This window comes from Rhodocyclus purpureus (assembly GCF_016653115.1).
In the GTDB taxonomy this organism is placed as follows: Bacteria; Pseudomonadota; Gammaproteobacteria; order Burkholderiales; family Rhodocyclaceae; genus Rhodocyclus; species Rhodocyclus purpureus.
Genome location: NZ_NHRX01000054.1, coordinates 1 through 51,644 on the forward strand (window position 1 = coordinate 1; position 51,644 = coordinate 51,644).

The 51,644-nt window shown below is 67.2% G+C and carries 47 protein-coding genes and 2 riboswitches; of the genes, 10 read left to right on the top strand and 37 right to left on the bottom strand.

Going from position 1 to position 51,644, the window contains the following annotated elements; genetic code table 11:
* Nucleotides 1-127 precede the first annotated feature (127 nt).
* The 14 genes from pnp to CCR84_RS10675 form a co-directional block, all read right to left on the bottom strand.
* A complete protein-coding gene (pnp, locus tag CCR84_RS10610) occupies nucleotides 128-2,239 on the bottom strand; it encodes a polyribonucleotide nucleotidyltransferase (protein ID WP_201212051.1) in 2,112 nt (703 codons plus the stop codon).
* Between the two features lie 164 nt (nucleotides 2,240-2,403).
* Nucleotides 2,404-2,673 (bottom strand): 30S ribosomal protein S15, encoded by a 270-nt coding sequence (rpsO, locus tag CCR84_RS10615; protein ID WP_201212053.1) that lies wholly within the window; start codon nucleotides 2,671-2,673, stop codon nucleotides 2,404-2,406.
* Nucleotides 2,674-2,798: 125 nt separating this feature from the next.
* Complete coding sequence (gene truB, locus CCR84_RS10620; protein WP_201212055.1) at nucleotides 2,799-3,719, bottom strand: tRNA pseudouridine(55) synthase TruB; 921 nt, start codon at nucleotides 3,717-3,719, stop codon at nucleotides 2,799-2,801.
* The gene (rbfA, locus tag CCR84_RS10625; RefSeq protein WP_201212057.1) at nucleotides 3,716-4,102 is read right to left on the bottom strand and encodes a 30S ribosome-binding factor RbfA; all 387 of its coding nucleotides are present in this window, start codon (nucleotides 4,100-4,102) and stop codon (nucleotides 3,716-3,718) included. The genes truB and rbfA overlap by 4 nt, the downstream gene beginning before the upstream one ends.
* Nucleotides 4,103-7,108 carry a translation initiation factor IF-2 gene (gene infB, locus CCR84_RS10630; protein ID WP_201212059.1) on the bottom strand — a complete coding sequence of 1,002 codons (3,006 nt, stop codon included), beginning with the start codon at nucleotides 7,106-7,108 and terminating at the stop codon, nucleotides 4,103-4,105.
* Between the two features lie 19 nt (nucleotides 7,109-7,127).
* Nucleotides 7,128-8,600 (bottom strand): transcription termination factor NusA, encoded by a 1,473-nt coding sequence (nusA, locus tag CCR84_RS10635; protein WP_201212061.1) that lies wholly within the window; start codon nucleotides 8,598-8,600, stop codon nucleotides 7,128-7,130.
* Between the two features lie 44 nt (nucleotides 8,601-8,644).
* Nucleotides 8,645-9,085 carry a ribosome maturation factor RimP gene (gene rimP / locus CCR84_RS10640; protein WP_201212146.1) on the bottom strand — a complete coding sequence of 147 codons (441 nt, stop codon included), beginning with the start codon at nucleotides 9,083-9,085 and terminating at the stop codon, nucleotides 8,645-8,647.
* 230 nt (nucleotides 9,086-9,315) lie between these two features.
* On the bottom strand, nucleotides 9,316-10,425 hold the full coding sequence (gene rluB, locus CCR84_RS10645; protein ID WP_201212063.1) for a 23S rRNA pseudouridine(2605) synthase RluB: 1,110 nt from the start codon (nucleotides 10,423-10,425) through the stop codon (nucleotides 9,316-9,318).
* Nucleotides 10,415-10,999, bottom strand: a complete 585-nt coding sequence (gene scpB, locus CCR84_RS10650; RefSeq protein WP_201212065.1) for an SMC-Scp complex subunit ScpB — start codon at nucleotides 10,997-10,999, stop codon at nucleotides 10,415-10,417. Before scpB ends, rluB begins: the two co-directional genes overlap by 11 nt.
* A complete protein-coding gene (locus CCR84_RS10655; protein WP_242508670.1) occupies nucleotides 10,980-11,885 on the bottom strand; it encodes a segregation and condensation protein A in 906 nt (301 codons plus the stop codon). The genes scpB and CCR84_RS10655 overlap by 20 nt, the downstream gene beginning before the upstream one ends.
* 24 nt (nucleotides 11,886-11,909) lie before the next feature.
* A complete protein-coding gene (locus CCR84_RS10660) occupies nucleotides 11,910-13,112 on the bottom strand; it encodes a tryptophan--tRNA ligase (RefSeq protein WP_201212067.1) in 1,203 nt (400 codons plus the stop codon).
* Nucleotides 13,113-13,115: 3 nt separating this feature from the next.
* Nucleotides 13,116-13,778 carry a site-2 protease family protein gene (locus CCR84_RS10665; protein ID WP_201212069.1) on the bottom strand — a complete coding sequence of 221 codons (663 nt, stop codon included), beginning with the start codon at nucleotides 13,776-13,778 and terminating at the stop codon, nucleotides 13,116-13,118.
* Between the two features lie 14 nt (nucleotides 13,779-13,792).
* Complete coding sequence (locus CCR84_RS10670; RefSeq protein WP_201212071.1) at nucleotides 13,793-14,419, bottom strand: L-threonylcarbamoyladenylate synthase; 627 nt, start codon at nucleotides 14,417-14,419, stop codon at nucleotides 13,793-13,795.
* A 9-nt stretch (nucleotides 14,420-14,428) separates the two neighbouring features.
* Nucleotides 14,429-15,271, bottom strand: coding sequence for a 3',5'-nucleoside bisphosphate phosphatase (locus CCR84_RS10675; protein WP_201212073.1), 843 nt, complete (start codon nucleotides 15,269-15,271; stop codon nucleotides 14,429-14,431).
* Between the two features lie 134 nt (nucleotides 15,272-15,405).
* A riboswitch (glycine riboswitch) is annotated at nucleotides 15,406-15,492 on the top strand.
* A gap of 3 nt (nucleotides 15,493-15,495) precedes the next feature.
* Nucleotides 15,496-15,590: riboswitch (glycine riboswitch) on the top strand.
* Between the two features lie 83 nt (nucleotides 15,591-15,673).
* On the opposite strand from CCR84_RS10675, the gene gcvT reads away from it, so the two are divergent.
* The 5 genes from gcvT to CCR84_RS10700 all read left to right on the top strand — a co-directional run bounded on the left by gcvT (nucleotide 15,674) and on the right by CCR84_RS10700 (nucleotide 23,034).
* On the top strand, nucleotides 15,674-16,750 hold the full coding sequence (gene gcvT, locus CCR84_RS10680) for a glycine cleavage system aminomethyltransferase GcvT (protein WP_201212075.1): 1,077 nt from the start codon (nucleotides 15,674-15,676) through the stop codon (nucleotides 16,748-16,750).
* A 142-nt stretch (nucleotides 16,751-16,892) separates the two neighbouring features.
* Complete coding sequence (gene gcvH, locus CCR84_RS10685; protein ID WP_201212077.1) at nucleotides 16,893-17,279, top strand: glycine cleavage system protein GcvH; 387 nt, start codon at nucleotides 16,893-16,895, stop codon at nucleotides 17,277-17,279.
* 155 nt (nucleotides 17,280-17,434) lie between these two features.
* The gene (gcvP, locus tag CCR84_RS10690; protein ID WP_201212079.1) at nucleotides 17,435-20,308 is read left to right on the top strand and encodes an aminomethyl-transferring glycine dehydrogenase; all 2,874 of its coding nucleotides are present in this window, start codon (nucleotides 17,435-17,437) and stop codon (nucleotides 20,306-20,308) included.
* 116 nt (nucleotides 20,309-20,424) lie between these two features.
* The gene (locus tag CCR84_RS10695) at nucleotides 20,425-22,413 is read left to right on the top strand and encodes a sensor domain-containing diguanylate cyclase (protein WP_201212086.1); all 1,989 of its coding nucleotides are present in this window, start codon (nucleotides 20,425-20,427) and stop codon (nucleotides 22,411-22,413) included.
* Between the two features lie 123 nt (nucleotides 22,414-22,536).
* Nucleotides 22,537-23,034 (top strand): glutathione peroxidase, encoded by a 498-nt coding sequence (locus CCR84_RS10700; RefSeq protein ID WP_420825393.1) that lies wholly within the window; start codon nucleotides 22,537-22,539, stop codon nucleotides 23,032-23,034.
* A gap of 54 nt (nucleotides 23,035-23,088) precedes the next feature.
* Here CCR84_RS10700 and CCR84_RS10705 read toward each other — a convergent pair whose 3' ends face one another.
* The 6 genes from CCR84_RS10705 to CCR84_RS10730 are packed head-to-tail and all read right to left on the bottom strand — an operon-like array spanning nucleotide 23,089 to nucleotide 27,171.
* Nucleotides 23,089-23,865: an energy-coupling factor ABC transporter ATP-binding protein gene (locus tag CCR84_RS10705; protein WP_201212090.1), complete on the bottom strand. Its 777-nt coding sequence runs from the start codon at nucleotides 23,863-23,865 to the stop codon at nucleotides 23,089-23,091.
* A complete protein-coding gene (locus CCR84_RS10710) occupies nucleotides 23,858-24,421 on the bottom strand; it encodes a hypothetical protein (RefSeq protein ID WP_201212092.1) in 564 nt (187 codons plus the stop codon). Before CCR84_RS10710 ends, CCR84_RS10705 begins: the two co-directional genes overlap by 8 nt.
* Nucleotides 24,406-25,050 carry an energy-coupling factor ABC transporter permease gene (locus CCR84_RS10715; RefSeq protein ID WP_201212094.1) on the bottom strand — a complete coding sequence of 215 codons (645 nt, stop codon included), beginning with the start codon at nucleotides 25,048-25,050 and terminating at the stop codon, nucleotides 24,406-24,408. Before CCR84_RS10715 ends, CCR84_RS10710 begins: the two co-directional genes overlap by 16 nt.
* Nucleotides 25,051-25,058: 8 nt before the next feature.
* A complete protein-coding gene (locus CCR84_RS10720) occupies nucleotides 25,059-26,033 on the bottom strand; it encodes a transporter family protein (protein WP_201212096.1) in 975 nt (324 codons plus the stop codon).
* Nucleotides 26,030-26,482 (bottom strand): hypothetical protein, encoded by a 453-nt coding sequence (locus tag CCR84_RS10725; protein WP_201212098.1) that lies wholly within the window; start codon nucleotides 26,480-26,482, stop codon nucleotides 26,030-26,032. Before CCR84_RS10725 ends, CCR84_RS10720 begins: the two co-directional genes overlap by 4 nt.
* Nucleotides 26,479-27,171 (bottom strand): DUF4198 domain-containing protein, encoded by a 693-nt coding sequence (locus CCR84_RS10730; protein ID WP_201212100.1) that lies wholly within the window; start codon nucleotides 27,169-27,171, stop codon nucleotides 26,479-26,481. Before CCR84_RS10730 ends, CCR84_RS10725 begins: the two co-directional genes overlap by 4 nt.
* Before the next feature lie 187 nt (nucleotides 27,172-27,358).
* On the opposite strand from CCR84_RS10730, the gene CCR84_RS10735 reads away from it, so the two are divergent.
* Nucleotides 27,359-29,089, top strand: coding sequence for a GGDEF domain-containing protein (locus CCR84_RS10735; RefSeq protein WP_201212102.1), 1,731 nt, complete (start codon nucleotides 27,359-27,361; stop codon nucleotides 29,087-29,089).
* Between the two features lie 85 nt (nucleotides 29,090-29,174).
* Nucleotides 29,175-30,752, top strand: coding sequence for an L-aspartate oxidase (gene nadB / locus CCR84_RS10740; protein WP_201212104.1), 1,578 nt, complete (start codon nucleotides 29,175-29,177; stop codon nucleotides 30,750-30,752).
* On the opposite strand, the gene CCR84_RS10745 is transcribed toward nadB, so the two are convergent.
* The 9 genes from CCR84_RS10745 to CCR84_RS10785 all read right to left on the bottom strand — a co-directional run bounded on the left by CCR84_RS10745 (nucleotide 30,730) and on the right by CCR84_RS10785 (nucleotide 37,560).
* Nucleotides 30,730-31,251, bottom strand: coding sequence for a protein YgfX (locus CCR84_RS10745; protein WP_338052598.1), 522 nt, complete (start codon nucleotides 31,249-31,251; stop codon nucleotides 30,730-30,732). The two genes, nadB and CCR84_RS10745, sit on opposite strands and share 23 nt — an antisense overlap.
* A gap of 53 nt (nucleotides 31,252-31,304) precedes the next feature.
* On the bottom strand, nucleotides 31,305-32,543 hold the full coding sequence (gene fabF / locus CCR84_RS10750; RefSeq protein WP_201212108.1) for a beta-ketoacyl-ACP synthase II: 1,239 nt from the start codon (nucleotides 32,541-32,543) through the stop codon (nucleotides 31,305-31,307).
* Nucleotides 32,544-32,709: 166 nt separating this feature from the next.
* The gene (acpP, locus tag CCR84_RS10755) at nucleotides 32,710-32,946 is read right to left on the bottom strand and encodes an acyl carrier protein (protein ID WP_201212110.1); all 237 of its coding nucleotides are present in this window, start codon (nucleotides 32,944-32,946) and stop codon (nucleotides 32,710-32,712) included.
* Between the two features lie 98 nt (nucleotides 32,947-33,044).
* Entirely contained in the window at nucleotides 33,045-33,785 is a 741-nt protein-coding gene (fabG, locus tag CCR84_RS10760) for a 3-oxoacyl-ACP reductase FabG (RefSeq protein ID WP_201212113.1), read from the bottom strand.
* A gap of 3 nt (nucleotides 33,786-33,788) precedes the next feature.
* Nucleotides 33,789-34,739, bottom strand: a complete 951-nt coding sequence (gene fabD / locus CCR84_RS10765; RefSeq protein WP_201212115.1) for an ACP S-malonyltransferase — start codon at nucleotides 34,737-34,739, stop codon at nucleotides 33,789-33,791.
* A gap of 71 nt (nucleotides 34,740-34,810) precedes the next feature.
* Nucleotides 34,811-35,773, bottom strand: a complete 963-nt coding sequence (locus CCR84_RS10770; protein WP_207186274.1) for a beta-ketoacyl-ACP synthase III — start codon at nucleotides 35,771-35,773, stop codon at nucleotides 34,811-34,813.
* Complete coding sequence (plsX, locus tag CCR84_RS10775) at nucleotides 35,770-36,783, bottom strand: phosphate acyltransferase PlsX (protein WP_201212119.1); 1,014 nt, start codon at nucleotides 36,781-36,783, stop codon at nucleotides 35,770-35,772. Before plsX ends, CCR84_RS10770 begins: the two co-directional genes overlap by 4 nt.
* A gap of 69 nt (nucleotides 36,784-36,852) precedes the next feature.
* Nucleotides 36,853-37,032 (bottom strand): 50S ribosomal protein L32, encoded by a 180-nt coding sequence (gene rpmF / locus CCR84_RS10780; RefSeq protein ID WP_201212121.1) that lies wholly within the window; start codon nucleotides 37,030-37,032, stop codon nucleotides 36,853-36,855.
* A gap of 21 nt (nucleotides 37,033-37,053) precedes the next feature.
* Complete coding sequence (locus CCR84_RS10785) at nucleotides 37,054-37,560, bottom strand: YceD family protein (RefSeq protein ID WP_201212123.1); 507 nt, start codon at nucleotides 37,558-37,560, stop codon at nucleotides 37,054-37,056.
* A gap of 140 nt (nucleotides 37,561-37,700) precedes the next feature.
* Between CCR84_RS10785 and CCR84_RS10790 the strand changes: the two genes are divergently transcribed.
* Together CCR84_RS10790 and CCR84_RS10795 are read left to right on the top strand one after the other, a co-directional pair.
* A complete protein-coding gene (locus CCR84_RS10790) occupies nucleotides 37,701-38,279 on the top strand; it encodes a Maf family protein (RefSeq protein WP_201212124.1) in 579 nt (192 codons plus the stop codon).
* Nucleotides 38,269-39,003, top strand: coding sequence for an SAM-dependent methyltransferase (locus CCR84_RS10795; RefSeq protein WP_201212126.1), 735 nt, complete (start codon nucleotides 38,269-38,271; stop codon nucleotides 39,001-39,003). Before CCR84_RS10790 ends, CCR84_RS10795 begins: the two co-directional genes overlap by 11 nt.
* Before the next feature lie 475 nt (nucleotides 39,004-39,478).
* Here CCR84_RS10795 and CCR84_RS10800 read toward each other — a convergent pair whose 3' ends face one another.
* From CCR84_RS10800 to CCR84_RS10810, 3 genes are all read right to left on the bottom strand, one after another.
* Nucleotides 39,479-40,429 carry a S49 family peptidase gene (locus CCR84_RS10800; RefSeq protein WP_201212128.1) on the bottom strand — a complete coding sequence of 317 codons (951 nt, stop codon included), beginning with the start codon at nucleotides 40,427-40,429 and terminating at the stop codon, nucleotides 39,479-39,481.
* Between the two features lie 182 nt (nucleotides 40,430-40,611).
* Nucleotides 40,612-41,268 carry an HAD-IA family hydrolase gene (locus CCR84_RS10805; RefSeq protein ID WP_201212130.1) on the bottom strand — a complete coding sequence of 219 codons (657 nt, stop codon included), beginning with the start codon at nucleotides 41,266-41,268 and terminating at the stop codon, nucleotides 40,612-40,614.
* On the bottom strand, nucleotides 41,252-42,250 hold the full coding sequence (locus tag CCR84_RS10810; RefSeq protein ID WP_201212132.1) for an RluA family pseudouridine synthase: 999 nt from the start codon (nucleotides 42,248-42,250) through the stop codon (nucleotides 41,252-41,254). Before CCR84_RS10810 ends, CCR84_RS10805 begins: the two co-directional genes overlap by 17 nt.
* Before the next feature lie 400 nt (nucleotides 42,251-42,650).
* Between CCR84_RS10810 and CCR84_RS10815 the strand changes: the two genes are divergently transcribed.
* Complete coding sequence (locus CCR84_RS10815; protein WP_201212134.1) at nucleotides 42,651-45,650, top strand: Rne/Rng family ribonuclease; 3,000 nt, start codon at nucleotides 42,651-42,653, stop codon at nucleotides 45,648-45,650.
* A 237-nt stretch (nucleotides 45,651-45,887) separates the two neighbouring features.
* Here CCR84_RS10815 and CCR84_RS10820 read toward each other — a convergent pair whose 3' ends face one another.
* The 5 genes from CCR84_RS10820 to CCR84_RS10840 form a co-directional block, all read right to left on the bottom strand.
* The gene (locus CCR84_RS10820) at nucleotides 45,888-46,442 is read right to left on the bottom strand and encodes a low molecular weight protein-tyrosine-phosphatase (RefSeq protein ID WP_201212136.1); all 555 of its coding nucleotides are present in this window, start codon (nucleotides 46,440-46,442) and stop codon (nucleotides 45,888-45,890) included.
* A gap of 151 nt (nucleotides 46,443-46,593) precedes the next feature.
* Nucleotides 46,594-47,139: a DNA-deoxyinosine glycosylase gene (locus CCR84_RS10825; protein WP_201212139.1), complete on the bottom strand. Its 546-nt coding sequence runs from the start codon at nucleotides 47,137-47,139 to the stop codon at nucleotides 46,594-46,596.
* Between the two features lie 8 nt (nucleotides 47,140-47,147).
* On the bottom strand, nucleotides 47,148-49,073 hold the full coding sequence (gene htpG, locus CCR84_RS10830; protein ID WP_201212141.1) for a molecular chaperone HtpG: 1,926 nt from the start codon (nucleotides 49,071-49,073) through the stop codon (nucleotides 47,148-47,150).
* 327 nt (nucleotides 49,074-49,400) lie between these two features.
* Nucleotides 49,401-50,288 carry a fused MFS/spermidine synthase gene (locus CCR84_RS10835; RefSeq protein WP_201212142.1) on the bottom strand — a complete coding sequence of 296 codons (888 nt, stop codon included), beginning with the start codon at nucleotides 50,286-50,288 and terminating at the stop codon, nucleotides 49,401-49,403.
* Between the two features lie 242 nt (nucleotides 50,289-50,530).
* Entirely contained in the window at nucleotides 50,531-51,460 is a 930-nt protein-coding gene (locus tag CCR84_RS10840) for a DMT family transporter (RefSeq protein WP_201212144.1), read from the bottom strand.
* Between the last annotated feature and the right edge of the window lie 184 nt (nucleotides 51,461-51,644).

Consider the following 51,644-nt stretch of genomic DNA (forward strand, 5'->3'; position numbering starts at 1 on the left):
TCGCCTCGCTTAAAATATTATGTCACTACAAAACGATTTCGGCGACCACCCCTAGCAACCATGCGGGTTTGCGGGGTGTCACCCCCCGAAAATCGGCAAAATCGGGGGGATAGCTGTTAAACCCGGGTTAAGCCTTCGCTGCTGCGGCAGCTTCCTCGGCAGCCAGCGCCTTCATCGACAGACGCACACGGCCCTTCTCATCGGCTTCTAGGACCTTGACGCGAACCTTCTGGCCTTCCTTCAGGTAGTCGGAAACCTGGTTCACTCGCTCGTTGGCGATCTGGGAGATGTGCAGCAGACCGTCGCGGCCCGGCAGGATGCTGACGATGGCGCCGAAGTCGAGCAGCTTCAAGACGGTGCCCTCGTAGGCCTTGCCCACTTCGACGTCGGCGGTGATCGCCTCGATGCGCTTCTTCGCCGCATCGGCGGCTTCACCGCTGACCGAAGCGATGGTGATGGTGCCGTCGTCCTGGATGTCGATCGTCGTCCCGGTTTCCTCGGTGATCGCACGGATCACCGCACCGCCCTTGCCGATCACGTCGCGGATCTTCTCGGGGTTGATCTTCATCGTGTACAGGCGCGGTGCGTAGGTCGACACTTCCTCGCGGTGGCCGGACATCGATTCCTGCATCTTGCCGAGGATGTGCAGACGCGCGTCCTTGGCCTGCGCCAGCGCGACCTGCATGATCTCCTTGGTGATGCCCTGGATCTTGATGTCCATCTGCAGCGCGGTGACGCCAGCGTCGGTACCGGCGACCTTGAAGTCCATGTCGCCCAGGTGATCCTCGTCACCGAGGATGTCGGTCAGCACGGCGAAGCGGTTGCCTTCCTTGATCAGGCCCATGGCGATGCCGGCGACGTGCGCCTTCAGCGGAACGCCCGCGTCCATCAGCGCCAGCGAACCGCCGCAGACCGACGCCATCGAGCTCGAGCCGTTCGATTCGGTGATCTCGGAGACGACGCGCATCGTGTACGAGAAGTCCTCGGCCTTCGGCAGCACGGCGACCAGCGCGCGCTTGGCCAGGCGACCATGACCGATCTCGCGACGCTTCGGCGAACCGACGCGACCGCACTCGCCGGTGGCGTAGGGAGGCATGTTGTAGTGCAGCATGAAGCGTTCGCGGTACTCGCCGGCGAGCGCGTCGATGATCTGCTCGTCGCGACCGGTGCCGAGCGTGGCGACGACCAGCGCCTGCGTCTCGCCGCGTGTGAACAGCGCCGAGCCGTGCGCACGCGGCAGCACGCCGGAGCGGATCGCGATCGGGCGGACGGTGCGCGTGTCGCGGCCGTCGATGCGCGGCTCGCCGGAGAGGATGCGGCCACGGACGATCTTCGCCTCGAGCTCGAAGAACAGGTTCTTCACCGTGTTCGCGTCGGGCGCATCGTCACCGGCGGTCAGGACCTCGACCGCGTAGGCGGCGATTTCCTTGACGCGCTGGCTGCGCGTCTGCTTGCTGGTGATGTTGTAGGCTTCCTGCAGTTCGGCGTCGCACAGCTCGTGCAGACGCGCGATCAGCGCTTCGTTGCGCGCCGGCGGGGCCCAGTCCCATTCCGGCTTGCCGGCTTCCTCGACGAGGTCGTTGATCGCGTCGATCGCGGCCTGCATCTGCGTGTGACCGAAGACGACGGCGCCGAGCATCGTTTCCTCGGACAGTTCCTTGGCTTCCGATTCGACCATCAGCACGGCCGACGCGGTACCGGCGACGACGAGGTCGAGCGCGCTGTTCTTCAGCTGCGAGAGGGTCGGGTTGAGTACGTACTGGCCGTCGATGTAGCCGACGCGCGCGGCACCGATCGGGCCGTTGAACGGGATACCCGAGATCGCCAGCGCGGCGGAAGCGCCGATCAGCGCCGGGATGTCCGGGTCGATTTCGGGGTTCAGCGACATCACCGTCGCGACCACCTGGACTTCGTTGTAGAAGCCGTCCGGGAAGAGCGGACGCAGCGGACGGTCGATCAGGCGCGAGGTCAGCGTTTCCTTCTCCGAAGGACGGCCTTCGCGCTTGAAGAAGCCACCGGGGATCTTGCCGGCAGCGTAGGTCTTTTCGACGTAATCGACGGTCAGCGGGAAGAAGTCCTGACCCGGCTTGGCTTGACGGGCGCCGACGACGGTGACCAGCACCACCGTGTCTTCGACCGACACCATGACGGCCCCACCGGCCTGGCGGGAGATTTCACCGGTTTCGAGCGTGACCTGATGGGCACCGTAGGTGAAGGTTTTCTTGGCGACGTTAAACATTGTTTCCTCTCTCAATAATTTGGCGCGCGCGCACCCACGACACCGGTACGCTTATCGACGAACGAGCCAATAACAAAAACGACGACAGCGGCTCAGCCCGGAAGGCTGGCCGCTGTCGTCGATGCGATGCATCTGCAATCGCGACCGCAAAGCGGAAGGCTATCTTACTTGCGCAGGCCCAGACGCTCGATCAGCGTGCGGTAAGCTTGCGCGTCGGTGCTCTTCAGGTAGTCGAGCAGCTTGCGACGACGGCTCACCATGCGCAGCAGACCGCGGCGCGAGTGGTGATCCTTGACGTGTTCCTTGAAGTGACCGGTCAGGTCATTGATGCGGGCGGTGAGCAGTGCCACCTGGACTTCGGGGGAACCCGTGTCACCGGCAGCACGCTGGAAATCGGCTACGATTTGCGCTCTTTGCGCGACGTTGATCGCCATTGTTCAAACTCTCTTTCGTGAAAAGACGCAGCCCCGGTTTGATAGAGCCCGCGCCGGATGGATAAATTGATGAGCTCGCTTGGCGAAGCGAGCTAGCGATTATAGCGCAAACAGGCCGATATTTCTCATGTCGTTCCCGCCATCAGTCGCTTCGGCTGGACGATACCGTCGGGCTGGCCCACGCCTAGCCCGAGCAGGCGGCCGTCGGCATAGACGCGACAGCGGCCCGGCTGCGCGGCGGCACGCACCGCGCCGCCCTGCACGAAGCGGGCGGCCGCAGCAGCGGACAGTTCGAGCGCCGGCAGCGACTGCAGCAGCGCGTCGGGCGGCGCCAGACGCGCGAGCCGGGCGGCGTCCTCGAGCGCACCGAGCTCTGCGAGCGTCGTCGCCGCGGCGACGGCAAGTCCGGCGATTTCGGTGCGGCGCAGCGCGGTCAGGTGCGCTCCGCAGCCGAGCGCCTCGCCGATGTCCTCGGCGAGCGTGCGGATGTAGGTGCCCTTGCTCACCTTCGCGCGCAAGCGGCACGAAGGATGCCCGCCGGCGAGGTCCACGGCAAGCAGCTCGAGTTCGTGGATCACCACGGCGCGCGGCGCGCGTTCGACCTCGATGCCCTGGCGGGCGAGTTCGTAGAGCGGACGCCCGTCGCGCTTCAAGGCCGAATACATCGGCGGCACCTGGGTGATCGGACCGCGGAAACAGGCGAGCACGTGCTCGAGATCGTCGGCGGCAAAGGTGACCGACCGCTCCTCGATCACCTGCCCTTCGGCGTCACCAGTATCGGTGCGCTGGCCGAAGCGCAGTTCGGCCTCGTAGGTCTTGTCGGCGTCGAAGAGGTCGGCAGAAAATTTGGTCGCTTCGCCGAAGCAGAGCGGCAGGAGGCCGGTGGCGAGCGGGTCGAGCGTTCCCGTATGCCCGGCCTTGGCCGCCTGAAACAGGCGCCGCGCCGCCTGCAGCGCGGCGTTCGACGTCATTCCGGCAGGCTTGTCGAGCAGCAGGACGCCGTCGACCCGACGCCAGCGCCGCCTGGCGGCTGCTTCTCCGCTCAAGATGCGTCGTCGGCAGGCGTCTGATCGGAGATCGCGACCGCCTCCTGGATCAGCTTCGAGAGGTCGGCGCCGCGTTCGAGCGAACGATCATGGACGAAGTGCAGCTGCGGCGTCGTATGCACGCGCACGCGCCGGAACAGCTCGCGGCGCAGGAAACCCGCCGCCGTATCCAGACCCTTCTGCACCGCCGGCTGGTGTTCGCCATCGGCAAGCGTGCTGTAAAAGACCTTGGCGTGGGCATAGTCCGGCGTCAGCTCGACGCCGGTGATGCTGACCATGCCGACACGCGGGTCCTTCACTTCGCTGCGGATCAGCTCCGCAACTTCACGCCGGATCTGCTCGGCAACCCGGTCCTTGCGGGAAAAACTCTTGTTGGCCGTCACTTAGAGGGTCCGCGCAATTTCCTGGATTTCATACACTTCGAGCTGGTCGCCTTCCTTGATGTCGTTGTTGTTCTTCAGCTGCAGACCGCACTCGTAGTTGGACTTGACTTCCTTGACGTCGTCCTTGAAGCGCTTGAGCGATTCGAGTTCGCCGTCCCACTGCACGACATGGTTGCGCAGCAGGCGGACGCGCGAGTTGCGCTTGATCATGCCGTCGAGCACGTAGCAGCCGGCGATCGTGCCGACGCGCGAGATAACGAACACCTGACGCACCTCGACCAGACCGATGACGGCCTCGCGCTTCTCCGGTGCCAGCATGCCCGACAGTGCCGCCTTCACCTCATCGACCGCATCGTAGATGATGTTGTAGTAGCGGATATCGACGCCGAAGCTCTCGGCGGTCTTGCGCGCACCCGAGTCGGCACGCGTGTTGAAGCCGATGATGACCGCCTTCGAGGCCTGCGCCAGGTTGACATCGGACTCGCTGATCGCGCCGACGCCGGCGTGGATGATGTTGACGCGGACTTCGTCGGTGGACAGCTTCTGCAGCGACTGCACCAAGGCTTCCTGCGAGCCCTGGACGTCGGCCTTGACGATCAGCGCCAGCGACTTCACCTCGCCCTCGCCCATCTGCTCGAACATCGTCTCCAGCTTGGCAGCCTGCTGGCGCGCCAGCTTCACGTCGCGGAACTTGCCCTGACGGAACAGCGCGATTTCGCGCGCCTTGCGCTCGTCGCCGAGCACCAGCGCTTCTTCGCCCGCCCCCGGGACGTCCGAGAGGCCGAGGATCTCGACCGGGATCGACGGACCCGCCTGCTTGATCGACTTGCCGGTCTCGTCGAGCATCGCGCGGATGCGGCCGAAGACCTGACCGGCGAGCAGCACGTCGCCCTGGCGCAGCGTGCCCGACTGGACCAGCATCGTCGCCACCGGGCCGCGCCCCTTGTCGAGCCGCGCTTCGATGATCAGACCCTTGGCCGGTGCTTCGACCGGCGCCTTCAGTTCGAGGATTTCCGCCTGCAGCAGCAGGTTCTCGAGCAGTTCGTCGATACCGGCACCGGTCTTCGCGGAGACGCCGATGAACGGTGAATCGCCACCGTATTCCTCGGGAACGACCTGCTCGGCGACCAGTTCCTGCTTGACGCGATCGGGGTTGGCATCCGGCTTGTCGATCTTGGTGATGGCGACGACGATCGGGACGCCGGCCGCCTTCGCGTGGTGGATGGCCTCGCGCGTCTGCGGCATCACGCCGTCGTCGGCGGCGACCACCAGGATGACGATGTCGGTGGCCTTGGCACCGCGCGCACGCATCGCCGTGAACGCCTCGTGACCCGGGGTGTCGAGGAAGGTGACCATGCCGCGCTCGGTACGCACGTGGTAGGCACCGATGTGCTGGGTGATGCCCCCCGCTTCGCCGCTGGCGACGCGGGTACGGCGGATGTAGTCTAGCAGCGAGGTCTTGCCGTGGTCGACGTGACCCATGACCGTGACCACCGGCGCGCGCGCTTCGTGCGCAACGTCGGCTGCCGTCTCGCCGGCCTCGCCGAGGAAGGCATCGGGATCGTCGAGCTTGGCGGCGAAGGCCTTGTGCCCCATCTCCTCGACGAGGATCATCGCCGTTTCCTGATCGAGGACCTGGTTGATGGTCACCATCGAGCCCATCTTCATCAGCGCCTTGATCAGTTCGGTCGCCTTAACCGACATCTTGTGCGCCAGATCGGCGACCGAGATCGTCTCGGGGACATGCACTTCGCGCACGACTGGTTCGGTCGGCGCCTGGAAGGTCGAGGTCTCTTCCTCGCCGCGTCCGCCGCGCTTGCCGTGACGGGCCGCGTCACGCCAGCCGGTACCCCCGGTGGCGCCACGCGTCTTCAGGCCGCCACGCTTGCCGGCACCTTCGCCCTTCCAGCCGCCACCCTTCTTGTCGGCGGCAGCGCCCTTCTTCTCACCCTCGCCGGCGCGTGCCGGACGAGCCGCCGGCTTCTCCTCGGCGGGACGCTCGGTCGCGGTCTTGGTGGCGACCTGCTTGGCCGCCTCGGCCGCCTTGGCGGCGACCGCCTTCTCCTCGGCATCGCGCTTCAGGCGCGCGAGCTCGGCAGCGCGTGCCTGCTTTTCCTGGAACTCGCGTTCCTGGCGCGCACGCAGTTCGGCACTGCGCCGTTCTTCCTCGGCGCGCAGGCGCTGCTGCTCCTCGCCGATGATCTGTGCGCGCGAGACGACGGTGCGCACGACGCGCGTGACGGGGGCAGCGCCCGGCGCGGCGCCGGGGGCGGCCGGCCGTTCGCCGGGACGTCCTTGCCCGGGGCGAGCCTGACCGGCGGGACCACGGGCACCCTGGGGTCCGGACCGCGACGGCTGCTGGCGCGGCGCAGCCGGCCGGCCGGCGCCCTGGGGCGCGGGTCGGCCTGCGGCAGGAGCAGAAGGGGTTGCCGGGGCAGCCGCAGCAGCCGGGCTGACCGGTGGCTCGACGACGGGAGCCGGCGCAGCAACCGGAGCGGGCGCCGGGGCTTCCGCCACGGGTGCGACCGGCTCCTGCGCCACCGGGATCTCGGGAACGACGGGGGCCGGAGCTGCAACTTCGGGCACCGGCGTCGGCACCACCGCAGCCTCAGCAGCAGGCTGCGGCAGCTCAGGCGCAGGCGCCACCGGGACCGCCTCGGCGGCCGTGGGCACGGCAGTCTCCTGCGCTTCAACCGTTGCACCGGGCAGATCGCGCTTGACGAGCACGCGCTTCTTGCGCACCTCGACCTGAACCGTGCGCGCCTTGCCGCTGGCATCCTGCGCGCGGATCTCGGAAGTCTCCTTGCGCGTCAGCGTGATCTTCGTCTTGGCCTGCGCTTCGCCGTGCGAGCGACGCAGGTACTCCAGCAGACGATTCTTGTCCAGCTCGGAAAGCACGTCTTCCGGCTTGGCCTTGACGACACCGGCGCGGCGTAACTGTTCGAGAAGCGAGCCGGCAGGCATCTTCAGGTCGTCGGCAAATTGGGCAACGGTTGATTGCGCCATCTCAGTTCCTCTTCTTCCCTTATTCGAACCAATGCGCACGCGCGGCAGTGATCACCTGCTTGGCACGATCTGCATCGATTTCCGCGAGTTCGATCAACTCATCGACCGCCAGGTCGGCGAGGTCGTCGCGGTTTTTCACTCCGGCGGCAGCGAGCTTCGCTGCCAGCGCTTTGTCCATGCCATCGAGGGACAGCAGGTCGTCGGCAACCTCCTCGAGTTTTTCCTCGGTGGCGATCGCCTCGGTGAGCAGCACGTTGCGCGCACGTTCGCGCAGTTCCTGCACGACCTTTTCGTCGAAAGCCTCGATCTCGAGCATCTCCGACAGCGGCACGTAGGCGACTTCCTCGAGCGTCGAGAACCCTTCCTCGATCAGGATGTTGGCGACATCCTCATCGACATCGAGCTTCTCCATGAAGAGGACGCGCGTGGCAGCAGTCTCGGCTTCGGCGCGCGTCTTCGACTCTTCCTCGGTCATCAGGTTGATCGTCCAGCCGGTCAGCTCGGAAGCGAGACGGACGTTCTGACCGCCGCGACCGATCGCGATGGCGAGGTTGTCGTCATCGACGACGACGTCCATGCTGTGCTTTTCCTCGTCGACCACGATCGAGCTCACTTCGGCCGGCGCCAGCGCACCGATCACCGACTGCGCCGGATCGGGCGACCAGAGGATGATGTCGACGCGCTCGCCGGCGAGTTCGTTGGTCACCGCGGTGACGCGGCTGCCACGCATGCCGACACAGGTGCCGATCGGATCGATGCGCGGGTCGTTGGACTTGACCGAAATCTTGGCGCGAACACCGGGGTCGCGGGCCGCCGCCTTGATTTCGAGCAGGCCATCGTCAACTTCCGGCACTTCGAGTTCGAAGAGCTTGATGATGAATTCGGGCGCCGTGCGCGACAGGATCAGTTGCGGGCCGCGCGGCGTGCGGTCGATGCGCAGCAGGTAGGCCTTGACGCGGTCGCCGACGCGCAGATTCTCGCGCGGGATCATCTGGTCGCGCGGCAGCAGGGCTTCCATCTTGCCGGCCTCGATGATCGCCGAACCGCGCTCCATGCGCTTGATCGTCCCGGTGACGAGGAACTCCTTGCGCGCCAGGAAATCGGCGAGGATCTGCTCGCGCTCGGCATCGCGGATCTTCTGCAGGATCACCTGCTTGGCCGCCTGCGCGCCGATGCGACCGAAGTCGATCGGTTCGAGCGCCTGCTCGAGGTAGTCACCGGGCTCGACCTCGCCATCCTGCTCGCGAGCTTCGGACAGCGGCACCTGCAGCGCCTCGTTCTCGAACTCCTCGTCGGCCACCACCAGCCAGCGCCGGAAGCTGTCGAAGTCGCCGGTATCGCGATCGATGGCAACGCGCACGTCGGCCTCGTCGTGGATACGCTTCTTCGTCGCCGACGCGAGCGCGAGCTCGAGCGCACCGAAGACGATATCGCGGGTGACGTTCTTTTCTCTGGCCAGCGCATCCACCAGCAGCAAAATTTCGCGGCTCATTGTCCTAATTTCTCCTCGTCCTGCCTGCTCGTCGAATCCATGCGCTAATCGAACTTCGGCACCAGCCGAGCCTTATCGACGTTATCCAGATCGATCTCGGTTTCCACGGCGTCGACCTGCAGGCGTATTTTGCCGTCCTGCAGACCGAGCAGGACGCCATTGAAATTGCGCCGACCGGCCACCGGCAGCCGCAGCCGCAGGGTCACTTCGGAGCCGGCGAAGCGTTCGAAATCTGCCTGACGCTTGAGCAGACGATCGAGGCCGGGCGAAGACACCTCCAGACGGTCATAGTCGATGTTCTCGACCATCAGCACGCGCGAAAGCTGGTTGCTGACCAGCGCGCAATCCTCGACGTCAACGCCACCCGGCTTGTCCTGCTTGTCGATGAACAGGCGCAACACGCGCGCGCGCGGGCTCTGCTCCAGATCGACCAGTTCGAAACCGAGGCCGACGACCGTCTTTTCTATGAGTTCGTGCAAATCCATCGCCACAAATAAAAAATGGGCGAAACGCCCATCCCCAAAAAAACTGCTCCTGACAGAAGCGTCAGCGGAAGATTCGCGATTATAGCGGCAAATCAAGGCGGCGTAAATCGCGGCAGCGGGCGAGCGCCCGCCTGCCGTCCCGCGGCGCGCACCGGCCTTGCCCGGCAATGCAGCCGGGGAAGCAGCCGGGAAAGCGCGGACGGGCCGAGGCCCGCCCCATGCACACGCGCTCAGCGTTGCGGCATCCGGCGCTTCTGGCGATCCGCGGCCATCTCGCCGAGATCGAAATCGACGAGGAGCTTCTGCACCTCGGCGGGATCGAGTTCGCGCACCTGGCCACGACGCAGCCCCGGCGGCAGCGGGAACGGGCCGTAGCGGACGCGCATGAGGCGGCTGACGACGACGCCGACGCTCTCGAACATGCGGCGCACCTCGCGATTGCGCCCCTCGAACAGCGAGACGCGATACCAGTGGTTGGCGCCCTGCCCGCCCGCATCCTCGAACGAGGCGAACTGCGCCGGCCCGTCCTCGAGCTCGACGCCTTCGAGCAGGCGCTTCTTGGCTTCGTCGGAGATTTCGCCGAGGACGCGCACCGCGTACTCGCGCACAAGGTTGTAGCGCGGGTGCATCAGGCGGTTCGCGAGTTCGCCCGAGGTCGTGAACAGCAGGAGACCGCTGGTGTTGAAGTCGAGCCGGCCGACCGCGACCCAGCGTCCGCCGCTCATGCGCGGCAGCGCGTTGAAGACGCTCGGGCGGCGATCGGGGTCGTCGCGCGAGACGATCTCGCCTTCGGGCTTGTGATAGAGGATCACGCGCGGCAGCCGGTTGGAGAACTTGAGCTGCACCAGGCGACCGTTCACCTTGACGCGCTCGCCGGGACTGACCAACTGCCCGATTTCGGCGGTCTTGCCGTTCACGCTGACGCGGCCTTCGCCGATCAACACTTCCATCTCGCGCCGCGAGCCGATCCCGCTCTGCGCGAGGAGCTTGTGCAGACGCTCGGGCTTGCCGGGTGCTTCCTGATGCCTGCCGCGCTTCGAAGGATCGTGCCGCGGCAGCGGCGCGCGCCTGGGCGCCGGCACTTCGCTGGCAGCAAAATCGTCGCCGAGGAGCGGCTCGTCACGCCCGGGATCATGGGCCGGACGCTGCTCGCGCACCTTCGGCCCCGCCCTGCCGGCGCCGCGTGCGGACGACGCGGCCTTGGCCGGCGGGGAACGCCGGGCGGGCTCACCCGGAAAGCGTTCGTCGGCGGCACGGCGCTCGCCGCGTCTTGGCGGATTTGACTGGGGTGCGGAGGCAGGCCGCGGCTTGCGCGGAGGTTTGGCGGAATCAGCGGACATCGGGTTCTTCCAGTGCGGAGGTGATCTGTTCAAGGGGCGGCAACTCGGAGAGGCTGCGCAGGCCGAGGTCGTCGAGGAACTTGCGGGTGGTGGCGAGCAGCGCCGGCCGCCCGGGCGTATCGCGGTGACCGACGACGTCGACCCAGCCCCGCTCCTCGAGCGAGCGTATCACCTGCGTGGCGACGGTGACACCGCGGATTTCCTCGATGTCGCCACGTGTCACCGGTTGCCGGTAGGCGATGATGGCCAGCGTCTCGAGCACGGCGCGCGAATATTTCGGCGGTTTCTCGGGGTTGAGACGCTCGAGATAGGGCAGGTACTCGGCGCGCGTGCGGAAACGCCAGCCGCTGGCCAGCGGCAGCAACTCGACCGGCCGCCCGGCTGCGGCGTAGTCCTGGCGCAGCTCGTCGAGCAGCACACGCAGCAGATCGCTGCCGATCGCATCGTCGAACAGCTTTCTCAGCTCGGCGATCGGCAGCGGCGCCGACGCCGACAGCAGCGCGGCTTCGAGGATCCGCTTCGTCTCGTCGAGCGGCGGCAGCCCGCTGCCCGGATCAGGAACTTGCCCGGCCATCGGCCAACCTCACGTAGATCGGTGCGAAAGTCTCGGCCTGCGTCAGTTCGAGCAGCTGCTCGCGCGCGAGTTCGAGCATCGCCAGGAAATGCACGACCAGGATGCGCGGACCGAGATCGGGATCGAAGAGCTCGAGGAAGGCGACGAAGCCGCCCGACTCCTGCAGACGGCGCAGGATCAGCGCCATGTGCTCGCGCACCGAGAGCTCCTCGCGCTGCACGCGATGGTGCCGCGACAGCCGCGCCTGGCGCAACAGCCCGACCCAGGCCGCGCGCAGGTCGTCCGGATTGACCGTCGGCAGGCGCTTCTCGATGGTCCGGTCGACCAGGGTTTCGACCCAGAGGAAATCGCGCTCGGCCTGCGGCAGCGCGTTGATCTCCCAGGCGGCGAGCTTCATCTGCTCGTATTCGATCAGCCGGCGCACCAGTTCGGCGCGCGGATCCTCGACGTCCTCCTCGCTCGCCGCCGGCGGACGCGGCAGCAGCATGCGCGACTTGATCTCGATCAGCATCGCCGCCATCACCAGGTAGTCGGCGGCGAGCTCGAGGTTGTGGATGCGCATCGCCTCGACGTATTCGAGGTACTGGCGCGTCAGCGGCGCCATCGGAATGTCGAGCACATTCACGTTGGCCTTGCGGATCAGGTAGAGCAGGAGGTCGAGCGGCCCCTCGAAGGCGTCGAGCATCACCGCCAGCGCATCCGGCGGGATGTAGAGGTCGAGCGGCAGCTGCGTCATCGGCTGGCCGTAGATGCGGGCCAAAGGCGGCGCCAGCGGCACGGCCTCGGCCGCGTCGACCGCACCTGCGGCGGGCGCAGCCGGCGCGGCCGGCCCGACCGCTACTCCGGCCTGCGCATCGACCGTCTCCTCGGCCAGCATCTCAGTCATTGGAAAAACGCGGGGACTTCGCCATCAACGGTAGTCGAGCCCCATCGCCGCGCGCACGTCGTGCATGGTCTCCTGCGCCAGCACGCGCGCACGCTCGTTGCCGGCGGCGATGATCTTGCGCACCAGCGAGCGATCCTCGAGGTACATCCTGGCGCGTTCGCGCATCGGCGCCTGCTCCTTGAGGATGGCGTCGATCACCGGCTGCTTGCAGTCGAGGCAGCCGATGCCGGCGCTGCGACAGCCCTGCTGCACCCAGTCGCGGCAGCCTGCGTCCGAGTAGACCTCGTGCAGTTGCCAGACCGGGCAGCGCTCGGGGTCGCCCGCGTCGCTGCGGCGGACGCGTGCCGGGTCGGTCGGCATGCGCCGTACCTTCTGCGTCACCGAAGCCTCGTCCTCGCGCAGCGTGATCGTGTTGCCGTAGGACTTCGACATCTTCTGCCCGTCGAGGCCGGGCATCTTCGACGCTTCGGTCAGGAGGTAGCCGGGCTCGACCAGGATCATCTTGCCGGTGCCCTCGAGGTAGCCGAGCACGCGCTCGCGGTCCTCGTGCGAGAGGCTCGGCGCCTCGGCAATCAGCGCCTGCGCGCGCGCGACGGCCTCGCCGTCGCCGCGCTCCTGGAAGGCACGGCGCAGTTCCTCGAAGGAACGCGCCTTCTTGCTGCCGAGCTTCTTCACCGCCTCGCGCGCCTTGTCCTCGAAGCCGGGCTCGCGGCCGTACATGTGGTTGAAGCGGCGCGCCAGCTCGCGCGTGAATTCGACGTGCGGGATCTGGTCCTCGCCGACCGGCACCTTGTCGGCGCGGTAGATCAGGATGTCGGCGCTCATCAGGAGCGGGTAGCCGAGGAAGCCGTAGGTGGTCAGATCCTTGTGCGACAGCTTTTCCTGCTGGTCCTTGTAGGTCGGCACGCGTTCGAGCCAGCCGAGCGGCGTCATCATCGACAGGAGGAGGTGCAGTTCGGCGTGCTCGGGAACCATCGACTGGATGAAGATCGAGGCCTTCTCCGGGTCGACGCCGGCGGCGAGCCAGTCGATCACCATCTCGATCGCCGAATTCTCGATCCCGCGCGGATCGTCGTACTGCGTCGTCAGCGCGTGCCAGTCGGCGACGAAGAAGAGACAGGGGTACTCGTCCTGCAGCTTGACCCAGTTCTTCAATACCCCGTGGTAGTGGCCGAGGTGCAGGCTGCCCGTCGGGCGCATTCCGGAAAGGACTCGTTCTGCGTACATGGTTCAGTTCAGTTGGAAGAGGAAGATGATCAGGTTCTTGAACAGCGCGACGAAGGGCCACAGGATCGTGCCGAGGATGCCGGTGAACAGCAGCACGAGCAGGATCGGAAAGCCCCAGCGCTCGAGCTGCGCGAACTGCATCGCCTGGCGCATCGGCAACAGGCTGACCGCGATGCGACCACCGTCGAGCGGCGGCAGCGGCAGGAGGTTGAGCACCATCAGCACGAGGTTGATCTCGATCCCGGTGACGCTCATCTTCGCGAGCGGCAGCGTGTACAGGTTGGGCGGCAGCCACTCGGCCAGCTTGAACAGCGCGGCCCAGCCGAGCGCCATCGCAAAATTCGCCAGCGGACCTGCGGCAGCCACCCACAGCATGTCGCGCTTGGGATTGCGCAGGCGGCCGAAACTGACCGGCACCGGCTTCGCCCAGCCGAACAACAGCGCGCTGCCGGCGGCAAAGTAGCTCGTGACGAGGATGATGGCGGGCACCAGCAGCGTCCCGACCGGGTCGATGTGGCGCAGCGGATTGAGCGTGATGCGCCCGGCCTGCCAGGCTGTCGGGTCGCCGAAATGGCGCGCCGCGTAACCGTGCGCGGCTTCGTGCAGGGTAATGGCGAAGATCACCGGCAGGGCAGCGATGCAGATCGTCTGCACCAGGTTTTCCATTGCCCGGATCCTCCTCAGTCGAAGCCGAACGGCGCCAGTGCGCCGCGCCCGGCGCGCAGCAGCAAGGGCGCCGGACCGGTCAGGTCGACGACCGTGGTCGGCTCGGTCCCGCAGTGGCCGCCCTCGATGATCAGTTCCACCTGGTCGTCGAGCCGGTCCTGGATCTCCCAGGCCTCGGTCAGAGGCGCTTCGTCACCCGGCAGCTGCAGGGTCGAGCTCAGGAGCGGCTCGCCGAGCAGGTCGAGCAGGTCGCGCACGATGCGGCTGTCGGGGATGCGCAGGCCGATGGTCTTGCGCTTCGGGTGTAGCACGCGCCGCGGCAATTCCCTGGTCCCCTCGAGGATGAACACGTAGCTGCCCGGGGTCGTCGCCTTGAGCAGGCGGTACTGCGTGTTATCGACGCGGGCGAACTGGGCGATCTGCGACAGGTCGCGGCACATCAGGGTCATGTGATGGCGCTCGTCGAGCCCGCGTAGCGCGCGGATGCGCTCGACCGCCTCCTTGTTGCCGAGCATGCAGCCCAGGGCGTAGCACGAGTCGGTCGGCAGCGCGATGACGCCACCGTCGCGCAGGATCGCGGCGGCGCGCTGCAACAGGCGCGGCTGCGGGTCTTCGGGATGGATCGACAGGTACAGTGCCATGGCGGCCGCTCAGAACGCGGTCCACACCGGCGTCAGTCCGTCGGGCAGCGACGCGACCTTGCCCAGGTCGACGAAACTTTCGCCGGGACCGTGGAAATCGGAGCCGCGCGAGGCGAGGAAATCGAACTCGCGCGCAAGCCGGCCGAGGACGCCGACCTGCTCCGGCGTGTGGCCGCCGGAAACGACCTCGATCGCGCGCCCGCCGCGGTCCTTGAATTCGCCGAGCAGGCGGCGCAGGTCGCGGGCAGAAAACTTGTAACGACCAGGATGCGCAACGACGGCGACGCCGCCGGCACCGTGGATCCAGTCGAGCGCGTCGCCCAGCGTCGGCCAGCGATGCTCGACGTAGCCCGGCAATCCGGGCTTGAGGTAGGCGTCGAAGACGCTGCGCACGTCGCGGCAGATGCCGATCTCGACCAGGTAGCGCGCGAAGTGCGCGCGGCTGACCAGGTTGGGATCGTGGGCGTAGGCCAGCGCGCCTTCGAAGGCGCCGCGGATGCCGACGCGCTCGAGGTCGGCTGCCATCCGCCGCGCGCGCTCGATCCGTCCGGAGCGGATCCCGGCGAGCCCGGTAGCGAGCGCCGCGTCGTTGGCAGCGAACGCCAGGCCGACGATATGGACCTGCCCGCCTTCCCACTCGATCGACACCTCGACGCCATTGACGAAACCCATGCCGCAGGCGTCGGCAGCAGCGCGCGCCTCGGCCAGACCCGCGATGTTGTCGTGGTCGGTCAGCGCGAGCACGTCCACGCCGTTGGCGGACGCCCGGCGAGCGACCTCGGCGGGGGGCAGCAACCCGTCCGATTCGTTCGAATGACAGTGGAGATCGACGTTGAGCACGAGCGAGGACATGCGCCTGAAGACAATCGGGCATGATAGCACAGCCGCGCCGGCTTCCCGCCCTTGCGCGCCGGGCAGGCCCCTGCCGCAGCGCCACAGCCGGCCTGCATTTTCTTGCCGCCGATGCGGATGGCTTGCTATAGTTCTGCCCGCGAATGGGAGAGCGCGGTCAAGCCGCCGCCGAAGGCGCAATCCACCCGAAAACGCTCAGGCAAACGGACCGTTCGTGCAAGGAACTCTGGAGAGCGGCGCTCGCCTGATCGAGCGCCCACCGATGGGGCAACGCGCTGCCTGCCGGCGGCGCGGTAATCTCTCAGGTACAAGGACAGGGGGGTGAATCCGCAGGGGTTCGCCCCTTTTTTCTTTTGCGCAAGCGCTGGACTCCGCCCGCCGGATTCCCGGCAAGGAACTGACATGACGAAAGAAACTGTCCTCAACGCAGTGCATCGGGCGAGTGGCGCCAAGATGGTCGACTTCGGCGGCTGGGACATGCCGGTCAACTACGGCTCGCAGATCGACGAACACCACAAGGTGCGCCGGGATGCGGGAATGTTCGACGTCTCGCACATGTGCGCCGTCGACCTCGCCGGCGAAGGCTGCCGCGCCTACCTCGCGCGCCTGATCGCCAACGACATCGGCAAGCTCAAGCAGCAGGGCAAGGCGCTTTACAGCGCCATGCTGAACGAGTCGGGCGGCGTCATCGACGACCTGATCGTCTATTACCTCGACGACACCCACTACCGCATGGTCATCAACGCGGGCACCGCCGACAAGGACCTCGCGTGGATGAACGCCTGCCGCGAGGCCTGGGGCTCGGCAGTCAGCATCACGCCGCGCCGCGACCTGGCGATGATCGCGGTGCAGGGACCGCAGGCGCGGCAGAAGACCCTCGCTGCCTTCCACGAACTGGCGGCGGCAGCCGAGCTGAAGCCCTTCTTCGGCGTGCAGATCGGCGACGTCTTCGTCGCCAGCACCGGCTACACCGGCGAGGACGGCTTCGAGATCGCGCTGCCGGCCGAACGCGCCGCCGCCGCCTGGAACGCGCTCGTCGCTGCCGGCGTCGCCCCCTGCGGCCTCGGCGCGCGCGACACGCTGCGCCTCGAAGCGGGAATGAACCTCTACGGACAGGACATGGACGAGAACGTCTCGCCGCTCGACGCCGGTCTCGGCTGGACCGTCGATCTCGCCGGCGAGCGCGACTTCGTCGGCCGCGCGGCACTGCTCGCGCAGGGCCAGCGCCAGCAGTTCCTCGGCCTCGTGCTCGAAGACCGCGGCGTGCTGCGCGCACACCAGAAGGTCTTCTGCGCGGCCGGCGAAGGCGAGATCACCAGCGGCACCTTCTCGCCGACGCTCGAGCGCTCGATCGCGCTGGCGCGACTGCCGCTGGGCGTCGCCCTCGGTGAGACGGTCGAGGTCGACATCCGCGGCAAGCGCCTGGCCGCGCGCGTCGTCAAGCCGGTGTTCGCGCGCAAGGGCAAGTCGCTGATCTGATCGCTGCTCTGTTCGATGCGGCCGGCCCCCCCCCCCCGGCTGCGTGCGAGCTTCAGCACCACTAGAATGTTTTCATGCCTGCCTTGCTCCTGCAGGCAGGCCCCACAGGCTCCTTCCAAACTCAGCCAAACCGGAGAAACACATGTCCGCCAACCCCAGCAACCTCAAGTACACCAAGAGCCACGAATGGGTCCGCGTCGAAGCCGACGGCACGCTCACCGTCGGCATCACCGACCACGCGCAGGAAGCGCTCGGCGACCTCGTCTTCATCGAACTGCCGGCCGTCGGCAAGGAACTCACTGCCGGCACCGAAGCCGCCGTCGTCGAGTCGGTGAAGGCCGCCGCCGACGTCTACGCACCGGTCAGCGGCGTCGTCTGCGCCGTCAACAGCGCCGTCGTCGATGCGCCGGAGTCGCTCAACGCTGACGCCTGGAGCGCCTGGCTGTTCAAGCTGCAGCCTGCCGACGCGGCCGCGGTCGACGCGCTGCTCGACGCCGACGCCTACCAGCAGGTCGTCGACGCCGCCTGAGCGTCGCCCCTCCATAGCTCCGCGCCAGCCCCGCAGCTTCCCGGCCGGCGCGCAGCCCCCAGTCTCCCGCCAGGCGGGACGGGGTCATCGGCCCCGCCCGCGCCGGACGCTTCCCGCCCGTCACACCCCCGCCATTCTTGCGCCAGGAAAACGCCATGACCGCCAGCGTCTCGCTCGCTGCCCTCGCCCCCAACGACGAATTCGTCACCCGCCACATCGCACCCGACGCCGGTGAGACCGCCGCCATGCTCGCCGCGGTCGGCGCCGAAAGCCTCGACGCGCTGATCGCCGAGACCGTTCCCGCCGCCATCCGCCTGCCGCAGCCGCTGGCGCTGCCGGCAGCGCGCGCCGAACACGTCGCGCTCGCCGACCTCAAGGCGCTGGCCGCGCAGAACCGCGTCAACAAGTCGCTGATCGGGATGGGCTACGCCGACACGCTGACGCCCAAGGTGATCCTGCGCAACGTGCTCGAGAACCCCGGCTGGTACACCGCCTACACGCCCTACCAGGCCGAAGTCGCGCAGGGTCGCCTGGAAGCGCTGCTCAACTACGAGCAGATGGTGATTGACCTGACCGGGCTCGAACTCGCCAACGCTTCGTTGCTCGATGAGGCCACCGCCGCCGCCGAGGCGATGACGATGGCACGGCGCGTCTCGAAGTCGTCGTCGAACGTCTTCTTCGTCGATGCCGACTGCTTCCCGCAGACGATCGACGTGGTCAGGACGCGCGCCGCCTACTTCGGCTTCGAGCTCGTCTTCGGCACGCCCGACCAGGCGGTCGGCATGGAACTCTTCGGCGCGATCTTCCAGTACCCGAACGACCGCGGCGAAATCGCCGATCTGTCGGCACCGATCGCCGCAGTCAAGGAGAAGGGCGGTGTCGTCGCCGTGGCCAGCGACCTGATGGCGCTGACGCTCCTGAAGTCGCCCGGCGAGATGGGTGCCGACATCGCCTTCGGTTCCTCGCAGCGCTTCGGCGTCCCGCTCGGCTTCGGCGGTCCGCACGCCGCGTTCTTCGCCACCTGCGACGCGCACAAGCGCGCAGTCCCCGGCCGCATCATCGGCGTCTCGGTCGACGCGCGCGGCAAGCAGGCGCTGCGCATGGCGCTGCAGACGCGCGAGCAGCACATCCGCCGCGAGAAGGCGAACTCGAACATCTGCACTTCGCAGGTGCTGCTCGCCAACATGGCCGGCCTCTACGCCGTCTATCATGGCCCCGAGGGCCTGCGCCGCATCGCCACGCGCATCCACCGCCTGGCGGCGATCCTGGCCACGGGGCTGCGCGCCGCCGGCGTCTCCGTGCCGACCCGTCAGTATTTCGACACGATCCGCGTCGAACTCGGTGAACGCACCGAGGCCGTCTACGCGGCGGCGATCGAAGCCGGCTACAACCTGCGTCGCGTCGATGCGTCGACGCTCGGCATCGCGATCAACGAGAAGACGACGGCCGCGGATGTCGCCACGCTCATCGAAATCATCGGCGGCAGCCGGGCCGACCTCGCCGCGCTCGACGCGGCGCTGCAGGCTGCCGACGAGTCGCTGCCCGCCGAACTGCTGCGCAGCGACGCGATCCTCACGCACCCGGTGTTCAACACGCACCACGCCGAGCACGAGATGCTGCGCTACCTGAAGCGCCTGCAGAACCGCGACCTCGCGCTCGACCACTCGATGATCGCGCTCGGCTCGTGCACGATGAAGCTCAACGCCACGAGCGAGATGATCCCGATCACCTGGCCCGAATTCACCGACATCCACCCGTTTGCGCCGCTCGACCAGGCGCCGGGCTACCTCGAGATGATCCGCCAGCTCGAACAGTGGCTGGCGGCGATCACCGGCTTCGACGCGGTGAGCATGCAGCCGAACTCGGGCGCGCAGGGCGAGTACGCGGGCCTCGTCGCCATCCAGCGCTACCACGCCAGCCGCGGCGACGATCAGCGCAGCATCTGCCTGATCCCGAAGTCGGCACACGGCACCAACCCGGCGAGCGCGCACATGTGCGGCATGCAGGTCGTCGTCGTCGATTGCGACGAGAACGGCAACGTCGATGTCGCGGACCTGCGCGCCAAGGCGGACGCCGCCGGCGCGCGCCTCTCCTGCCTGATGATCACCTACCCGTCGACGCATGGCGTGTTCGAGGAATCGGTGCGCGAACTGTGCGACATCGTGCATGGCCACGGCGGCCAGGTCTACCTCGACGGCGCCAACCTCAACGCGCAGGTCGGACTCACCTCGCCCGGCTTCATCGGCGCCGACGTCAGCCACATCAACCTGCACAAGACCTTCGCCATCCCTCACGGCGGCGGCGGACCGGGCATGGGGCCGATCGGCGTGCGCGCGCACCTCGCGCCCTTCCTCTCCAGCCACGTCGTGCAGCCGGTCCCCGGGCGCAGCGCCGGCCAGGGTGCGGTCTCGGCGGCGCCGTGGGGTTCGGCGTCGATCCTGCCGATCTCGTGGATGTACATCGCGATGATGGGCGGTGCCGGCCTCACGCGCGCGAGTTCGATGGCGATCCTCAACGCCAACTACGTCGCCACCCGCCTCGCCCCGCACTACCCCGTGCTGTACACGGGCAGCCAAGGCCGCGTCGCGCACGAATGCATCGTCGACCTCCGCCCGCTCAAGGCGGAGACCGGCATCAGCGAGACCGACATCGCCAAGCGGCTGATGGACTACGGTTTCCACGCGCCGACGGTGAGCTTCCCGGTTGCCGGCACGCTGATGATCGAGCCGACCGAGTCGGAGCCGAAGTGCGAGCTCGACCGCTTCATCGACGCGCTGATCGCGATCCGCGCCGAGATCGACAAGGTCGCCACCGGCGTCTGGCCGGCCGACGACAACCCGCTGAAGCGCGCGCCGCACACGCAGGCCGACCTCGCCGATGCCGAGTGGAATCGCCCCTACAGCCGCGAGGAAGCCGTCTTCCCGCTGCCCTGGGTGCGCGACAACAAGTTCTGGCCGAGCGTAAACCGGATCGACGACGTGTACGGCGACCGGCACCTGTTCTGCTCGTGCCCGCCGGTCGACGCCTGAGCGCCCGGGGGCGCCGCCCGGTGCCCCCGCTTTTGGCATAAACTGGCGCCGTGCCGCCAGCACGGATCGGGCGAGCGCGACTTCCATCAGCACGGACCGACGGAACGGATCCACCGATGCACACGCCCCCTGCGCCGCCCGGAACGGCAGCGGACAACGCTGCCGGCGCCCGTACGCCTGGCGCGACGATCAGGACTTGGCGCAGCGATCCGATCCGTCGGCAGCTGCTGCTGGTCGCGGCCTTCCTGTTCGCCTTGATCGTCGCCTTCACCGGCTTCTTCTCCTATCGCGAATGGCTCGCCTCGCGCGACCGGGCAGCGGTGGCGACCTTCAACCTCGTCAGGCTCCTCGAACGACAGGTCCACGATTCGCTGTCGAAGGTGGACGTTGCCGTGCGCGCGGCCGCTCTCGAGATCGAGCCCGTTCTGGCGAGCGACGGGCACGCCGCCGCGGCGCGCATCAGCAGCTTCCTGCTGCGCCAGAGCGAACTGCTTCCGGAAATCATCGCCTTGCGCGCGACCGACGCCAACGGCGTGCTCGGCGACGGCTTCGGACTGCCCGCCGGTGAAAACGATTCGGTCGCCGAGCGCGAGTATTTTCGGCAACTGAAGGCGCATCCGGAGAGCGCTTCGATCGTCTTCGGGCCGCTGCGGGCAAAGCTCAGCCAGCGCTGGGTGATCGGCATCGCGCACCCGCTGCGCGCGGCGGATGGAGAATTCGCCGGCGTACTCATCGCCGCGATCCCGGTCGACGAGCTCCAGCGCCAGCTCGACGTGCTCGAGCTCGGCCAGGCGGGGGCGGCGACGCTGCGCATGGCCGACATGGCGCTGGTTGCCCGTGCCAGCGCGACCAGGGGGCCGCTTCCGCTCGGCAGCCGCAAGGTCTCGGCCGAACTGCAGGCAGCGATCGCCGCGCACCCGGAGGGCGGCAGCTACATCGCGGCGACAGCGATCGACGGGATCGAGCGCATCAACACCTACCTACGCGTCGCCGACTATCCGCTATACGTGCTCGTCGGCATGGCCACCGGCGACTTCAAGTCGGAATGGGCAAGCCAGGTGGCGATCGTCTTCGCGCTCGGCTTGCTCGCGATCGGCGCCACCGCGCTCGGCGCGCGCTCGATCGGCACGCTGCGCGCACAGGAATTCGACGCGCGCCTCGGCGAAGCAAGGCGCACCGCCGAGCTCCTGCGCGCGCAGGAAGCGCGGCTCCAGCTCGCCGCCAGCGTGTTCACCCATGCGCACGAGGCGATCATCATCACCGACGCCGAGGGCAGGATCGTCGAGGTCAACGAGGCCTTCAGCGAACTGACCGGCTATGCGCGCGCGGAGGTCGTCGGCCAGAATCCGCGCCTGCTGAAGTCGGGGCGCCAGTCGGCCACCTTCTATGCATCGATGTGGGAGAACCTAAGCCGGCGCGGCTACTGGTCCGGCGACCTGTGGGACCGACGGAAGGACGGCAGCCTGTTTGCGGCGCAGAGCACCATCAGCGCGGTGCGCGGCGAGGACGGACGCGTGCAGAACTACGTGGCGCTGTTCTCCGACATCACCGAGAGCAAGAACCACCAGCAGCAACTCGAACACGTCGCCCATCACGACAGCCTGACGGGGCTGCCCAACCGCGTGCTGCTCGGTGATCGTCTGCAGCAGGCGATCACCATCGCCAGGCGGCAGCGGCAAGGTCTGGCGGTCGCCTTCCTCGACCTCGACGGCTTCAAGGCGATCAACGACACGCACGGTCACGACGTCGGCGACGCGCTGCTGGTCGCGGTCGCCGCCAGGATGAAGGCGACGCTGCGCGAATGCGACACGCTGGCGCGGATCGGTGGCGACGAGTTCGTCGCCGTCCTCGGCGAGCTGAGCGAGGCCGCGCAGCTGAGGCCGGTCCTTGAGCGTCTGCTCGACGCCGCGCGCCAGCCGCTCGCCATCGATGGTCTGTCGCTGCAGGTGTCGGCGAGCATCGGCGTCGCCCTCTACCCCGACGACGGCAGCGAGCCCGACCTGCTGCTGCGCTGCGCCGACCAGGCGATGTACCGCGCCAAGCAGGCCGGACGCAATCGTTTCTGCGCGGCGATGGCCATCTCGGCGGAGCACGACGAGCGCTGAAGCGCGCCTGCGGCGAACGATTCGCCGCGGCGGCTGGTCAGAAGCAGGTCGATCGCCGCGTGTGCCGACCTTTTCCAATACTTTCCCAGACTTTACGAACGTTTACGTCCACTTTTCCGGGAGATGCCGATGCCTGCAACCCAATCCGCCCTCTACGCCCTGTCCGCAGAACGCCTCGACGGCAGCACGCAGTCGCTCGCCGACTATGCGGGAAAAGTCCTGCTGATTGTAAATACCGCCAGCCGCTGCGGCTTCACGCCGCAATACGCCGGTCTCGAAGCGCTCTACCGGCGCTACCGGGAACGCGGCCTGGTCGTGCTCGGCTTCCCGTGCAACCAGTTCGGCGCGCAGGAGCCGGGCAGCGAGGTCGAGATCGGCGCCTTCTGCGAGAAGAACTACGGCGTCAGCTTCCCGATGTTCGCCAAGATCGAGGTCAATGGCGAGAACACGCACCCGCTCTTCCGCCTGCTCAAGCAGGAGGCGCCGGGCCTGCTCGGCAGCCAGTCGATCAAGTGGAACTTCACCAAGTTCCTCGTCGACCGTCAGGGTCGTGTCGTCAGCCGCGCCGCGCCGGCGACCTCGCCGGATGCACTCGCTGCCGAAATCGAGCAACTGCTCTGAGCACGACGGGGACGGCATGCTTGATTCGGACGGATCAAGCATGCCGTCCCTCGATTACTGCCAGTCGTGCACATGGACGTGCGCGTGCTCCTTGCCGGCGTGGCGATGCGCGTGGCGGTGTGCAAGGCCAGCGCGTTCGAGCAGGGGCAGGTTCGAGAGCACCGCCGGCAGCGGGCCGTCGAAGAGGAGGCGGCCGTCGCTGCCGAGGAGGAGGCAGCGTTCGCCGAGTTCGGCGGCCAGCGACAGGTTGTGCGTGGCGACGACCAGGGTCTTGCCCGAGTCGAGCAGCGTGTCGATCAGCCAGCCGACCGTCGCCGGGTCGAGGCTCGCCGAGGGTTCGTCGAGGAGCAGCCAGTCGGGGTCGAGGGTGAGCAGGCTGGCCAGCGCCACCTTCTGCTTCTGCCCACCGGAGAGCTGGAAGGGCGGCTTGTCGAGCAAGGGCTCCAGCGCCAGTTGCCGGGCCCAGCAGGCGACGCGTCGATCGACATCGTCGAGCCCCAGTTGCCGCGGACCGTAGGCCAGCTCGTCGCGCACGCTCGGGTTGAACAGCATCGCTTCCGGGTGCTGGAAGAGGAGGACGCAGGCGCGGCGGAAGGCGAGCGCATTGCCCGGCCGGCGCAGCCAGGAACGGCTGAGCCGCTCGCCCTGCCAGCGCAGCTCGCCCGAAGCGGGTTCGATCAGGCCGTTCATCAGCTTCAACAGCGTCGACTTGCCGCAGCCGTTGGTGCCGAGCAGGACCACCTTCTCGCCGGGCCGGATCGAGAACGAGAGTTCGCTGAGGAGATTCGGCTCGCCGGGCCAGGCAAAGCCGACCCTGCACAACTCAATCATCGAAGGCTCCGCGCGAACGCATCGCCAGCGCCGACTCGCTCGCGGCAGCGACCGACTTGTCCAGCAGGTGCTGCGCCTGTGCCGCCGCGTGCAGCGCCTGCGCGCGACGACCCGGCCGGCGCAGGTTGCGGCTGGCGAAGGCCAGCCGGAAGTCGCGCAGGACGCGCGTGAAGGTCTGCATCTGGCCGATCGTCAGCGTCAGCAGCAGGCACAGCAGCGGGAAGCCGGCCAGCGCGGCGAGCAGATCGGTCGTGGCGATGAACCAGAAGCCGAGGTAGACGAGCAGGCAGCTGCGCAGATTGGCGAGCAGCAGCCAGTCGCCGCTGACCTTCCCCTGCCACAGGCTCAGCGCCAGGTAGCCCAGGCTGACGCAGAGGTTGAAGGCGAGCATCGCGAACAGGGTCTTCTGCAGCAGCCGCCAACGCCGGCGTCCGGAAAGGGCGAGCGCGCCGCAGAGGAGCAGCGCCAGCGGCAGCGGCTGATGGACGAAGGTGATGCCGACCACCGCGCCGAGATAGAGCAGCAGGCGGCGGCGCGGCGTCAGGGAGTCGGCCATCGGCGCGCCTTCGCGTAACGGAAAACGAGGACGGTGACGACCGCCTCGCCGACGCCGATCAGCGCGTGCGGGACGAGCACCGCCGGCAGCGTCAGTGCAAGGCCGAAGGGGAAGAACAGGGGCGAGCCGTCGGGGCGCTGCGCGATCGCCGGCTGGATCCCGAGCACCAGCGCGACGACGAGCCCCGAGACGACCACCGACAGCCAGGCGGCGAGCGCAACCGAAACAGTTTCCCCCATGCCTGCGCAGAGGCGTCGTGCGCCGACGGCGGCGAGCGCGCCGCACAGGCCGATCGCCAGCGCATTGACCGGAAGCGCGGTGATGCCGCCGGCGCCGAAGAGCAGCGCCTGCAGCAGCAGGACGAGGCTGCAGGCGAGGAAAGCCTGACGCACGCCGAACACCAGCGCCAGGATGGCGACGCCGAGCGCGTGTCCGGAAGTGCCGCCCGGGATCGGTACCATGACGAGGCCGAGCGCGTAGGCCAGCGCCGTCGCCATCGCCAGGCGTGGCACCGTCGTCTCGTCGAGGGACGCACGCAGGCCGCGCGCCGCCCAGGCCCAGGCGAGTGCGGCCAGCCCCCAGGCAGGCAGGTAGGTTTGCGGCGAGAGGAAACCGTCGGGAATGTGCATCGGCAGCCTCAGAACAACAGCGAAGCGGAGAAGATCAGGCGCCAGTTCTCCTTGCCCTCGGCGCCCTGCTGCCCGGCGCTCTCGTTGAGCCGTGTCCACACCGGTTTCTTGACCCCGAGCGCGAAACTCATGTCCTGCCAGTAAATGCGCACGCCGGGCAGCGCATAGACGATCCGACCACCGGTCGCGCTGGCGCCAGCACCGTTTTCCTGGTCGCGGCCGAGGCCCAGATACTGCAGCTCGAGCACCGGATCGAGGCGGAACTTCCGCTCGGGGTCGGTGAACGCGCGGTAAGCCAGCGCCAGGTTGAAGCGGCTCTCGTCGCCGAAACGCATGCGCTGCCCGTCGTCGTAGGTGAATTCGCTGAAACGAAGGATCGAGGCCTCGCCGCTGAAGGTCAGCCTGTCACCGAGCATCCTGCTCGCGCTGAGGCCGAACAGCCGCGAAGGCTTGCCGAAACCCGGGGACTTGCCGGGATCGATGCTGCCGTCACCGAGGCGACGGTTGGCGTCGCCAGTCGGCAGCGTGCCGCCGGCGAAGAGCGAGAAGTGCCAGTCGTCGAGGTCGTCGAGGCTCTCGTTCGCCGGGATCAGCCGGAAACCCTGGTCGTACTTGAAGCCGACCTGCCCCAGCAGCGAGACGTCGGCGACGCCACGCGAGTTCTGTCCGCCGGATTCGTCGCGCTTTTCGTGGTGGGGGACGAAGGCGTAGGCCGAAAACCAGGGCGTGAAGCCGTAGCCGAGCCCGAGCATCGTGAAGCGCGAGCGGTCGGCTTCGGGTGCCGCCGGGTCGTAGGTCTTGAAGCGCGCATCGTCGAGCTTGAAATACGCGAGCGCCCTGCCCTCCGGCAGGACGGTCGAGGTCGCCGCCTCCAGCGGCGCACCCGGGCCGCGCAGGGCGGCAGCACCGATGCCGGCGACCCCGTGATGCGCCGACGCCGGCAGCGCAAGGAGAGACAGCAGCGCAAGCGCGAAGCGCTTCACGGGCGTCTCCTGCGCATGAAGAGCTGGACGAGACCGAACAGCCCGAAGACGACGCCGAGACCGGCGGCGAGCAGCCAGGCGCGCGGCTTGTCGCCGCCTGCCGCACTGCCCGAGCCGGCGGCATCTCCGACATTTCCTCCTTCGCTCGCGTCGAGCTGCAGCAACTGGTCCACGCCGTGGCCGTCGGCCGAGAAGGCCCTGATCCGCCATTCGTGATTCGCTCCCGGCAGGAAGACGATCCTCCCGAACGCGTCGGTTCGCCCGACCTGCGTGGGGACGTCCTGGCCGGGGAGGTAGAGTTCGTAGGCCTCGAAGGCGAACGGCTGGCCATCGGCCCAGGAGAGGCGAACGACGCTGGCCGTCTCGCGCTGGCTATCCATTTTCAGTTCGTGCGCGCCGGCCGCGGTGCACGCCAGCAGCCCGCCGAGGAAGAGCGCTGCGGCCCTCACCGGGCAATCTCGAACTGCAGCGCAGCCGTGCGCAGCAGGACGTCGGCCTTGCCGTCGGCGAGAGGCGTTTCCAGCGACGCCGTGATCAACTGCATGCCGCCCCGGCGCAGACGAATCGCGACCTTGCCGTCCGGGCCGGTCGCGCCGCGCGTATCGCCCGCGTAAGCCACCGGCACGCCGGCGACCGGCTTGCCGGAATCGCTCACCTGCACGACGAGCTTGTCACCCACGCGCAGGGCGAACGGGTTGGTCGTCGCGCTGATCTCGAAGCCGCGGCCTGCCGGCTCCGCACTGCCCGTCCCCCAGCGCTCGACGTACTTCAGCGACTCCTCGGCGTACCAGCTCCTGATCACCCCGGAGATTCCGGTCCTGGCGATGTTCTTCGTTTCCCAGACGGTCTTCGTCCAGTAGCCGGTCGAGAAGGTGGTCAGCAGCGAAGCGCAGTCGCCAGCGAAGCGTGCCGGGTAAGCCTTGGCCGGCGGCAGGAGCTTGGCGCTGCCGTCGGCGGCGACGCAGCTCACCGCCTGCACTGCACTCGCGGCATACGGAACGAGTTCCGCCCCTTCATGGGCCGAATGACGGTGTCCCTGGAAAAGCACGTAGCCGCCGGCATCCTTCTCGATCCACAGGTCGTGCGCGAGGACAGGCAGGGAGAACAGCGCCAGCGGCAGGAACAGGCGGAAATGCATCGGTACTTGTCATGAAGGAATCCTTCCACATGATACCGAAGAGCCCGACGCCGCGACAGGCGCCGAGCTTGCAAGCGCAGTGACCATCGGCATTTTCGCAAGGCGGCCGGGCACCGATCGGGCATAATCCCGGGGGATCGTCCGCTGGCCGGGCTGCTGCCCGAACTCATCCACCATTGATACGCTCATGCGCTTCCTGAGGCACCTCTTCCGCTGCCAACGCTCGGCCTGGCTGGGCTTCATCCTCGCTTGCGCGAGCCTCGCTACGCTGGCCGGCGCACCGTCACTCGCCGCGCAAACGCTCGACCAGGCCGTCCTTTCGAGCCCGAGCGGCGAACGTCAGGTCAGCCTGCCCAATCTCCTGCAGCCGGATGATTTCGCTCCCGCCGGCGGACGTGTGCGCTACACCCTGCAAATAGAGTTACCAGCGCCACCGGCGGAGCCGCTCGGGATTTACGTGAGCAAAGTCAGCCTGTCCGGTCAGTTGGCACTGAACGGACAGCCGCTCGGCGCCTGCGAGCCAGGCCCCCTCGAAGAGCTGCGCTGCCTGCACCGCCCCTACCTGTTCGTGCCGCCGGTCGGCCTCTGGCAAGCCGGAACGAACACGATCGAAGTCGAAGTCTTCGCCAATCAGCGCCAGATGAACGGACTGGCGCCGGTGCAGGTCGGATCGGCGCAGGAACTCGATCGCGGCCCCTACCTGCGCGATCGCCTGCTGCGCGTCGAACTGATCCGGGCGCTGACCTGGGTCAGTCTGTGCCTCGGTCTGCTGGCACTGGCCGTGGCCGCGATCCTGCGTACCGAGAACGTGTTCCTGTGGTTCGGGCTGTGCAGCATCGTCAATGCGCTGAGCAATCTGAACGTCCTGGTCAGCACGCCACTGGTCGGCTTCGAACTGTTCAGCTGGTTCATCTTCTCCTCGCGCATGGTGTCGGTGCCACTGCTGCTGTTGACGCTGCTCGTGTTTTTCGAGCGCGCCGGCGTCGCCGTGCGGCGGGGGCTGGTCGGCTACGCGCTGCTCATGCCGCTCATCGTCTGGCTCGGCGGTAACGATCGCTGGCTGGTAGTGTTGCTGTATGTGCCGCTGATGGCACTGGCGCTGGCCATGGTCCCCGCGGTGATCTACTGGAGCTGGCGTTCGCGTCAGACGGTGCATGCCTGGGTCACGCTGAACTACGCGCTGCTGATGCTCGCCAGCGTGCTCGACTTCCTGCGGCTGAACGGGACGGGATCGTTCACCGGAGTCTACTGGATCACCTACGCCTACACCGGGCTCATCCTGCTGTTCGGCGTCATGCTCATGTCACGGCTGGCGTCGGCGCTGATCAGCGAGCGCGAGCTCACCGCCAAGCTCGACCTGGAAGTGGCGCGGCAAACCGCGGACCTCAAGGAGGCCAACCAGCGCCTCGCCGAATTGTCCACCACCGACCCGCTGACCGGGATCGCCAACCGCCGTCAGTTCGACCAGACACTCGCGGTCGAGTGGAAGCGGGCACAACGGCAGCAACAGCCGCTGTCCCTGCTGATGCTCGATGTCGACATGTTCAAGGCTTACAACGACCATTACGGTCACCAGGCTGGTGACGAGTGTCTGCGCGCGATCGCCGCTGCCCTGCGATCATGCTGCCAGCGCAGCGGCGACCTGCTCGCCCGCTACGGCGGCGAGGAGTTCGTGCTCATCGCCGACGCCGATCAGCACGGCGCGCTGCAGTTCGCGGAAAAACTGCGTTCCGCCGTCGAAGACATCAAGCTGGCCCATGCCCGCTCGCCGAGTGGCCAGGTGACGGCGAGCATCGGCCTCGCCACCCTCGTTCCCGCCCCGACGACGACGCCGGACACGCTGCTGCGCCTGGCCGACGAGGCGCTCTATCAGGCCAAGGCAGATGGCCGTAACCGCGTTCGCCAGGCGGCAGCATGAAGCCTGGCGATCGGGACCGGCCGCCGCCCTAGTCCGCACCCGGCGTGCTATATTGCTAGCCCTTTTTTGTTACAGGGACTGCATCGTGGCGCTTGATTTCGACGTCCTCATCATCGGCAGCGGACTTGCCGGACAATCGGCTGCCCTTCGCCTGGCGCCGACGCATCGTGTCGGGCTGATCAGCAAGCGCGCGCTGGAGGACAGCGCTTCGAGCTGGGCCCAGGGCGGGATCGCCGCCGTGCTCGACAGTCGTGACTCGATCGAGGCGCACATCCGCGACACCTTCATTGCCGGTTCGAACCTCAACGACCCGGTGGCAACGCGCTTCGTCGTCGAGAACGGCCGCTCGGCGATCGAGTGGCTGATCGAGCAGGGTGTCCCCTTCTCGCGCGACGAGAAGGGCTACCACCTGACGCGCGAGGGCGGACACAGCGCGCGCCGCGTCATCCACGTCGCCGACGCCACCGGACTCGCGGTGCAGGACACGCTGACGCCCAAGGTACGCAATCACCCGAACATCACGGTCTTCGAACACCACATCGCGATCGACCTGATCACCGGCGCCAAGCTCGGCCTGGCGGACCAGCGCTGCTACGGCGCCTACGTCCTGAACACGCTGACCGGCGAGGTGCATACCATCGGCGCGCCGAACACGCTGATCGCCACCGGCGGTGCCGGCAAGGTCTATCTGTATACGACCAACCCGGACACCTCGACCGGCGACGGCATTGCCATGGCCTGGCGCGCCGGCTGCCGCGTCGGCAACATGGAATTCATCCAGTTCCACCCGACCTGCCTCTACCACCCGCAGGCGAAGTCCTTCCTGATCTCGGAGGCGGTACGCGGCGAAGGCGGCATCCTGCGCCTCCCCGACGGCACGCGCTTCATGCCCGAGCACGACGAACGCGCCGAACTGGCGCCACGCGACGTGGTCGCGCGCGCGATCGACTTCGAGATGAAGAAGCGCGGCATAGACTGCGTCTACCTCGACATCTCGCACAAGCCGGCCGCTTTCCTGCACGAGCACTTCCCGAACATCCTCGCGCGCTGCCTCGAACTGGGCATCGACATCACGCGCGACCCGATTCCCGTCGTTCCTGCCGCGCATTACACCTGCGGCGGCATCCTCACCGACGTGCATGCGCGCACCGACCTGCCCGGCCTCTACGCCGCCGGCGAAGCGCAATGCAGCGGCCTGCACGGGGCCAATCGCCTGGCCAGCAACTCGCTGCTCGAATGCCTGATCTTCTCGCAGGCGGCGGTCGAGGACATCCGTGCGCAGGGACAGGTCCCCATGCCGGCGCTGCCGGAGTGGGACGAGAGCCGCGTCTCCGACCCGGACGAGGAAGTCGTCATCGCGCACAACTGGGACGAACTGCGCCGCTTCATGTGGGACTACGTCGGCATCGTGCGCACGACCAAGCGCCTGCAGCGCGCGCAGAACCGCATCCGCCTGCTGAAGCGCGAAATCGAGGACTTCTACTCGAACTTCCGCGTGAACAACGACCTGATCGAACTGCGCAACCTCGTGGACACCGCCGACCTGATCGTGCGCTGTGCACTGCGCCGCCGCGAAAGCCGCGGACTGCACTTCAGCCGCGACTATCCGGACACCCTGCCGAAGGCGCGGCCGACCATCCTCAAGCCGGCGCGGCGCCGCTAGCGCCGCCACGCCAGCGCAGCCAGACGCGCAGCGCGCGGAACTGCCGGCGATCGACCAGCGCATCGGCCGGCAGGACCAGCGTGCCGACGCGTCGCCGGCGCAGCCTGCTGCGCGAGCCTTCCTCCTTGCCGTCGACCGGCGGCACTTCCTCCAGGCGCAGGATCACGACGCAGGGCAGGACGGCACTGTCCGCGCGAACGAGGCAGTCACGCCACTCGCCGCTGCGGTCGCGCACGGCGAGCCCGCCCCGGGCGCCGAGGCGCAGCGCGCTCACCGGCGACGGACGGATGCCGTGATACAGGGAAAAGAGCAGCAGCGCGCCAAGAACCAGGACGCAGGCGACGGCCGCCTGCATCGTCCCAGCGGGCGGCGCCGCGGCCGCCCATGCCTGCCACGCGCTCGCCACGACGGCGCCGGCGGCGAGCGCATGCAGTACGAACAAAAAGAGCTGCAGACGCCGTGAGGCGCGCAGCTCCAGAAAGATCGACGGCTGCGGCATCGCCTGATCAGCGCTGCCGCAGCGGGTGGTCGATCGGGCTCGGCCCGCCGGTATCAGATCCGGCGGATGGCCACCGTGCCGTTGGTTCCACCGAAACCGAAGGAGTTCGACAGCGCGACGTCGATCTTCATCGGACGCGCCTCGTTGGCGCAGTAGTCGAGGTCACACTTCTCATCCTGGTTGAAGATGTTGATCGTCGGCGGCGAGACCTGGTGATAGACGGCCAGCGTCGAGAATACCGCCTCGATGCCGCCGGCGGCGCCGAGCAGGTGGCCGGTCATCGACTTGGTCGAGTTCACGACCAGCTGCCTGGCGTGTTCCCCGAAGGCGCGCTTGACCGCGGTCGTTTCGGCAAGGTCGCCGAGCGGGGTCGAGGTACCGTGCGCGTTCAGGTACTGGACGTCGTTCGGGTTGAGGCCGGCGTTGCGCAAGGCCGCCAGCATGCAGGCGGCAGCGCCGGAACCGTCCTCGCAGGGCGCGGTGATGTGGTTCGCGTCGGCGCTGCGGCCGTAGCCGACCAGTTCGCCGTAGATGCGCGCGCCACGGGCACGGGCGCGCTCGAACTCCTCGAGCACGACCACGCCTGCGCCCTCGCCGAGGACGAAACCGTCGCGATCGCGGTCCCACGGACGGCTGGCGGTCTTCGGGTCGTCGTTGCGCGTCGACAGAGCACGCGCGGCGCAGAAACCGCCCATGCCAAGCGGCGACACGGTCGCTTCGGCACCACCGGCGATCATCACGTCGGCGTCGCCGTATTCGATGATGCGCGCGGCTTCGCCGATGCTGTGCGTGCCGGTGCTGCAGGCCGTCACCAGCGAGATGTTCGGTCCCTTGTAGCCGTACATGATCGACAGGTTGCCGGAGATCATGTTGATGATCGAGCCCGGGACGAAGAACGGCGAGACCTTGCGCACGCCGCCACCGAGGTAATCGTCGTGCGTCGTCTCGATCAGCGGCAGGCCGCCGATGCCCGAACCGATGGCGACGCCGAAGCGGTCGGCGTCGTCAGGATTCGCTTCGAGGCCGGCGTCGCGGATCGCCTGGATCCCGGCAGCGAGGCCGTAGTGGATGAAGGTGTCCATCCGCCGGGCGTCTTTCGGCGAGATGTAATCACCGATCTTGAAGTCCTTGACCTCGCCGGCGATCTTGACGGGAAAGTTGGACGCGTCGAAGCGCGTGATGTGATCGATGCCGGAACGACCGGCGACGATGTTCTGCCAGGCCTGGTCGACGCTGTTGCCGACCGGGGAAACGATGCCTAAGCCAGTGATGACTACTCTGCGGCGCGTCAACTTTTGCTCCCGGAAAAGAAAAAAGGCGACCGGACAGATCTGAAAGGCAGGCCTGGGCTCGGTCGACCGAATGTCGGCTCGCCGGTGGCGCAACCGACTGCCGCGCCCGTCGCGCCTGAGCGGAACGGGCCGGCGTCAGGACAGCGGGAGGATCCCGCTGCGACGATTACTTCTGATGCGCGAGGACGTAGTCGATCGCCTGCTGCACGGTGGTGATCTTCTCGGCGTCTTCGTCGGGAATCTCGCACTCGAATTCCTCTTCGAGCGCCATGACCAGTTCGACGGTGTCGAGCGAGTCGGCACCGAGATCGTCCACGAACGAGGATTCGTTCTTGATGTCTGCCTCGTTCACGCCGAGTTGTTCGGCAACGATCTTTTTGACGCGCTCTTCGATAGATGACATTGTTAGGGCTCCTTCCCTGAGTTCCGGTTTGAAACAAACCGCTTGATTCTACCAAATAGGCCGGCACGCTACCAAGCACCAGCCCACGAAAACCTGCTTCACTCCATCAACATGCCACCGTTGACGTGGATCGTCGTCCCGGTGATGTAGGCAGCCGCCGGCGAAGCGAGGAAGGCGACCGCGGCGGCGACGTCCTGCGGCGCGCCGAGGCGGCCGAGCGGGATCGACGCCAACATCGCTTCCTTCAACTTGTCGTCGAGGCCCTGCGTCATGTCGGTCTCGATCATGCCGGGGGCGACGCAATTGACCGTGATGTTGCGGCTGCCGAGCTCGCGTGCCAGCGCACGACTCATGCCGGCGACACCGGCCTTGGCGGCGCAGTAGTTGGCCTGCCCGGGGTTGCCCGAATGGCCGACCACCGAGGTCACGTTGATGATGCGCCCGCTGCGCGCCTTCATCATGCCGCGCATCACCGCCTTCGACAGGCGGAAGACCGCCTTCAGGTTGGTGTCGATGACCGCTTCCCACTCCTCGTCCTTCATGCGCATGGCGAGGTTGTCGCGCGTGATGCCGGCGTTGTTCACGAGGATGGCGACCGCGCCGTGCGTCTTCTCGATCTGCGCAAGCAGCGCGTCGACCTGCGCCGCGTCGCGGACCTCGAGCACGGCGCCTTCGCCCTTGAGGCCGGCGACGCCGAGATAGGCACTGATGCGCGCGGCACCTTCCTCGCTGGTCGCGGTGCCGACGACGGTCGCGCCGAGGCGCGCGAGTTCCAGGGCGATGGCCTGGCCGATACCGCGCGAGGCACCGGTGACGAGAGCGACTTTTCCGTTGAGCATCCCTTACTCCAGCGTGGCAAGTGTGACCAGTGCCGCCTCGATGGCGGCGAGATCGTTGAGCGTGAGGCCGCTGACGCCGTCGGCGCAGCGCTTGGAGAGGCCGCCGAGCACCTTGCCCGGGCCGCATTCGGCGATCGTCGTCACGCCCAGCGCGGCGATGCTGCGGATGCTGTCGACCCAGCGCACCGGCGAGCAGGCCTGACGCACCAGCGCCGCGCGGATTGCTTCCGGATCGCTCTCGACGCGCGCGTCGACGTTGTTGACCACCGGCATGCGCGGCGCCGAGAACTTGATCGCGGCCAGCCCGACGGCGAGGCGCTCGGCCGCCGGCTGCATCAGCGACGAATGGAAGGGCGCCGACACCGGCAGCAGCACGGCGCGCTTGGCGCCCTTCTCCTTGCACAGCGCGCAGGCGCGCTCGACCGCGGCCTTGTTGCCGGCGATCACGGTCTGTCCGGGAGCGTTGAAGTTGACCGCTTCGGCGACCTCGCCGGCGCCGACTTCGGCAGCCGCTTCGGCACAGGCGGCGCGGATGCCGTCGTCGTCGAGACCGAGGATCGCGGCCATCGCGCCGGTACCGGCGGGGACGGCTTCCTGCATCGCGGCGGCGCGCAGGCGCACCAGCGGGACCGCGTCGGCAAACTCGATGACGCCGGCCGCGACCAATGCTGCGTACTCGCCGAGGCTGTGCCCGGCGACGACGTCAGGCGCGCGTCCGCCCTTTTCCAGCCACAGGCGATAGGTGGCGACGCCGGCCGCCAGCATCACCGGCTGCGTATTGACGGTGAGCGCCAGCGCTTCGGACGGGCCGTCGGCGACCAGTTGCCAGAGGTCCTCACCGAGCGCAGCGGAAGCTTCGGCAAAGGTCGCGCGCAGCACGGGCGAATCGCCATAGGCGGCCATCATTCCGACCGACTGCGATCCCTGCCCCGGAAAAACGAAAGCGAATGTCACGAGAGATTCCCCCAATGGTGGCGCTGCACGCGCCCGCGGGACGCGCGCAGGCCGGAATTAGAATTCAAGCACTAGAATTCGAGCAGCACCGCACCCCAGGTGAAGCCGCCGCCGACGCCTTCGAGCAGCACCTTCTGCCCGCGCCGGATGCGACCGTCGCGCACCGCCGCGTCGAGCGCCAGCGGGATCGACGCAGCCGAGGTATTGCCGTGACGGTCGACGGTGACGATCACGCGCTCCATCCCGAAACCGAGCTTGCGCGCGGTAGCCTCGATGATGCGGATGTTCGCCTGGTGCGGGATCAGCCAGTCGACCTCGGCCGGAGCAATCCCGGCGCTGGCGCAGCACTCCTCGGCCACCTCGGCGAGCGCCTTGACCGCGAAGCGGAACACCGCCTGCCCGTCCATGCGCAGTACCGGATCGCCGAGCACCTTGCCGCCGCAGACGTGGCCGGGAACGTTGAGGATGCCCTGATAGGAACCGTCGGCATGCAGCGCCGAGGCCATGATCCCCGGCGTCTCCGACGCTTCGAGCACCACGGCGCCGGCGCCATCGCCGAACAGCACGCAGGTCGAGCGGTCCTGCCAGTCGAGGATGCGCGAGAACACTTCGGCGCCGACCACCAGCGCGCGGCGATGGCCGCCGGCACGGATGAACTTTTCGGCGATGGTCAGCGCATAGACGAAGCCGCTGCACACCGCCTGCACGTCGAAGGCGGTGGCACCCGCATTGCCGAGCCGCCCCTGCAGCAGGCAGGCGACGCTCGGGAAGACGTAGTCGGGCGTCGAGGTGGCGACGATGATCAGGTCGAGCGTGTCGGGATCGACCCCGGCAGCCTCGAGCGCGCGCTGGCTGGCTGCGAAGGCCAGGTCGCTGCTCGCCGTCATCGCGTCGGCGAGGTGGCGGGAACGGATGCCGGAGCGCGAGACGATCCACTCGTCGCTGGTGTCGATGCCACGGGCCACCAGATCGTCGTTGCTGACCGGCTGCCCGGGCAGGTAGCTGCCGACACCGGCGATGCGTGCAAACATCAGACAGTCTCCAGATGAGGGTGCGCCTGCGCCACGCGCTCGCCGATGCGCGCGAGGACACCGGTGCGCACGGCGTCGGCGGCACGGCCGATCGCGAAACCGTAGGCAAAGGCGTCGGCCGAGCCGTGGCTCTTGACGACGATGCCCTTCAGGCCGAGCAGGCAGGCACCGTTGTAGCGGCGGTGGTCGAGCCGGGCCTTGAAGCGCTTCAGCACCGGCATGGCGACGAGCGCGGCCAGCTTGCTCAGGGCGCTGCGCGCGAACTCCTCGCGCATGAAGGTACCGACCATCTGCGCCAGGCCTTCCGAGGTCTTCAGCGCGACGTTGCCGACGAAGCCGTCGCAGACGACGACTTCGGCCTCGCCCTTGTACAGGCCGTCGCCCTCGACGTTGCCGACGAAGTTGAGCCCGGATTCGCGCAGCAGGTCGGCGGCGCGCTTGACAACGTCGTTGCCCTTGATCTCTTCCTCGCCGATATTGAGCAGCCCAACCGTCGGCCGGTCGCGGTGCTCGATCGCACCGACCAGCGAAGCACCCATGATTCCGAACTGCAGCAGGTGCTCGGGCGAGCAATCGACGTTGGCGCCGAGGTCGAGCACATGCGTGTGCCCCTTCATCGTCGGCAGGATCGCGCAGATCGCCGGCCGGTCGATGCCGGGAAGCATCTTCAGCACGAAGCGCGAGATCGCCATCAGCGCGCCGGTGTTGCCGGCCGAGACACAGGCGTCCGCCTCGCCCTCGCGGACGAGGTTGATCGCCACGCGCATCGAGGAGTCCTTCTTGTTGCGCAGGGCGAGCGAAGGCGACTCGTCCATGCCGACGACCTGGGTCGCCTCCCGCAGGCTCACGCGCGGATCGGGCGCATCGCCGAGAAAAGGCCGGATCACCGCTTCCTGCCCGACCAGTACGACACGGGTGTCGGCGTTGGCACGGACATACGCGAGAGCGGCCGGCACCGTTACCGCCGGACCGTGATCACCACCCATGCAGTCGATAGCGACGGTAATGGACATAGCTTTCAGCGCAAAAGAAAGGGCAGGCGGCACGCCGTGAAGGCGTCCTGCCTGCCCGGACCGGGTGAATTACTCGCCCTTGGCCTTGACGACCTGCTTGCCGCGGTAGATGCCGGAGGGGCTGACGTGGTGGCGCAGGTGCACCTCACCGGTGGTCGACTCGACGGCCAGCGGCGGGTTGGTGAGGAAGTCGTGAGCACGGTGCATGCCGCGCTTCGAAGGGGATTTCTTGTTCTGTTGAACAGCCATGAGTTGCTCCTGAGTTCAAATTCACGAAGGCTTGCCCTTGAGGGCGGCCAGCGCGGCAAAGGGTGAAACTTTTTCGCCCCCCGGCCCGGCATCGGGCGAAGGAGCGGGCGGGGTACAGCTGTCGTGCCGCGGCGCGAACGGCAGAGCGAGGATGATCTCGTCCTCGATCAGCGCCACGACATCGAGTTCCTTCTGCGCCTGAAGATAATCCCGTGAATCGTCTTCAAGCTCTTCCTGCGTCAGATCGGCCTCGTCGGCAATGAGCTCGAGCGTGTTGCAGAAGTGGAGGGGAAACACCATCGGCTCCAGGCAGCGCTGACAGCGCAAAGCCAGGGTGCCGTCGACGCTCAACTGCAACTGCGGCTGACCGCGCTCGCCGCGTGAAGCTTCGACGCGATAGGACACCGAACCGTCGGTATCGACCAGCCAGTCGTGCGTGCGCGGCAGGCGAGCGAGAGCGAGCTCGCCCGTGAGCGAACCCCCTTCCTGGACGAATGCCAGACTGTCGATGACGATCTGTTGCGACATAGGGGCGGCATGATATTATTTTTGGCTGCCGAAGTCCAGCGCGCCGGCACGCTTCCGCGCAGCGCTTTGCGCTCTGCCGGCAGCCGCTTGCCCGGCCGGCTCTCCGGCCCACTCTCCCTCATTCCGCCCTCGCCCGCTTCATGCCAACGATCGTACTCGCCTCGACTTCGCCTTTCCGCCGGGAACTGCTCGGCCGCTTCGGCCTGCCCTTCACCACCGCCAACCCGGAAGTCGACGAGACGGCACTGCCCGGCGAGACACCCGAGGAGACCGCGCTGCGCCTGGCCGAAGCCAAGGCGCGCGCAGTCGCCAGCCGCTTTCCCGACGCACTGATCATCGGCAGCGACCAGGTCGCCTGCCTCGACGGGCAGATCTTCGGCAAGCCCGGTGACCACGCCAGGGCCGTGCGCCAGTTGCAGACGATGCGCGGCCGCCAGGTCAATTTTTTCACCGGACTGTGCCTCTACAACGCGCACACCGGCAATGCGCAGGTGCGCGGCGTGCCGACCCTGGTGAGCTTCCGCCGGCTCGACGACGCGGCGATCGAGCGCTACCTGCTGCGCGAGAAACCTTACAACTGCGCCGGCGCCGCCAAGTCGGAAGGGCTCGGCATCGCGCTGATCGAGAAGATCGAGGGCGACGACCCGAACGCGCTGATCGGCCTGCCGCTGATCGCGCTGTGCGAACTGCTCGCCAACGAGGGCGTCAGTGTCCTCTGAGTCCGGGTCGCAGCCGGCGCCCGGCACCCTCTACCTGATCCCGGTGCCGCTCGGAGCGAGCCCGACAGTGCAGGTGCTGCCGGCGTCGGTCGCCGCAACCGCGCGCGGCCTCGTCGATTTCGTCGTCGAGAACGCCAAGTCGGCGCGGGCATTCCTCAAGTCGCTGCCGATCGAGCGGCCGCTGAGCGAGATCGGCATCCAAGAGTTGAGCGAACACACCAGGGCGGTCGAACTGCCGGCGCTGCTGGCGCCGCTGCTCGCCGGCCGGGACGTCGGCCTCATCTCCGAAGCAGGCTGTCCCGGCGTCGCCGACCCCGGCGCCGCGCTGGTCGAACTCGCGCACCGCAAGGGCATCCGCGTCGTCCCTCTGGTCGGCCCGTCGTCGCTGCTGCTCGCGCTGATGGCCTCCGGGCTTTCGGGACAGCAGTTCGCCTTCCACGGCTACCTGCCGGTCAAGGACGAGGCGCGCGCGCAGCGCCTGCGCGAGCTGGAAAAGGAATCGCGCCAGCAGCAGCGGACGCAGATCTTCATCGAGACGCCCTACCGCAACCGCCGCCTGTTCGACACCCTCCTCGCCGTCTGCTCGCCGGCCACCCGGCTGTGCCTGGCGGTCGACCTGACGCTGGAAAGCGAAAAGGTACTGACGCGGCCGATCGGCGAATGGCGTCGCCAGCCAGCACCGGAGATCGATCGCAGACCGGCGGTGTTCCTGCTGCAGGCTTGACGGCAGCCCGTCACGCAGCTCGTCATCGCGAGCCCGCAGGGCGTGACGATCCGGTGCGTAGGCCTCGCATCGTGAAGGTCGCAGAGACTGAAGAACGAGCTGGATTGCCACGGCGCTACGCGCCTCGCAATGACGGCAGTGCCAGGAGTGCATGGAGAGGGGCCGCGGCCGTAACCGTCATCGCGAGCCCGCAGGGCGTGGCGATCCAGTGCGCAGGCCTCGCATCGTGAAGGGTGCAGAGACTGAAGAACGAGCTGGATTGCCACGGCGCTACGCGCCTCGCAATGACGGCAGTGCCAGGAGTGCATGGAGAGGGGCCGCGGCCGTAACCGTCATCGCGAGCCCGCAGGGCGTGACGATCCAGTGCGTAGGCCTCGCATCGTGAAGGTCGCAGAGACTGAAGAACGAGCTGGATTGCCACGGCGCTACGCGCCTCGCGATGACGGAATTGATGCCACCGGGCGCGTAAGAGACGTCAGCGCATGACGCTGCCGCTGGAGAGTATTCCGAAAGTCAGGTTGCGGGCGACGTCGGCGCCGATGCGCTTGGCGAAGCGTTCGGCGAGGTTGTCCTTGACCGTGTAGTCGAGGGTGCGCTCGGCCTTGATCACATCGCGGGCGACCGAGTCCACCGTGCCGAGTTCGTCGGCGAGCCCGAGTTCGATGCTCTGACTGCCGGCCCACATCAGGCCCGAGAACATCTCCGGCGTCTCCTTCAGGCGCTCGCCGCGCCCCTCGCGCACGACACCGATGAACTGCTTGTGGATTTCGGCGAGCAGGACCTTGGCGTGGGCCTTCTGCTTCTCGTCCTGCGGCGAGAACGGATCGAGGAAACCCTTGTTCTCGCCGGCGGTGAGCAAGCGGCGCTCGACGCCGAGCTTGTGCATGGCTTCGGTGAAGCCGAAGCCGTCCATGAGCACGCCGATCGAGCCGACGATGCTCGCCCGGTTCACGTAGATGCGGTCGGCGGCGACCGCGACGTAGTAGCCGCCGGAAGCGCAGATGTCCTCGACCACGGCGTAGAGCGGGGTATCGGGATACTTGGCACGCAGGCGCTTGATCTCGTCGTGGATGATCCCCGCCTGCACCGGACTACCGCCGGGACTGTTGATGCGCAGTACGACACCCGCCGTCCCCTTGTCCTCGAACGCCGCCTGCAGCGAGCCCATCACCTTCTCGGCACTGGCCTCGCCGGAGGGCTCGATCACGCCATGCAGATAGACGACCGCGGTGTGCCTGCCGTCGCCGAGTTCCTTCGTGTCCTCCCAGTCGATCACCAGCAGCGGGATCGCGACCAGATACGCGAGCACCGCCAGCTTGAAGAAGATTCCCCAGCGCCGTTTCGCCTTCTGCTCCTGGAGCGTCGAGAAGGCGATCTTTTCCAGCAACTGGCGTTCCCATTGCGGGTCTTTCTGCGGGTTTTCCAAGGGTGACTCGTGGTTATCAGAGGAATGAACGGGAGACGGCCCCGACGGCAGGGACGCGGGCACGCCGGCAATTATGCTTCAAGAATTTTTTCCTATACCTGAGTATAGCGTGGAATCGTCGTGCAACGCTCCCCCGGCGAAAGCGAAATCGAGTACATGGCTGCCGCAGGAGCGCTGCGCGCTCAGGCGTGCGCGCGCAGCCATGCGCGCAGCGCCGCGACGTCGCCCACGCAGGCGAGCGGCGCCAGCGACTCGAGCTGCGCCGCCGGATGCGCGCCGTAACTCACGGCGAGTGCGCCGACACCCGCATTCTTCGCCATCTGCACGTCGTGCGTGGTGTCACCGATCATCAGGGTGCGCTCGGCCGGCACCGCCAGCTCGTCCATCAGTTCCTCCAGCATCTGCGGATGCGGCTTGGAGAAACATTCGTCGGCGCAGCGGGTGGCATGGAAGAAGGGCCCGAGTTCGCTCGCCGCGAAGGCGCGTTGCAGGCCGGCGCGGCTCTTGCCGGTCGCCACGGCGAGCGCGAAGCCGGCCTCCGCCAGTTCGGCGACGAGTTCGGCTGCGCCGGCGAAGAGCTTCAGCTCGTGGTCACGCCCGAGGTAGTGGTGACGATAGCGGTCGACGATCTCTGGATAGCGCGCTTCGGGCAGATCGGGAACGGCAAAGCGCAGCGCATCGCCGAGGCCCAAGCCGATCACATGCCGGGCGCGTTCCTCCGACGGAACGGGAAGCTCGAGATCCCGGGCCGAGGACTGGATCGCGGCGACGATCGCCGCCGCCGAATCGAACAAGGTGCCGTCCCAGTCGAACACCAGCAACTCAAAACGCCGGGCCATAGTCCTGTTCTCCAACAGCCGAAAGATGGTGCAGGAAGTCGCCCAAGGCATGCGGCAGCGGCGACTCGAACGCGAGCGGCGCACCGCTCAGGGGATGCGGCAGGCTGATCTTCTTCGCGTGCAGGAACATGCGCTTCAAGCCCCCCCGCTGCAGCTCGCGGTTGAGCGCGAAGTCGCCGTACTTCTCGTCGCCGGCGATGGGGTAGCCGAGGTGCGAAAGATGCACGCGGATCTGGTGCGTGCGTCCGGTCTTCAATTCGGCCTCGAGCAGGCTGAAGCCCTGCCAGCGGGCCAGCAGCCGGAACACCGTGTGCGAGGGCTTGCCCTCGTCGGCGACGCGCACGCGCTTCTCGCCGGAAGGCAGGTCGTACTTCAAGAGCGGCAGGCGGACGTTGCGCAGCGGGTCCATCCAGCGCCCCTTGACCAGCACCCAGTAGCGCTTGTCGACCTCGCCGCCGGAACGCCCGCCGCTGCGGAACAGCTCGTGCAGCGCGTTCAAGGCCGAACGCTTCTTGCCGACGAGGAGGATGCCCGAAGTCTCGCGGTCGAGCCGGTGCGCGAGTTCGAGGAAGCGCGCCTGCGGTCGCTGCCGCCTGAGCGCCTCGATGACGCCGAAGCTGACGCCGCTGCCGCCATGCACGGCGATCCCGGCCGGCTTGTCGACGACCAGCATGGCCTCGTCCTCGAACAGGATCGGCAGCTCGGCCTTGAGCGCGGCGCCTTCGATGATCTCGTCGGCGAGCGCGTCCGGGCGCGCGGCGACGCGCAAGGGCGGGATGCGCAGCACGTCGCCTGCGCACAGGCGGTACGACACCGCGACGCGACCGCTGTTCACGCGCACCTCGCCGCTGCGCACGATCTGGTAGACATGGCTACGCGGCACGCCCTTGCACACCCGCAGCAGATAGTTGTCGAGTCTCTGGCCCTGCTCTTCTTCGCCGACGACGGTCTTCGTTACGGAATTTTTGCCAATTTCGGCCATTGTTTTATATACTGGCGTGGATTTTCGTCTCGGATGGAAAGGGGCGCTGACCCGTGAGACCGTCGAACGTCGCCGATGGCAGGATGATCGCGACGCATTTTTCCGGCAGGCCTCAGCCTCCCCGCTCGCACCGACCTGTGCGGGATCTTCCGACGCAAATCCCCTGGTTAAGTACGCTCACCAAAAGTAGCGATACTACTTCATTTGTGCGCGCCCGGCACGTGCGGACCGCCCCAAGCAGATTTCCCGACCCTGAGTTCAGGGCCTGAAAAAAACACCAACAGCGAGCCCATCCTTTAGTTGCCCAACCGGAAAAACGCATGAAGCGTCCTGATCCCAACTAATCCGTCGCTGCCTGCACAAGGCGCTCCCCCCGTCCCAGCGCGCGGGAGCCAAGCTGATGAAACGCATGCTATTCAACGCGACACAGGCGGAAGAACTCCGTGTCGCGATCGTAGACGGCCAGAAACTGATCGACCTCGACATCGAGTCGGCCGCCAAGGAACAACGCAAGAGCAACATTTACAAAGGGGTCATCACCCGCATCGAGCCCAGCCTCGAAGCCGCCTTCATCGATTACGGCGCCGAACGCCACGGCTTCCTGCCGTTCAAGGAAGTCTCCCGCTCGTACTTCCAGCCCGGCGTCGAGGGCAGCCGCGCGACCATCCGCGAGGCGCTGCGCGAAGGCCAGGAACTGATCGTCCAGGTCGACAAGGACGAACGCGGCAACAAGGGCGCCGCGCTGACCACCTTCGTCAGCCTCGCCGGTCGCTATCTCGTGCTGATGCCGAACAACCCGCGCGGCGGCGGTGTCTCGCGCCGCGTCGAGGGTGACGAGCGCGCCGAGCTGCGCGAGATCATGGACCAGTTGCAGACGCCGCAGGGAATGAGCCTGATCGCCCGCACCGCGGCGATCGGCCGCAGCGCCGAGGAACTGCAGTGGGACCTGAACTACCTGATCCAGTTGTGGAAGGCGATCGACGGCGCGGCCAACCAGCAGAAGGGCGCGTTCCTGATCTACCAGGAGGGCAGCCTGGTGATCCGCGCGATTCGTGACTACTTCCAGCCGGACATCGGCGAAGTCCTGATCGACACCGACGACGTCTATGAACAGGCGCGCCAGTTCATGAACCACGTCATGCCCGGCAACGTGAACCGCATCAAGCGTTACCGCGACGACGTTCCGCTCTTCTCGCGCTTCCAGATCGAGCACCAGATCGAGTCGGCGTACTCGCGCCAGGTGAACCTGCCTTCCGGTGGCGCCATCGTCATCGACCATACCGAAGCGCTGGTCGCCGTCGACGTGAACTCCGGTCGCGCGACGCGCGGCGCCGACATCGAGGAGACGGCCTACCGCACCAACCTCGAAGCCGCCGAAGAGACCGCCCGCCAGTTGCGCCTGCGCGACCTCGGCGGCCTGATCGTCATCGACTTCATCGACATGGAAAACCAGCGCAACCAGCGCGACGTCGAACAGCGCCTGCGCGAAGCGCTGCGCTTCGACCGCGCGCGCGTCCAGGTCGGCAAGATCAGCCGCTTCGGCCTGATGGAATTGTCGCGTCAGCGGCTGCGTCCGGCGCTCGCCGAGACCAGCTACATCCCCTGCCCGCGATGCTCGGGTACCGGCCACATCCGCAGCGCCGAATCGGCCGCCCTGCACATCCTGCGCATCCTCGAAGAAGAGGCGATGAAGGAAAACACGGCCGCCGTGCACACGCAGGTGCCGGTCGATGTCGCCACCTTCCTCCTGAACGAGAAGCGCGCCGACATCCAGGCGATCGAGTTGCGGCAGAAGGTGAACGTGGTCCTGATTCCGAACATCAACCTGGAAACGCCGCAGCACAGCATCGTCCGCCTGCGCCACGACGACCTCAACAACGAGGACCTGCAGATCCCCTCGTACAAGATGGTCGAGGCCCCGGTCGAGGAAGCCTCGCGTGCCGAACGCGCCAGCGAAGCCAAGCCGCCGCGCCAGGAAGCCGCGATCAAGAACATCGGCCCCTCGCAGCCGGCGCCGATCGTCGCCGAGAAGACGCCGCCGGCCGCGCCGGCACCGGTCGCCGCACCGGTTGCCGACGCAGGCTTCTTCGCGCGCCTATTCGCCTGGCTGCGGCCGAAGCCCGCTCCCATCGCGGCACCCGCAGCCGCGGCACCCGCACCTGCCGCTGCCGGCCAGGGCAAGCCCGAGGGCACGCGCGAGCCGCGTCGCGAAGGACGCCGCGAGCGTGGCGCGCGTGACGAGCAGCCGCGCGAAGCCCGTGAGGGACGTGAAGGTCGCGAAGGTCGTGAATTGCGCCAGCCGCAGGCGCGCGACGAGAACCGCAAGCCGCGCGAAGCGCGTGAAGGGAAGGAAGCGCGCGAACCGCGCCGCCAGCGTGGCGAAGCGCGCAAGGAAACTGCTGCTGAAGAAAAGCTCGCTGCGGTCGCCGCAGCGCCTGCCGCTGCCCTTCCCGCCGTAGCCCCGGCCCCGGCCGCAGCCCCGGCGATCGTCAGCACCGCCGCCCCGGCAAGCACCGAGGCCGCAGGAGAAGAGGCACAGGGACGTCGCCGTGGTCGCCGTGGCGGTCGCCGTGACCGTTCGGGTGAGCGCCGCGAAGGTGGTGCAGCGCAGGTCGCAGCTGCCGAAGCTGCGGTCGAGACCGGCGAGATCGCCGCGACCCCGACCGCAGTGACGCCGGCTGTCGCCGAAGCTGTCGTCGCCCCGACGAGCGTCGCGGCCCCCGTGGCCGAAGCAGCCGAAGTGGCCCCCGCAGTGACAGCCGAGGCGCCGGTCACTGCGGCAGTCGCCGAAACGACCGCTGCCGTCACGCCGGTAGAGCCCGTTGCCGAGCTCGAACAGGCCGTCAAGCCCGTGGCAGTTGAACAGGTAGCGGAGGTGAAGCCGGCCGAGGTGGAAGTCGCCGCCTTCGAGGTGCAGCCCGTTGCCGGCGAAGCCGTCGCTGCAGCGCCGAGCGTCGAGGAAGCGACGACGCCGGTCGTCGAGGCTCCGGTGACTGAAATTCAGGTGGCTGCAGCGCAGGTGGCAGAAGTTCCGGCCGCCGAAGCCCAGCCAGCCGAGGTTCCCGCCGTCGAGGCCAGGGAGGCTGAAGTTCCGACCGCCGAGCCCAAGATCGCCGAAGCCCTGGTTGCCGAAGTGCAGTTTGCCGAAGCCCAGGTCGCCGTGAGCGAGCCGCTCGTCAGCGAACCCGCGCCGGCAGCCGAGGCAGTCGCCAGCGTTCCCGCAGCAGCCGTCGCGTCTGCCGTGCTCGAAGGAGGTCTGGTTCTCGTCGAAACCAGCCGCGAGAAGATCGTCGAGCGTCCGACAGCTGCTCCGGCCGAGGAAGCACGCCCGCGTCGGCGTCGTCCGGTCGCCGCGCCGGTGGCAGACGAACCGATGGTGATGATCGAAACCAGAAAGTAAGCAAAACAAACGGGGCGCAAGCCCCGTTTGTTTTTATCCTTGAAACCTCTTTTCAGCCACGAAAAACACGAAAGCGACGAAACATAAGCTTGCGGTCGTTCAGTATCTAACCCATCGGGTCGTTTCCACTCTGCGTCGAACCCCATGAACGATTTGGTGTCTTTCGTGCATTTCGTGGCCAACTGCTTTTCCAGGTTTATGCCTTGCAGGCAGCCGCCGGACGATCCTTGGCAGCCCTCAGGCGCCGATTTTCTGCTCCGGCACGGAATACTCGCCAGCGTTAGCCGCGGGCGTAGTCGGCAACTGCGCTTTGCGTGCCGCAGCGACACGCTCGCGCAGTTTGGCGAGCAAGCCTTCGCCCGCGTCCTCGACCATGTCGATGACCACGTCGAAGTCGTGGCCCAGCCCGTAGAAGGGGTCGGGAACGTCTTCGTCCGCGAAATTGCGCGAGTGCTGCATCAGGAGACCGAGGCGATCGAGCTTTTCCGGCGGACAGAGGCGCTGCAGGGCGGCGAGGTTGCTGCGGTCCATCGCCAGCACCAAGTCGAAATAGTCGAGGTCCTGCGGCGCCACCTTGCGCGCGCGCATCGACGAAAGGTCGTAGCCGCGCAGGGCGGCAGCGCGTTGCGTGCGCGCGTCGGGTGCTTCGCCGACATGATAGCCGTGCGTTCCCGCCGAATCGACCTCGATCACGGCTTCCAGCCCCTCGCGCCGCAGCAGCTTGCGGAAAACGCCCTCGGCCGTCGGCGAACGACAGATGTTTCCCATGCAGACGAAGAGCACTTTGATCATGGATGACGAGGCCGGTACGGATTAAGACTATGTCATCGATACGGGCACGCGCCGCAGACAATGACAATGGAGAGCACGAACGATACACCAAATAGTGCGTTGGCGCATGCGTAATTTCGTGACAGAAAACCCAGGACCTCGTCATGAACCGTCACACTGCGTCGGCGGCCTCCCAGGCGGCGCGCCAGCGTTCCAGCTTCAGTGCAAAGGGGAGGGTCAGCGCGGGGCTGCTCGACGGCAGGACGGCGGTGACGAAGCCGTGCTGGCGAAACCAGTTCTCGCCGCGCGCGGCGGTCTTGCCGTTGAAGAAGACGCGGACGAGGCGCGGGGCCTCGTGCGAGAGGCGCGAGAAATCGTTCCTGACCGCGTCGGCGATGGCCGCGTCGAGCGCGCCTTCGCGCCGACAGTGGCGGTAGAGGTCCCAGAGGCCGATCCGCCGCGCCAGCAGACGGCGGCGGCGTTCGCGGTAGTCCGGTTCGATCAGCGCGTCGTCACCGGTGAGCGCAGCCAGCAGACGCCAGAACTGGTTCTGCGGGTGCGCGTAGTAGCCGGCGGCGGCGAGCGAGGCGGGCGACGGGAAGCTGCCGAGAAACAGCGTCTCGACGCCCGCATCGAGGATCGGCGGTAGCCCTTCGAGCAGGGGGGCGTCGGCAGCGGGTTCTCGCTGCGTCTGCCCTGCTTTCCGGGCTGCCGCCATCGGCGGGCTCAGCGACCGCCGGAAAGCGCCAGCATCAGCTCGTTGATGCGGCGGACGAAACCGGCCGGGTCTTCAAGCGTGCCGCCTTCGGCCAGGGTCGCCTGTTCGAAGAGCAGGTTGGCCCAGTCGGCGAAGCGCGAACCTTCATCGCTGCCCTCGTACTTGAGGCGCTGCACCGCCGGATGCTGCGGGTTGATCTCGAGGATCGGCTTGACGTCGGGAGTCTGCTGCCCGGCCGCCTTGAGGATGCGCCGCAAGTTGCCACCGAGGTCGAACTCGTCCGACACCAGGCAGGAAGGCGAATCGGTCAGGCGCAGGGTGACGCGGACGTCCTTCACCTTGTCGCCGAGGGAGGACTTGATCTTCTCGATCAGTTCCTTGTACTCGTCGGCGGCCTTGGCGACCTCTTCCTTCTCGGCCTCGTCCTCGAGCTTGCCGAGGTCGACGCCGCCCTTGGCGACCGACTGCAGCGGCTTACCGTCGAACTCGGTGAGCGAGCCGGCGACCCACTCGTCGACGCGGTCGGACAGGAGCAGCACTTCGATGCCCTTCTTGCGGAAGATCTCGAGGTGCGGGCTGTTCTTGGCGGCGGTGAAGGTCTCGGCGGTGACGTAGTAGATCTTCTCCTGGCCTTCCTTCATGCGCGAGACGTAGTCGGCGAGCGAGACGGTCTCGTCGGGCGTGTCGGAATGCGTCGAGGCGAAGCGCAAGAGCTTGGCGATGCGCTCCTTGTTGGCGTGGTCCTCGCCGACGCCTTCTTTGAGCACGCGGCCGAATTCCTTCCAGAAGCTCGCGTACTTCTCGCGCTCGGCGGCTTCCTCGCTGTCGGCCAGGCTCTCGAGCAGGCCGAGCACCTTCTTCACGCAGCCGCCGCGGATCGCCTCGATCGCCTTGCTTTCCTGCAGGATCTCACGCGAGACGTTGAGCGGCAGGTCGCTCGAATCGACGACCCCGCGCACGAAGCGCAGGTAGAGCGGCATCAGCTGCTCGGCGTCGTCCATGATGAAGACGCGCTTCACGTACAGCTTGACGCCGTGGCGTGCGTTGCGGTCCCACAGGTCGAAGGGTGCGCGGCCGGGGATGTAGAGCAGCTGCGTGTATTCCTGCTTGCCCTCGACGCGCGCATGCACGTAGGCCAGCGGGTCCTCGAAGTCGTGCGCGACGTGCTTGTAGAACTCCTTGTACTGCTCGTCGCTGATCTCGGACTTCGGCCGAACCCACAGCGCGGACGCCTGGTTGACGGTCTCGTCCTCTGCGCTGACGACCTGCTCGCCCTTCTCCTGGTTCCACTCTTCCTTCTTCATCACGATCGGCAGCGTGATGTGGTCCGAGTACTTGCGGATGATCGAGCGCAGCTTCCAGCTGGAAAGGAACTCGTCCTCGCCCTCGCGCAGGTGCAGGGTCACGTCGGTGCCGCGGCCGGCCTTCTCGACCTGCTCGACCGAGAAGTCGCCCTCGCCCGCCGATTCCCAGCGGACGGCCTGGTCGGCCGGAAGCCCCGCGCGCCGCGAGACGACCGAGACGCGGTCGGCGACGATGAACGAGGAGTAGAAGCCGACGCCGAACTGGCCGATCAGGTGCGCGTCCTTGGCCTGGTCGCCGGTCAGCGCGGAGAAGAACTCGCGCGTTCCCGACTTGGCGATGGTGCCGAGGTGCGCGACGGCCTCCTCACGCGACAGGCCGATGCCGTTGTCCGAGATGGTGATCGTGCGCGCTTCCTTGTCGAAGCTGACGCGGATCTTCAGCTCGGCGTCGTCGCCGTAGAGGCCGGCATCGTTGAGCGCCTCGAAGCGCAGCTTGTCGCAGGCGTCGGAAGCGTTCGAAATCAGCTCACGCAGGAAGATTTCCTTGTTGCTGTACAGCGAGTGGATCATCAACTGCAGCAGTTGCTTGACCTCTGCCTGAAAACCGAGGGTTTCCTTGGTTGCTCCCATCAAATGGCTCCGTGGTTCGGGTGGATGACGATTCGGTGCGCGAAGCTCGGCGGCGAGGGCGCCAACAGCAGGCCCGGGCGCAGCGCCGGTTCGGCGAACGTCGCTCAAATGGGGACGCGCCGGGCGATTTCAAGAGGTGCGCCGTCCACTCACCAACGATCATGGCGACGTCCGCCGCCCCAGGCCATGCAACGCGCTCTTTCGCGGCCGCCGCCGCTCGCACGAAAACCAGCCGGCACCATGGACTCCCGTGGGAGGGTCGTAAGGCCCGAATCGAGGACAACCCACGCTGTTGTTTCACGTTGAGCGGACTCGGGTCAGCCCGCGTCAGACCTCCTCGCGGCGCGATTTCCGTTGTTCCAGCCGCTGCACGATGCGCTGCGCGAGCGCGCTCATCGAGAAGGAATGCAGCGGCTCCAGCCGCCTTGCCCGATCGAGCAGGAGGCGGCGTGACGGAGGAAAGTGCCCGCCCTTGCAGGCGAAGACGACCCTGTTGGCGCCGCCCGTGCTGGGGATGATCACCACCTGGTCGAGGAAACTCTCCCTGATCCGTGCCGCGATCACCCCGAACTTCTCGTCGCTGTCGTACAGGTTCACGACCATCACGCCAGCGGCAGAGAGGCGCTCGTGGCAGTAGTCGTAGAAGCTCGCCGAACAAAGCCGGGGCGGTTGCCCCCGGTGATCGAAGCCGTCGACCAGCAGGACATCGGGACGCCCCTCGTGTTCACGGACGAAGTCGGCACCGTCGCCACGGATCACCGAGAGGCGCTCGTCGTCGGGAGGGATCAGGAAGCGATCGCGCAGCGCGATCACCTCGGGGTTGATCTCGACCACGGTCATCCTGGCGCCGGGCAGCTTGTGGTGGCAGTACTTGACCAGCGATCCGCCGCCCAGGCCGATCATCTCGATCGAGGCAGGATCCTCGTTGAAGAGCAGGAAACCCATCATCGCCTGCGCGTAATCGGTGGTCAGCAGTTCGGGATGGTCGACGATCATTTCGCTCTGCACCGCCGAATCGTTGAAGAGCAGGCTGCGCACGCCGCCGATCTCCTCGACGTAGGGCGCGGCGAAGCGTGAGCCGGCGTCGCTCCGCGCGGACGCCGGCGACCCGTCCGCACCCGGCTTGACCGCCCGGACCTCCCCGGCGGCGGGTTCGTCGATCTCGGCCGCATTCGCCAGGGCGAGCAGCAGCGCGTAGTTGAAACGGTCGGACATGGGTGGGAACGGATGGGAATGGGAGAAGTGGGCAGTTGAGGACGGTGGAGGCGTGCATGATACCGCCGAGCGCCCTGCCCTCACCTGCAGATTCCGTACCCATCGCTGCCCGCGACTACCGGCGCTCGCCGCAGGACTGCCGATGGGAGGAGCGGATTCATCCCCCCTGCTGCTTTAACGAACGCTGTCAGAAACTCTTCGAGACAGCGAAGACCACGCGCACGCCTTCCCAGCGGAACCAGTCACGCCCGGGTTTGCGCTCCGACCCCAGGAACGGCAAGGAGGTTCGGGCGGCGCGTGCTCAGCAGGATGCCGCCGAACACCAGGACCATCCCGCAGTAGTGGTACCACTGCGGATCCTCGGCGAGCAGCAACGCGGAGAGGATTGCGGCGAAAACCGGTTGCAGGTGGATGAACAGCGATCCGACGGCCGGGCCCACCACGGCAACTCCGGCGTTGAAGCAGACGAAGCCGAGAAACGCGGCGATCACGCCGGCGTAGACGATCCCGGCCAGCGATCCTGCGTGCAGCTTGATCGACGCACCGGAGGCGAGTTCCCATGCGTACATCGGTGCCATCACGCACAGGCCGACGACGATCAGGGAGGCCAGCAGCAGCATCGGATGCACACCCTGCGGACGCCACTGCAAGCCGACGGTGTAGATGCTCCAGGTCAGCGTGGCGAGCAGCATCCACAGGTCGCCGGTGTTGAGACCGAGTCCGAGCAGCGCGTCGGGGTTGCCGCGGCTGATCAGCAGCACGACGCCGAGCAGCGAGACCAGCCCGCCGATGGCTTCGGGTCTGGAGAGCCGCTTGCCGAGAAAGAGGAAGGCAAGCACGCTCGTGAGTATCGGCAGGAACGAGTTGATCAGCGTGGCACTGGTCGCCGTCGTGTACTGCACCGCGATGTACGAGAAGGTGTTGTAGAAAGGGACGCCGAAAAAGCCGAGAAACAGCACGCGCTTCCAGGAGGTGCGCAGGATCGGCCACTGCGCTTTCAGATGCGGCAGCGCAAACGGAAGCACGCAGGCAAAGGCGATGACCCAGCGCCAGAAGGCCAGGCCGACCGGTGGCAGATCGTCGCGCAGCCCGCGACTCATGACCATGTTGCCTGCCCAGAACAGCGAAGTCAGGACGAGCAGGAGGTAGGGGTTGAGGCGCAGGCGATGCATTGGCTTAGGGAAACGCTGAATAAAGCGCCAATCTGAGCCGGTGAGCCTCGCAAATTTCGCGATTGCCTATTTTTTAAGCAAATTATCGGTCAATTTTCCGATTTTTCCCCCTGAATCCGTGCTTTTCAGCCCTTTTTCGCCCCATTTCCCGCGCTCAGGACGCAATTTGCCCGTCGAGCGCCAT

What these genes read in the sequence shown, in the direction of transcription:
- pnp (WP_201212051.1), bottom strand. Translation starts at nt 2,239, where the DNA reads ATGTTTAACGTCGCCAAGAAAACCTTCACCTACGGTGCCCATCAGGTC.
- rpsO (WP_201212053.1), bottom strand. Translation starts at nt 2,673, where the DNA reads ATGGCGATCAACGTCGCGCAAAGAGCGCAAATCGTAGCCGATTTCCAG.
- infB (WP_201212059.1), bottom strand. Translation starts at nt 7,108, where the DNA reads ATGGCGCAATCAACCGTTGCCCAATTTGCCGACGACCTGAAGATGCCT.
- nusA (WP_201212061.1), bottom strand. Translation starts at nt 8,600, where the DNA reads ATGAGCCGCGAAATTTTGCTGCTGGTGGATGCGCTGGCCAGAGAAAAG.
- rimP (WP_201212146.1), bottom strand. Translation starts at nt 9,085, where the DNA reads ATGGATTTGCACGAACTCATAGAAAAGACGGTCGTCGGCCTCGGTTTC.
- rluB (WP_201212063.1), bottom strand. Translation starts at nt 10,425, where the DNA reads ATGTCCGCTGATTCCGCCAAACCTCCGCGCAAGCCGCGGCCTGCCTCC.
- scpB (WP_201212065.1), bottom strand. Translation starts at nt 10,999, where the DNA reads ATGGCCGGGCAAGTTCCTGATCCGGGCAGCGGGCTGCCGCCGCTCGAC.
- CCR84_RS10655 (WP_242508670.1), bottom strand. Translation starts at nt 11,885, where the DNA reads ATGACTGAGATGCTGGCCGAGGAGACGGTCGATGCGCAGGCCGGAGTA.
- CCR84_RS10660 (WP_201212067.1), bottom strand. Translation starts at nt 13,112, where the DNA reads ATGTACGCAGAACGAGTCCTTTCCGGAATGCGCCCGACGGGCAGCCTG.
- CCR84_RS10665 (WP_201212069.1), bottom strand. Translation starts at nt 13,778, where the DNA reads ATGGAAAACCTGGTGCAGACGATCTGCATCGCTGCCCTGCCGGTGATC.
- CCR84_RS10670 (WP_201212071.1), bottom strand. Translation starts at nt 14,419, where the DNA reads ATGGCACTGTACCTGTCGATCCATCCCGAAGACCCGCAGCCGCGCCTG.
- CCR84_RS10675 (WP_201212073.1), bottom strand. Translation starts at nt 15,271, where the DNA reads ATGTCCTCGCTCGTGCTCAACGTCGATCTCCACTGTCATTCGAACGAA.
- gcvT (WP_201212075.1), top strand. Translation starts at nt 15,674, where the DNA reads ATGACGAAAGAAACTGTCCTCAACGCAGTGCATCGGGCGAGTGGCGCC.
- gcvH (WP_201212077.1), top strand. Translation starts at nt 16,893, where the DNA reads ATGTCCGCCAACCCCAGCAACCTCAAGTACACCAAGAGCCACGAATGG.
- gcvP (WP_201212079.1), top strand. Translation starts at nt 17,435, where the DNA reads ATGACCGCCAGCGTCTCGCTCGCTGCCCTCGCCCCCAACGACGAATTC.
- CCR84_RS10695 (WP_201212086.1), top strand. Translation starts at nt 20,425, where the DNA reads ATGCACACGCCCCCTGCGCCGCCCGGAACGGCAGCGGACAACGCTGCC.
- CCR84_RS10700 (WP_420825393.1), top strand. Translation starts at nt 22,537, where the DNA reads ATGCCGATGCCTGCAACCCAATCCGCCCTCTACGCCCTGTCCGCAGAA.
- CCR84_RS10705 (WP_201212090.1), bottom strand. Translation starts at nt 23,865, where the DNA reads ATGATTGAGTTGTGCAGGGTCGGCTTTGCCTGGCCCGGCGAGCCGAAT.
- CCR84_RS10710 (WP_201212092.1), bottom strand. Translation starts at nt 24,421, where the DNA reads ATGGCCGACTCCCTGACGCCGCGCCGCCGCCTGCTGCTCTATCTCGGC.
- CCR84_RS10715 (WP_201212094.1), bottom strand. Translation starts at nt 25,050, where the DNA reads ATGCACATTCCCGACGGTTTCCTCTCGCCGCAAACCTACCTGCCTGCC.
- CCR84_RS10730 (WP_201212100.1), bottom strand. Translation starts at nt 27,171, where the DNA reads ATGCATTTCCGCCTGTTCCTGCCGCTGGCGCTGTTCTCCCTGCCTGTC.
- CCR84_RS10735 (WP_201212102.1), top strand. Translation starts at nt 27,359, where the DNA reads ATGCGCTTCCTGAGGCACCTCTTCCGCTGCCAACGCTCGGCCTGGCTG.
- CCR84_RS10745 (WP_338052598.1), bottom strand. Translation starts at nt 31,251, where the DNA reads ATGCCGCAGCCGTCGATCTTTCTGGAGCTGCGCGCCTCACGGCGTCTG.
- acpP (WP_201212110.1), bottom strand. Translation starts at nt 32,946, where the DNA reads ATGTCATCTATCGAAGAGCGCGTCAAAAAGATCGTTGCCGAACAACTC.
- fabG (WP_201212113.1), bottom strand. Translation starts at nt 33,785, where the DNA reads ATGCTCAACGGAAAAGTCGCTCTCGTCACCGGTGCCTCGCGCGGTATC.
- plsX (WP_201212119.1), bottom strand. Translation starts at nt 36,783, where the DNA reads ATGTCCATTACCGTCGCTATCGACTGCATGGGTGGTGATCACGGTCCG.
- rpmF (WP_201212121.1), bottom strand. Translation starts at nt 37,032, where the DNA reads ATGGCTGTTCAACAGAACAAGAAATCCCCTTCGAAGCGCGGCATGCAC.
- CCR84_RS10785 (WP_201212123.1), bottom strand. Translation starts at nt 37,560, where the DNA reads ATGTCGCAACAGATCGTCATCGACAGTCTGGCATTCGTCCAGGAAGGG.
- CCR84_RS10790 (WP_201212124.1), top strand. Translation starts at nt 37,701, where the DNA reads ATGCCAACGATCGTACTCGCCTCGACTTCGCCTTTCCGCCGGGAACTG.
- CCR84_RS10805 (WP_201212130.1), bottom strand. Translation starts at nt 41,268, where the DNA reads ATGGCCCGGCGTTTTGAGTTGCTGGTGTTCGACTGGGACGGCACCTTG.
- CCR84_RS10810 (WP_201212132.1), bottom strand. Translation starts at nt 42,250, where the DNA reads ATGGCCGAAATTGGCAAAAATTCCGTAACGAAGACCGTCGTCGGCGAA.
- CCR84_RS10815 (WP_201212134.1), top strand. Translation starts at nt 42,651, where the DNA reads ATGAAACGCATGCTATTCAACGCGACACAGGCGGAAGAACTCCGTGTC.
- CCR84_RS10820 (WP_201212136.1), bottom strand. Translation starts at nt 46,442, where the DNA reads ATGATCAAAGTGCTCTTCGTCTGCATGGGAAACATCTGTCGTTCGCCG.
- CCR84_RS10825 (WP_201212139.1), bottom strand. Translation starts at nt 47,139, where the DNA reads ATGGCGGCAGCCCGGAAAGCAGGGCAGACGCAGCGAGAACCCGCTGCC.
- htpG (WP_201212141.1), bottom strand. Translation starts at nt 49,073, where the DNA reads ATGGGAGCAACCAAGGAAACCCTCGGTTTTCAGGCAGAGGTCAAGCAA.
- CCR84_RS10835 (WP_201212142.1), bottom strand. Translation starts at nt 50,288, where the DNA reads ATGTCCGACCGTTTCAACTACGCGCTGCTGCTCGCCCTGGCGAATGCG.
- CCR84_RS10840 (WP_201212144.1), bottom strand. Translation starts at nt 51,460, where the DNA reads ATGCATCGCCTGCGCCTCAACCCCTACCTCCTGCTCGTCCTGACTTCG.